This is a genomic window from Undibacterium sp. Xuan67W (assembly GCF_049340165.1).
Lineage (GTDB): Bacteria > Pseudomonadota > Gammaproteobacteria > Burkholderiales > Burkholderiaceae_D > Undibacterium.
This window is the reverse complement of sequence record NZ_JBMPPN010000007.1, coordinates 57,672-115,342: the sequence shown is the minus strand read 5'-3', so window position 1 is coordinate 115,342 and position 57,671 is coordinate 57,672. Positions and strand designations below refer to the sequence as shown.

General features: G+C 47.8%; 55 protein-coding genes and 7 tRNA genes (2 of these 62 cut by a window edge). 15 read left to right on the top strand and 47 right to left on the bottom strand.

Annotated features, from left to right (window positions below):
• The 3 genes from ACO0LE_RS08720 to ACO0LE_RS08710 form a co-directional block, all read left to right on the top strand.
• On the top strand, nt 1-805 hold the 3' portion of the coding sequence (locus tag ACO0LE_RS08720; protein ID WP_422960007.1) for a GlxA family transcriptional regulator. It extends 146 nt beyond the left edge of the window; only the last 805 of its 951 coding nucleotides appear in the window; its start codon lies off the left edge, out of view; it ends in the stop codon at nt 803-805.
• A 206-nt stretch (nt 806-1,011) separates the two neighbouring features.
• Complete coding sequence (locus tag ACO0LE_RS08715; RefSeq protein ID WP_422960006.1) at nt 1,012-1,548, top strand: glutaredoxin family protein; 537 nt, start codon at nt 1,012-1,014, stop codon at nt 1,546-1,548.
• A gap of 11 nt (nt 1,549-1,559) precedes the next feature.
• A complete protein-coding gene (locus ACO0LE_RS08710) occupies nt 1,560-2,033 on the top strand; it encodes a DUF6265 family protein (RefSeq protein ID WP_422960005.1) in 474 nt (157 codons plus the stop codon).
• Between the two features lie 348 nt (nt 2,034-2,381).
• On the opposite strand, the gene thrC is transcribed toward ACO0LE_RS08710, so the two are convergent.
• The 6 genes from thrC to ACO0LE_RS08680 form a co-directional block, all read right to left on the bottom strand.
• Nucleotides 2,382-3,842, bottom strand: coding sequence for a threonine synthase (gene thrC / locus ACO0LE_RS08705; protein WP_422960004.1), 1,461 nt, complete (start codon nt 3,840-3,842; stop codon nt 2,382-2,384).
• Nucleotides 3,843-4,067: 225 nt separating this feature from the next.
• The gene (gene fdhD, locus ACO0LE_RS08700) at nt 4,068-4,958 is read right to left on the bottom strand and encodes a formate dehydrogenase accessory sulfurtransferase FdhD (protein ID WP_422960003.1); all 891 of its coding nucleotides are present in this window, start codon (nt 4,956-4,958) and stop codon (nt 4,068-4,070) included.
• Nucleotides 4,940-5,239 carry a hypothetical protein gene (locus ACO0LE_RS08695; RefSeq protein WP_422960002.1) on the bottom strand — a complete coding sequence of 100 codons (300 nt, stop codon included), beginning with the start codon at nt 5,237-5,239 and terminating at the stop codon, nt 4,940-4,942. The genes fdhD and ACO0LE_RS08695 overlap by 19 nt, the downstream gene beginning before the upstream one ends.
• A gap of 13 nt (nt 5,240-5,252) precedes the next feature.
• Nucleotides 5,253-7,577 (bottom strand): FdhF/YdeP family oxidoreductase, encoded by a 2,325-nt coding sequence (locus ACO0LE_RS08690; RefSeq protein WP_422960001.1) that lies wholly within the window; start codon nt 7,575-7,577, stop codon nt 5,253-5,255.
• A gap of 300 nt (nt 7,578-7,877) precedes the next feature.
• Nucleotides 7,878-9,521, bottom strand: a complete 1,644-nt coding sequence (locus ACO0LE_RS08685) for an OFA family MFS transporter (protein ID WP_422960000.1) — start codon at nt 9,519-9,521, stop codon at nt 7,878-7,880.
• Between the two features lie 503 nt (nt 9,522-10,024).
• On the bottom strand, nt 10,025-10,597 hold the full coding sequence (locus ACO0LE_RS08680) for a helix-turn-helix domain-containing protein (protein WP_422959999.1): 573 nt from the start codon (nt 10,595-10,597) through the stop codon (nt 10,025-10,027).
• Between the two features lie 147 nt (nt 10,598-10,744).
• Here ACO0LE_RS08680 and kbl point away from each other — a divergent pair, with 147 nt between their 5' ends.
• From kbl to ACO0LE_RS08630, 10 genes are all read left to right on the top strand, one after another.
• A complete protein-coding gene (gene kbl, locus ACO0LE_RS08675; RefSeq protein ID WP_422959998.1) occupies nt 10,745-11,986 on the top strand; it encodes a glycine C-acetyltransferase in 1,242 nt (413 codons plus the stop codon).
• A 33-nt stretch (nt 11,987-12,019) separates the two neighbouring features.
• The gene (locus ACO0LE_RS08670) at nt 12,020-12,985 is read left to right on the top strand and encodes an NAD-dependent epimerase/dehydratase family protein (RefSeq protein ID WP_422959997.1); all 966 of its coding nucleotides are present in this window, start codon (nt 12,020-12,022) and stop codon (nt 12,983-12,985) included.
• Nucleotides 12,986-13,088: 103 nt separating this feature from the next.
• Nucleotides 13,089-14,477 carry an L-serine ammonia-lyase gene (locus tag ACO0LE_RS08665; protein WP_422959996.1) on the top strand — a complete coding sequence of 463 codons (1,389 nt, stop codon included), beginning with the start codon at nt 13,089-13,091 and terminating at the stop codon, nt 14,475-14,477.
• Nucleotides 14,478-14,727: 250 nt separating this feature from the next.
• On the top strand, nt 14,728-15,183 hold the full coding sequence (locus tag ACO0LE_RS08660) for a universal stress protein (protein ID WP_422959995.1): 456 nt from the start codon (nt 14,728-14,730) through the stop codon (nt 15,181-15,183).
• A gap of 185 nt (nt 15,184-15,368) precedes the next feature.
• Complete coding sequence (locus tag ACO0LE_RS08655) at nt 15,369-16,007, top strand: response regulator (protein WP_422959994.1); 639 nt, start codon at nt 15,369-15,371, stop codon at nt 16,005-16,007.
• Nucleotides 16,008-16,282: 275 nt separating this feature from the next.
• On the top strand, nt 16,283-16,678 hold the full coding sequence (locus ACO0LE_RS08650) for a response regulator (protein ID WP_422959993.1): 396 nt from the start codon (nt 16,283-16,285) through the stop codon (nt 16,676-16,678).
• Nucleotides 16,679-16,699: 21 nt separating this feature from the next.
• The gene (locus tag ACO0LE_RS08645) at nt 16,700-17,605 is read left to right on the top strand and encodes a helix-turn-helix domain-containing protein (RefSeq protein ID WP_422959992.1); all 906 of its coding nucleotides are present in this window, start codon (nt 16,700-16,702) and stop codon (nt 17,603-17,605) included.
• A gap of 76 nt (nt 17,606-17,681) precedes the next feature.
• Nucleotides 17,682-18,521, top strand: a complete 840-nt coding sequence (locus ACO0LE_RS08640) for a universal stress protein (protein WP_422959991.1) — start codon at nt 17,682-17,684, stop codon at nt 18,519-18,521.
• A gap of 207 nt (nt 18,522-18,728) precedes the next feature.
• The gene (locus ACO0LE_RS08635) at nt 18,729-20,684 is read left to right on the top strand and encodes an MASE3 domain-containing protein (protein WP_422959990.1); all 1,956 of its coding nucleotides are present in this window, start codon (nt 18,729-18,731) and stop codon (nt 20,682-20,684) included.
• A 97-nt stretch (nt 20,685-20,781) separates the two neighbouring features.
• Nucleotides 20,782-21,108, top strand: coding sequence for a flagellar basal body rod C-terminal domain-containing protein (locus ACO0LE_RS08630; RefSeq protein ID WP_422959989.1), 327 nt, complete (start codon nt 20,782-20,784; stop codon nt 21,106-21,108).
• Nucleotides 21,109-21,181: 73 nt separating this feature from the next.
• Here the strand turns inward: ACO0LE_RS08630 and ACO0LE_RS08625 are convergent, their stop codons facing one another.
• The 12 genes from ACO0LE_RS08625 to ACO0LE_RS08570 form a co-directional block, all read right to left on the bottom strand.
• Nucleotides 21,182-22,000, bottom strand: coding sequence for a sulfite exporter TauE/SafE family protein (locus ACO0LE_RS08625; protein ID WP_422959988.1), 819 nt, complete (start codon nt 21,998-22,000; stop codon nt 21,182-21,184).
• Between the two features lie 188 nt (nt 22,001-22,188).
• Entirely contained in the window at nt 22,189-22,356 is a 168-nt protein-coding gene (locus tag ACO0LE_RS08620) for a hypothetical protein (protein WP_422959987.1), read from the bottom strand.
• Between the two features lie 146 nt (nt 22,357-22,502).
• Nucleotides 22,503-23,045, bottom strand: coding sequence for a FixH family protein (locus ACO0LE_RS08615; protein WP_422959986.1), 543 nt, complete (start codon nt 23,043-23,045; stop codon nt 22,503-22,505).
• A 9-nt stretch (nt 23,046-23,054) separates the two neighbouring features.
• Entirely contained in the window at nt 23,055-24,467 is a 1,413-nt protein-coding gene (gene ccoG, locus ACO0LE_RS08610; protein ID WP_422959985.1) for a cytochrome c oxidase accessory protein CcoG, read from the bottom strand.
• Nucleotides 24,468-24,577: 110 nt separating this feature from the next.
• Nucleotides 24,578-25,588, bottom strand: coding sequence for a cytochrome-c oxidase, cbb3-type subunit III (ccoP, locus tag ACO0LE_RS08605; protein ID WP_422959984.1), 1,011 nt, complete (start codon nt 25,586-25,588; stop codon nt 24,578-24,580).
• Between the two features lie 2 nt (nt 25,589-25,590).
• A complete protein-coding gene (locus ACO0LE_RS08600; protein WP_422959983.1) occupies nt 25,591-25,743 on the bottom strand; it encodes a cbb3-type cytochrome oxidase subunit 3 in 153 nt (50 codons plus the stop codon).
• A gap of 105 nt (nt 25,744-25,848) precedes the next feature.
• The gene (gene ccoO / locus ACO0LE_RS08595; protein WP_422959982.1) at nt 25,849-26,466 is read right to left on the bottom strand and encodes a cytochrome-c oxidase, cbb3-type subunit II; all 618 of its coding nucleotides are present in this window, start codon (nt 26,464-26,466) and stop codon (nt 25,849-25,851) included.
• A 23-nt stretch (nt 26,467-26,489) separates the two neighbouring features.
• Nucleotides 26,490-27,929 (bottom strand): cytochrome-c oxidase, cbb3-type subunit I, encoded by a 1,440-nt coding sequence (gene ccoN / locus ACO0LE_RS08590; protein WP_422959981.1) that lies wholly within the window; start codon nt 27,927-27,929, stop codon nt 26,490-26,492.
• Nucleotides 27,930-28,140: 211 nt separating this feature from the next.
• Nucleotides 28,141-30,063, bottom strand: coding sequence for a SurA N-terminal domain-containing protein (locus tag ACO0LE_RS08585; RefSeq protein ID WP_422959980.1), 1,923 nt, complete (start codon nt 30,061-30,063; stop codon nt 28,141-28,143).
• A 72-nt stretch (nt 30,064-30,135) separates the two neighbouring features.
• A tRNA-Asp gene (locus tag ACO0LE_RS08580) sits at nt 30,136-30,212 on the bottom strand.
• 26 nt (nt 30,213-30,238) lie between these two features.
• Nucleotides 30,239-30,314: transfer RNA gene (locus ACO0LE_RS08575), tRNA-Val, on the bottom strand.
• Nucleotides 30,315-30,362: 48 nt separating this feature from the next.
• Nucleotides 30,363-30,635, bottom strand: coding sequence for an HU family DNA-binding protein (locus ACO0LE_RS08570; RefSeq protein ID WP_422959979.1), 273 nt, complete (start codon nt 30,633-30,635; stop codon nt 30,363-30,365).
• 353 nt (nt 30,636-30,988) lie between these two features.
• Here ACO0LE_RS08570 and purT point away from each other — a divergent pair, with 353 nt between their 5' ends.
• Together purT and nadB are read left to right on the top strand one after the other, a co-directional pair.
• On the top strand, nt 30,989-32,200 hold the full coding sequence (purT, locus tag ACO0LE_RS08565) for a formate-dependent phosphoribosylglycinamide formyltransferase (RefSeq protein WP_422959978.1): 1,212 nt from the start codon (nt 30,989-30,991) through the stop codon (nt 32,198-32,200).
• Between the two features lie 185 nt (nt 32,201-32,385).
• Nucleotides 32,386-33,990: an L-aspartate oxidase gene (gene nadB / locus ACO0LE_RS08560; protein ID WP_422959977.1), complete on the top strand. Its 1,605-nt coding sequence runs from the start codon at nt 32,386-32,388 to the stop codon at nt 33,988-33,990.
• Nucleotides 33,991-34,178: 188 nt separating this feature from the next.
• On the opposite strand, the gene nadC is transcribed toward nadB, so the two are convergent.
• The 29 genes from nadC to ACO0LE_RS08415 all read right to left on the bottom strand — a co-directional run.
• Entirely contained in the window at nt 34,179-35,042 is an 864-nt protein-coding gene (gene nadC, locus ACO0LE_RS08555; protein WP_422959976.1) for a carboxylating nicotinate-nucleotide diphosphorylase, read from the bottom strand.
• A gap of 8 nt (nt 35,043-35,050) precedes the next feature.
• Nucleotides 35,051-36,190 (bottom strand): quinolinate synthase NadA, encoded by a 1,140-nt coding sequence (gene nadA / locus ACO0LE_RS08550; protein ID WP_422959975.1) that lies wholly within the window; start codon nt 36,188-36,190, stop codon nt 35,051-35,053.
• A 1,126-nt stretch (nt 36,191-37,316) separates the two neighbouring features.
• Nucleotides 37,317-40,262 (bottom strand): DUF927 domain-containing protein, encoded by a 2,946-nt coding sequence (locus ACO0LE_RS08545; RefSeq protein WP_422959974.1) that lies wholly within the window; start codon nt 40,260-40,262, stop codon nt 37,317-37,319.
• Nucleotides 40,263-40,340: 78 nt separating this feature from the next.
• Nucleotides 40,341-40,718, bottom strand: a complete 378-nt coding sequence (locus tag ACO0LE_RS08540; protein ID WP_422959972.1) for a hypothetical protein — start codon at nt 40,716-40,718, stop codon at nt 40,341-40,343.
• Nucleotides 40,711-41,511 (bottom strand): hypothetical protein, encoded by an 801-nt coding sequence (locus ACO0LE_RS08535; protein WP_422959971.1) that lies wholly within the window; start codon nt 41,509-41,511, stop codon nt 40,711-40,713. Before ACO0LE_RS08535 ends, ACO0LE_RS08540 begins: the two co-directional genes overlap by 8 nt.
• A 279-nt stretch (nt 41,512-41,790) precedes the next feature.
• Complete coding sequence (locus ACO0LE_RS08530) at nt 41,791-42,123, bottom strand: hypothetical protein (protein WP_422959970.1); 333 nt, start codon at nt 42,121-42,123, stop codon at nt 41,791-41,793.
• The gene (locus tag ACO0LE_RS08525) at nt 42,120-42,509 is read right to left on the bottom strand and encodes a hypothetical protein (RefSeq protein WP_422959969.1); all 390 of its coding nucleotides are present in this window, start codon (nt 42,507-42,509) and stop codon (nt 42,120-42,122) included. The genes ACO0LE_RS08530 and ACO0LE_RS08525 overlap by 4 nt, the downstream gene beginning before the upstream one ends.
• Nucleotides 42,510-42,559: 50 nt before the next feature.
• On the bottom strand, nt 42,560-42,766 hold the full coding sequence (locus ACO0LE_RS08520) for a helix-turn-helix transcriptional regulator (protein WP_422959968.1): 207 nt from the start codon (nt 42,764-42,766) through the stop codon (nt 42,560-42,562).
• A 127-nt stretch (nt 42,767-42,893) separates the two neighbouring features.
• Nucleotides 42,894-43,856, bottom strand: coding sequence for a hypothetical protein (locus ACO0LE_RS08515; protein WP_422959967.1), 963 nt, complete (start codon nt 43,854-43,856; stop codon nt 42,894-42,896).
• 3 nt (nt 43,857-43,859) lie between these two features.
• Complete coding sequence (locus tag ACO0LE_RS08510) at nt 43,860-44,129, bottom strand: Txe/YoeB family addiction module toxin (protein WP_422959966.1); 270 nt, start codon at nt 44,127-44,129, stop codon at nt 43,860-43,862.
• Nucleotides 44,126-44,383 carry a type II toxin-antitoxin system Phd/YefM family antitoxin gene (locus ACO0LE_RS08505; protein WP_422959965.1) on the bottom strand — a complete coding sequence of 86 codons (258 nt, stop codon included), beginning with the start codon at nt 44,381-44,383 and terminating at the stop codon, nt 44,126-44,128. Before ACO0LE_RS08505 ends, ACO0LE_RS08510 begins: the two co-directional genes overlap by 4 nt.
• 444 nt (nt 44,384-44,827) lie before the next feature.
• Nucleotides 44,828-46,105 (bottom strand): tyrosine-type recombinase/integrase, encoded by a 1,278-nt coding sequence (locus ACO0LE_RS08500; protein ID WP_422959964.1) that lies wholly within the window; start codon nt 46,103-46,105, stop codon nt 44,828-44,830.
• A 217-nt stretch (nt 46,106-46,322) separates the two neighbouring features.
• A tRNA-Leu gene (locus ACO0LE_RS08495) sits at nt 46,323-46,415 on the bottom strand.
• A gap of 68 nt (nt 46,416-46,483) precedes the next feature.
• Nucleotides 46,484-46,557, bottom strand: a tRNA-Cys gene (locus tag ACO0LE_RS08490).
• A gap of 126 nt (nt 46,558-46,683) precedes the next feature.
• Nucleotides 46,684-46,759, bottom strand: a tRNA-Gly gene (locus tag ACO0LE_RS08485).
• Nucleotides 46,760-46,792: 33 nt separating this feature from the next.
• Nucleotides 46,793-46,868 (bottom strand) — tRNA-Gly (locus ACO0LE_RS08480).
• Between the two features lie 28 nt (nt 46,869-46,896).
• Nucleotides 46,897-46,972 (bottom strand) — tRNA-Gly (locus ACO0LE_RS08475).
• Nucleotides 46,973-47,013: 41 nt separating this feature from the next.
• Entirely contained in the window at nt 47,014-47,598 is a 585-nt protein-coding gene (gene pgsA / locus ACO0LE_RS08470; protein WP_422959963.1) for a CDP-diacylglycerol--glycerol-3-phosphate 3-phosphatidyltransferase, read from the bottom strand.
• A 49-nt stretch (nt 47,599-47,647) separates the two neighbouring features.
• Nucleotides 47,648-49,501 carry an excinuclease ABC subunit UvrC gene (uvrC, locus tag ACO0LE_RS08465; RefSeq protein ID WP_422959962.1) on the bottom strand — a complete coding sequence of 618 codons (1,854 nt, stop codon included), beginning with the start codon at nt 49,499-49,501 and terminating at the stop codon, nt 47,648-47,650.
• A 22-nt stretch (nt 49,502-49,523) separates the two neighbouring features.
• Nucleotides 49,524-49,928, bottom strand: a complete 405-nt coding sequence (gene acpS, locus ACO0LE_RS08460) for a holo-ACP synthase (protein WP_422959961.1) — start codon at nt 49,926-49,928, stop codon at nt 49,524-49,526.
• 10 nt (nt 49,929-49,938) lie between these two features.
• A complete protein-coding gene (pdxJ, locus tag ACO0LE_RS08455; RefSeq protein WP_422959960.1) occupies nt 49,939-50,697 on the bottom strand; it encodes a pyridoxine 5'-phosphate synthase in 759 nt (252 codons plus the stop codon).
• The gene (recO, locus tag ACO0LE_RS08450; protein ID WP_422959959.1) at nt 50,694-51,518 is read right to left on the bottom strand and encodes a DNA repair protein RecO; all 825 of its coding nucleotides are present in this window, start codon (nt 51,516-51,518) and stop codon (nt 50,694-50,696) included. Before recO ends, pdxJ begins: the two co-directional genes overlap by 4 nt.
• A gap of 46 nt (nt 51,519-51,564) precedes the next feature.
• Nucleotides 51,565-52,467 carry a GTPase Era gene (gene era / locus ACO0LE_RS08445; protein WP_422959958.1) on the bottom strand — a complete coding sequence of 301 codons (903 nt, stop codon included), beginning with the start codon at nt 52,465-52,467 and terminating at the stop codon, nt 51,565-51,567.
• A complete protein-coding gene (rnc, locus tag ACO0LE_RS08440) occupies nt 52,464-53,336 on the bottom strand; it encodes a ribonuclease III (RefSeq protein ID WP_422959957.1) in 873 nt (290 codons plus the stop codon). The genes era and rnc overlap by 4 nt, the downstream gene beginning before the upstream one ends.
• Nucleotides 53,337-53,347: 11 nt before the next feature.
• Nucleotides 53,348-53,734 (bottom strand): DUF4845 domain-containing protein, encoded by a 387-nt coding sequence (locus tag ACO0LE_RS08435; RefSeq protein ID WP_422959956.1) that lies wholly within the window; start codon nt 53,732-53,734, stop codon nt 53,348-53,350.
• Nucleotides 53,735-53,763: 29 nt separating this feature from the next.
• Entirely contained in the window at nt 53,764-54,675 is a 912-nt protein-coding gene (gene lepB, locus ACO0LE_RS08430) for a signal peptidase I (protein ID WP_422959955.1), read from the bottom strand.
• On the bottom strand, nt 54,672-56,465 hold the full coding sequence (gene lepA, locus ACO0LE_RS08425; protein ID WP_422959954.1) for a translation elongation factor 4: 1,794 nt from the start codon (nt 56,463-56,465) through the stop codon (nt 54,672-54,674). The genes lepB and lepA overlap by 4 nt, the downstream gene beginning before the upstream one ends.
• Before the next feature lie 217 nt (nt 56,466-56,682).
• On the bottom strand, nt 56,683-57,501 hold the full coding sequence (gene truA, locus ACO0LE_RS08420) for a tRNA pseudouridine(38-40) synthase TruA (RefSeq protein WP_422959953.1): 819 nt from the start codon (nt 57,499-57,501) through the stop codon (nt 56,683-56,685).
• A gap of 78 nt (nt 57,502-57,579) precedes the next feature.
• Nucleotides 57,580-57,671, bottom strand: the end of a protein-coding gene (locus ACO0LE_RS08415; RefSeq protein WP_422959952.1) for a FimV/HubP family polar landmark protein. The gene runs 2,749 nt beyond the window's last position; 92 of the gene's 2,841 nt are visible here — the last part of the coding sequence; its start codon lies off the right edge, out of view — the gene reads right to left on this strand; the stop codon is at nt 57,580-57,582.

The window sequence follows — 57,671 nt, the reverse complement described above, 5'->3', positions numbered from 1 at the left end:
TATCTGCTCAACAGGATTGCAGCTAAGTTCTTTATTACCGCTGCCAGAACAGATAGAAACAGACGCGATCGTGGTATTGCCCGGTTTGGTTGGTATGGATTTTCCGTACCAGGAAGCGCATGAACAGGCTTGTATATGCTGGCTGCGTGAGCATGTCAGCGTGACACACCGGCTAGTATGCATCTGCTCTGGCGCTTTGCTGGCGGCGCATGCCGGACTGTTGGCGGGTCACACGGCGACGACGCACCACGATCATTGCCAGGATCTGGCGCTGATCGACAGTTCTATCCGCGTTGAGGAAAACCGTATTTTTGTTCAACATGACAATATCAATACCAGTGCAGGCGTGACCGCCGGGATTGATCTGGCTCTACAACTGATCAACGACATTGCAGATCCGCTTACAGCAATAGCCGTTGCCAGGAATATGGTTGTGTACATGCGGCGCGCCGGATCAGATCCGCAATTATCGCCGTGGCTCATGCATCGCAATCATATCCACCCTATCGTACACAAAGTACAGGATGCAATTATCAAACAACCGGATTTCGCCTGGAGCCTGCCGTTGCTCGCAGAATTGGCCTGCACCAGCACCCGCCATCTGACGCGCTTATTCAAATCCCACGCAGAGATTTCTGTGCAGGATTACATCAGTAGCCTGCGACTCTCTCTGGCGAGTAAATTGTTAACCCAGACTAATTGGCCGATAGAGCAAGTTGCGCAAGCGGCAGGCTTCGGCTCGGTCAGACAATTTCGCCGGGTCTGGAGAAGTGCGCATGCAGAGCCCCCGGGACTATATCGCTAGAAAGCTGGATATCACCCAACAAGCGTCGTAGTCACATGCAGACAACAGTCCAATAGCGTTGGCTCTCTTTTGCTGCCATTTTGCTGTGCTTTTACTGCTGTCTTGTTGCGCTCGCATCGCTCCAGATCATGAGAAGCAGCAGAATTTGCCAGCATCTTGCGCTATCATAAGAGACATTTTATTGGCACTCTGATCGATACCCTGTCATGACCCAAATTTGCCCCAAATGCAGCTACATCCGCAAAGAGACTGACACCTGCCCAGCATGGCAATGTCCCTCATGTCAGATCGCGTACACCAAGGCGGGCGACACAACCCGGCCTCAATTACTGCAACCGGCAGCGCGCACGAATCGCCTAGACAGAGACAATTCTGCCGTCTGGAAATGGCTGCTCATCGCAGCATTACTCGGTGCTGTGTTGTGGCAGCTCAAGCCAGCGGGAAGGTTTGGCAGCAAGTCCACTACTCAGCAATCGGCTGACGGCAAGCAAACCATGCAACAACCGGTCGTGATTTTATACGGCACCACCTGGTGCGGCTATTGCGCTGCCGCACGTGAATTCTTTAAAGCGAACGGCATTGTCTATACTGATCTGGATACAGAGAAAACCACCGAAGGCTATCAGGGACATAAAAAACTTGGCGGTGGTGGTGTCCCTTTAATCGTTATCGACGGCGAAGTAATGCATGGATATAGCGAAGCCGGATTGCGTCAGGCTCTGGCACCATGGATAAAAAATTAGGGGGGATTCGGATGCGCAGGTTCCTAAAATTACTTTGTGTGCTGGGTACCATTTTGCCTTTACCCTTATATGCACAGAGCACCATCAACGATGTCAGTTGGCTAAGCGGTTGCTGGCAAGCGGCCGGTGGTGATGCCGGGTCAGAAGAACACTGGCTGACACCGGCTGGCGGCAGCATGTTTGGTGTGGCGCGCACTGTGCACGGAGGAAAAACCGTCGCGTATGAATATATGCGGATACACGAAGAAAAAAATGCACTAATCTTTACGGCAAAACCATCCGGCAAGGCTGAAGCCAGTTTTTTGCTGCTATCCCTCGATAAGCAAAAAGTCGTGTTTGAAAACCTGCGTCCGGAATTTCCGCAAAGAGTGATTTACCATTTACAGGAAAATGGCAATTTACTGGGCCGGATCGAAGGTCGTTTGCAAGATCTGGACAAGGGTATTAACTTCCCCATGCGTAAAGTGAGTTGTACGGGAAAGTGATGGGATTGTATGGTTGCATGGTTGCGTAGTTATGCTGCAGTGAGGGATGGCGTTGAGAATACCTCTGTCCGCATGACGTAGCTTGCCCGCTCCCATAATAGCTAATTTTCTCTCCGCCTTGGTCGTGAGCACGTGCTTGCCAGCGCCCTCACCCTACTCTCTGCTGCATGCGTGTGTGTGATGCTGGATGATTGTGTATTGCTATGCGCTCACATGAACGAACGAAAGTATTCGTTGTGTGTAGACCGGATATTGTGCATCTCCTGATATCTATTTTTTTAAATTCTCATAAAAAACCGGAAGTATTTTTCAATACGTCCGGCTTTCAGATTCTGGCTCGCTGCTATTCTACAAACCAGTGTGACTCGCGATAAACGATTTCATTTTTTCGACATCCGCCGTCATTACCTCGAATCGTTGCGGCAAGGCTTCAATGTTTTCAAAACCAGCCGGACGCTGTGCGTCTCGTCCCAGCGCTTCTTTTATGGTTTCATTAAACTTTGCTGGCAAGGCGGTTTCTAATACGATCATCGGGACACCTTGCTCCATGCGCTCCATAGCAACCTTGATACCGTCAGCCGTATGCGTATCAACCGTAATGCCGTAATTTTTTTCAACCTGACGTATCGTCGTCAAACGATCAGCATGAACAGATTTGCCGGACTCAAAACCGAAGCGGGCGATTTTATTAAACTCATCGCCATCACTGCCTGGCTTACCGGATAAATCAAAACCACCTTCCGTTTCTACCTTGCGAAATAAGGCTGCCACGCGGGCACTGTCGCCGTCCAGCAGATCATGGATGAAGCGTTCAAAATTGGAGGCCTTAGAAATATCCATCGACGGGCTAGTGGTATGCCAGGTCTCGGCTGATTTTCGTACGCGGTACACGCCGGTGCGGAAGAATTCATCCAGCACATCATTTTCATTCGTCGCTACTACGAGCTTGGCAATAGGCAGGCCCATCATGCGAGCGATATGTCCGGCACAGATGTTACCGAAATTACCCGATGGCACTGTGAACGAAACCTTTTGATCATTGCTGCTAGTCGCGCTCAAATATCCGCGGAAGTAGTACACCACCTGCGCGACAACACGTGCCCAGTTGATCGAATTAACAGTGCCGATTTTTTGACGGGCTTTGTAGTCAAGATCATTGGAGACGGCCTTGACCATGTCCTGACAATCATCAAACACACCTTCGACAGCGATGTTAATAATATTCGGATCTTGCAGACTGAACATTTGCGCAGTCTGGAAGGCACTCATTTTTTTATGTGGTGACAGCATAAAAACACGGATACCTTGTTTGCCGCGCATCGCATATTCAGCGGCACTACCCGTGTCACCGGAGGTTGCACCAAAAATGTTGAGCTCGGCCTGATGCTTAGTCAGGGTGTATTCAAACAAATTACCTAGCAATTGCATCGCCATGTCTTTGAAGGCCAGTGTCGGGCCATTCGACAGGGCTTGTAATATCAGTTTGCGGCCATCTTTGTCTTCCAGAACGCGCAAAGGCGTGATTTGCGCAGTATCCTCGCCCGCACGGACATTACGGTAGACATCCGCAGTGTAGGTTTTATCAGTGATGGCTTTGAGATCAGCGACGGGAATATCTGTCGCAAATTTTTTGAGCACTTCCAATGCCAGGTCGGCATAGGACAGTGTGCGCCAGACATTGAGTTCCTCGCCGCTCACTTGCGGATAAGATGTTGGCAAATACAGGCCTCCATCAGGAGCCAGACCACCTAAAAGTATTTCGGAAAAATTGGGGTGTGCGGCATATCCGCGAGTTGAAGCGTATTGCATAGGATGACTGACGAAATTGGAAGAGTTGGACGAATATTCTTTGTATTATATCGCCCTTACCCTGCTCCAGCCTGCGAAAATTTGGTCAAACCTCGGTTTAGAGCGATTCTGCGCCTTTGGCTGTACTCATGGCAAAGTCAGCTGTACGTAAATATCTGACCAGAATGAAGTACCTGGAAAATATTATCAGATAGTAATAGCTTCATTTATATCTTAACCCGCACCCTATCCGGCCAGACGCTCAGGGTGGCTGTACACGACAAAACCTTTTTCACGGACGAAGCCAATCAGGCAAATGCCCGCACGTTCGGCAATACTGATTGCCAGTGTGGTCGGTGCTGAGATGGTTGCGAGTATCGCGATACCGGCACGTGCCGCCTTTTGCACCAGCTCGTAGCTTGCACGACTCGTCATGACTGCAAACCCGGTCCGGGATGCAAGTGATGTCGCTATCAACGAGGTGGCTGATTGTTCGCGGAACTGACGCCGAGTATCAGCCGTCAATGCACCAATCAATTTATCGAGTGCATTATGGCGGCCGACGTCTTCTCTGACGATCTGTATTTCGCCATGTAAGTCACTCCATGCAGCCGCATGTAAAGCACCGGTCAACGCGTTGACGGGTTGCTTAGACTGCAACTCTTCAAAAGCTTTTGCCAATGCCTGTTTGCCGACTTGTACATCACGAACAATGAATGGCGCGGCCAAATCCAGAGCCGTCAGGCTCTCAAGTCCGCACAGGCCGCAGCCAGTTTTACCGGACAAACTGCGTCGCTTATCTTTTAAACGCACGAAGCAATCGGACGCAATCGTAATCTGTACTTCTATACCCAATGCCGGTGCACTTTGTATGCACTCAATATCGTAAATCTGATCAGGCCGATCCACGATTTGCTCTGCCAGACTGAAGCCAATAGCGAAGTCTTCCAGATCCATGGGCGTTGCCATCATGACGGCATGAGAAACACCATTAAAAACCAGCGCTACCGGAATTTCTTCCGCAATGGCATCATCGGTACGCTCGCTTATGTTGGTGGAAAATTTGTGTCGTTCGATGGACAAGCGACGGCTGGCACGCGCCATTTCATCGGGTTGAGTCATTTTGTCGCGATGCATGCTGCACGCCCTTTTTCAGTCAATATCAGCATCGTTCTGTCGCCATCTTGTTCGACATGCACCCAGCCCAGACCTGGTTGCTGGCCTATGCAGTAGTCACCCAGATAGGCAACACAGCGCAACAAGCTGCTATGTCGTGCACGGAGCTTCTTACTCAGACGTGCGATTGATACAGGTTCAGACTGCGTCGCCAGCTCTGCCAGCAACACATCAGCCAGATCGGCAACCGGATTAGCGCTCGGCTGTCGATCTAGTCGATCTGTTAGTACATCCTCTGTCATTGTTTACCCGAAACTATTGCACTGCTATCGCTGGCACAGTTGCCTCTATGTGGGACGTAATCACGACCGGAATCGATTTAGAGGTCGGTGTACGGGCGTAATCAGCGAAACTCGACAAGGGAACCAGGCCGTTTGTTTCGGGGAAATACGCTGCCAGGCAACCACGCGGAATATTGTATTCCACAAGCATGAAGCGTTTCACCTGACGTCGCGCATTATCATCACACAAGCTCTCGATATCGACCCAGTCGCCAGCCTGCATCGCCAGCTCAGCCATATCGTCCTTATTGATGAACAAGACTCTGCGCTCACCAAATACGCCGCGATAGCGATCATTCATACCGTAGATCGTGGTGTTGTACTGATCATGCGAACGCATCGTCGCGAGATTAAATACCGGCGAGCTGCGGCTCTCGCGTGCCTGATGAATCGGCAAATCCGTCGGTACCGCATGCGCATAAAAGTTCGCTTTATTTGTCGCCGTTTTCCACAAACGCTCTGATGCAGTATTGCGCAAATGAAATCCGCCCGGCACTTTAACGCGGGTATTAAAGTCGGCAAAATCATCGAACACAGCAGCAATCTTGTCGCGGATACGGTCATAGTCAGCAACCAGCCACATCCAGTCGGTTTTGCTGCGTCCCTTCAGCGTTGCGGCAGCCAGTCTGGCAACAATCATGGGCTCAGACAAGAGCTCTGGTGAGGCCGGCGCATTAATGCCTGAGGACAAATGCACCATGCTCATGGAATCTTCGACACTAACCGCTTGCGGCCCGGTAGCCTGAATATCAATTTCTGTACGTCCAAGGCACGGCAGAATCAGGGCTTCACGTCCGCAGACCAGATGACTGCGATTGAGCTTGGTCGCCACATGCACGGTCAGGGCGCAGTTTTGTAAAGCCTTGTGCGTGAGCTCTGTATCAGGCGTCGCCGTGGCAAAGTTACCACCGAGCGCGAAGAAGACTTTATTTGGCGCATCCAGCATCGCCTGAATTGCGCCAACGGTGTCATAACCATGCTCCCGTGGTGGCACAAAATCAAATACCTGTCCAAGCCTGTCCAGGAAAGCCGTATTCGGTTTTTCATAAATGCCCATAGTGCGATCACCCTGAACATTGCTGTGACCACGCACAGGGCAAGGTCCGGCACCGGGACGACCGATATTGCCACGCAAGAGCAGCAGGTTGACGATCATCTGGATCGTAGCGACAGAATGCTTATGCTGCGTAATACCCATGCCCCAGCAGGCAATAACTTTGCCGGCCGCCATATAGATATCGGCAGCACGCTGAATCTGCGCACGCTCCAGGCCAGATTCACGCACAATCACATCCCACGGCTCCGCCAATACTTCCGCAGCAAACTGATCAAAATTCGCAGTATGTTCAGCGATAAATTCGACGTCGATAATACGCTTGGCACCGGCAGCCTGCACCGCAACATCGGCTTCAAGCACACATTTAATCATGCCCTTGACGGTTGCCAGATCACCACCGATTTTCAACTGAAAATAGTCGGATGAAATCGCCGTCGATTGCCCGCTGATCATTTCTGTCATGTCTTGCGGATTCTGGAATTTTTCCAGACCACGTTCACGTAGCGGATTAAACGACACAATCGCCGCGCCGCGCTTCGATGCGCCGCGCAATTCACCCAGCATACGCGGGTGATTGGTACCGGGATTTTGTCCAAAAATCAGAATTGCATCGGCAATCTGGAAATCCGATAAAAGCACGGTTCCTTTGCCGACACCGATCGCTTCACGCATCGCGAAACCCGACGGTTCGTGACACATATTCGAGCAATCGGGGAAATTATTCGTACCGAATTCACGCACGAATAATTGGTATAAGAAAGCCGCTTCATTACTAGTGCGCCCCGAGGTGTAAAAAATTGCATCGTCCGGCGATGGCAAGGCATTTAAATGCGTCGCGATCAAATTGAACGCACTCTCCCAGGAAATCGCCTGGTAACGGTCGCTGCTGCGATCATATTGCATAGGCTGGGTCATACGCCCCAGACCTTCTAGCCAGTAATCGCTATGAGTGGTGAGTTCTTTAACGGTGTGCGCGGCGATGATATCCGGTGTTGCGCGACGCGCGGTCGATTCGGCAGCGACTGCTTTGGCGCCGTTTTCACAAAATTCAAAAGTCGAGGTGTGATCTGCATCAGGCCAAGCGCAGCCAGGACAATCGAAACCATCGGGCTGATTCGCAGACAGCAGGGTCTTTGCACCTTTGCCAGGAATGCCCTGCTCGATAATTTGTTGCGCAACGCTTTTCAGCGCACCCCAACCACCCGCCGGGCGGTTATAGACCTGAACCACTTTTTTATTCATAACAACCTCAAGCATCAACACTGCAAACCAGTCAGTTTCTTACATCCTCTATGTATTGATCAATTGAACTAAGCGAACGAACCGAACATATACACGAAGAGACCAAGTGAAGAAACAAACAGGGGGAAAGAAAGATTCATCGACTATTAACTACTATTTACTAATTACGGCTACTTTAGATACTTTAATTACTGCTATTTATTACTGCTTAGCACTCACTAACACTGATTAAAACTGAATAAGTCTACCTCAGAAAAAAAGATCGCACAGAGGCGATCTTTTTTTTTGCTTAGTCTGCTCTTATTTGAACAAGACAATCGCTTTTTGCAAGGTAATCCATATACCAATTGAGAGCGGAATACCTACCGCTGCCCAAGCAAATACGACCGTAACCGGGCTGCTAACCGTAGCAGCAACGACCACACCGTTACTGTCAGTGGTCGCTGCAACGCTGCGATCATGGGCAAGCTTGCGCTCAGCGGCTAACTCTTCTTCGGTCATAAAGACGCTGTCCTTCACCGGGCGGACCAGTAAATTACAGATAAACCCAAGCACTAACATCCCTGCCAGAATATACATGGTGACGTCATAGGCCTGGGCTTTTGGTACGCCATGTGCCAGCTGATATTCACGGATATACGTCACCAGAATCGGACCGAGTACACCAGCAGTTGACCAGGCAGTCAGCAGACGACCGTGGATAGCACCGACCATTTGTGAGCCGAACATATCAGCGAGATAAGCAGGCACGGTCGCAAAACCACCGCCATACATCGACAAAATAATGCAGAAAAACAGTACGAACAACGCCAGACTGCCCGCATGTGCCACGGTCGGAATGGAGACATACAAAATGAAACCGAGCATCAGGAAAATAAAGTAAGTTCCTTTGCGACCGATGTAATCAGAGATCGATGCCCAGAAGAAGCGGCCGCCGATATTAAACAAGGACAGCAAACCGGTAAATGCCGCAGCAATGGTCGCAATCTGTTTCTTTTGATCGCCGGTCAGGTCATTGAAACCAATATCAAGGCCGATCAATTTACCGCCGAATACTTCTTGCAGCAAAGGTGACGCCATTCCCAAAATACCGATACCGGCTGACACGTTGAGGCACAACACGCCCCAGATTAGCCAGAATTGCTTAGTCTTCCAGGCTTTGGACAAATGCACATGCTTGCTGGTGATCATGGCGTTATTCGCCGCAACAGGTGGTGTCCAACCCGCTGGTTTCCAGCCGGAAGCCGGTACGCGATAGCCGAAGGCACCTGCCATCATGAAGACGAAGTAGATTGCCGCCATGACCAGGAAAGTTTCCCATACACCGACTGAGGTCGGTGTAGCGAAATGACGCATCAGCCAATCTGCCATAGGCGAGCCGATCATCGCGCCACCGCCGAAACCCATAATCGCCATGCCTGTAGCCATACCGCGACGATCCGGGAACCATTTAATCAAAGTGGACACGGGCGAGATATATCCCAGACCCAGGCCGATACCACCGATCACACCACCACCAAGCCATAGCAACCAGGCTTGATGCGAGTACACACCGAGCGCAGAGATCACCAGACCACTACACCAGCAGATCGCCGAGACGACACCAGCTTTGCGCGGACCTGCATGCTCCAGCCAGCCACCAAACAAGGCCGCAGAAGAACCAAGGAAGAGGAAGAACAAAGTGTACATCAGGCTCAGCGTGGAGATTTTCCAGTCGCAGTTGCTGGCAAAAAGTTCGGCAATTAAGCCCATGTCCGCAGCACAGGCAAGCGGCTTGTCAATACCGATCGCTTTAGACAAAGGCAACCAGAATACTGAGAAGCCATACGCCATCCCAATACATAGATGAATTGCAAGGGCGGCAGGTGGTACCAGCCAGCGGTTGAAACCTTCACCAGCAATGGTGCGTTCCTTTGCCAGCAAGGAATATTGAGATTGAGACATATAACTCCATCCTTAGCTTGATCAAGCTTGAATAATTAAGGGGAAATGGCCAAACAAATAGCATGAGCATTTAATCAAATGCTAGTGAATTGTCTTATGAAAAATTCTTTTTGACAATTCATTAAATTGTAGCAAGATTGTTTTGCAACATTTCCTTACTGCATGCAAGGTTAATCAGGATTTTTTTCCACATACATGATGACGCTACGCAAATAAGTCTGGCAATCGCACCCACAAGGCAAACAAGATATACAGGGAGGAAGTATTTTTATAAGGCACTTATAAAAAGTGCGGCAAAAGGGTATTTTGTTAAAAAATAAGGGGAATATATTATTATCGGTGCAAAGTCGGTACAAAATCGGTGCAAACGCACTTTACATCAGAAAAATTACATAAGAATAATATCCGCAATCCAAGATCAGGTTGGAGGCGGTTGATGATCACTGGATGCCGTTTTTTTCCCAGCACCAGAATCTACAATAGCAGTCATCAATCAGCCAGCATTAGCGATGAATAACAACCATCAGAGCCTTTGCCTCGGTCTTGCCTATATTGCGTATCGCGTGATTTTTATCTGCCTCATAACGCGCCGTGCCGCCGACCTTGAGTTTTTTCTTCACGCCATCGACCTCCACCTCGACACTACCGTTCAACAGGGTTAAATGCTCAGTAGCACCCGGATCATGCGAGTTTGAGACCAGCGCACCACCCGGCGCCAGACTGAGCTCATACCACTCATATTTACCCGCCAGCTCCATAGGGCCGAGAATTTTTAGTACATAACCGGCATGCTCACCCGGCAAAGTCGGCGTCTCATGAGGCTCCAGCATGCGGATCACATCGACTTTCGGTGTCTCTGCCGATAGCAACTCGGCAATACCAACACCCAAGGCATTGGCCAGACGCCATGCGACGGCGATGGTCGGGTTGGCTTTTTCCCTCTCGATTTGTGACAGCATGGATTTTGAGACTCCCGCGGTACGGGATAAATCCTCCAGCGTCAGATTGCGATCCAGACGCATTCTTTGCAGAGTTGCACCGACTTCGGGCGGGGTATTAGCCAGATTTTTTTTCATATTTCCACTTGCATAGTTTTATAAGCACAGATAATATCCACTATATCGAACTTTAGTTCTACATATCGAATATTTCAATAGATTGAAAACATCTTACCAGAGTGCAACGCTGCTGGGATGTTTTATTCAGTTACACCGGAGGCGACCATGAGCACAACAAGCACAGCAACAACAACACCGACCGCAGATACTACCCAGTCAAAACAAAATTTTTTTAGCGGTCTGAGCCAGAATCTGGACACGCTGCGCCAGCAAGGACTGTACAAACCTGAGCGTGTGATTGCCTCCCGCCAAGGTGCAGAAGTGACCTGCGACGATGGTCGCCAACTGATTAATCTATGCGCAAACAACTATCTTGGCTTATCGGGCGATGAGGCGATGGTACAAGCCTCGATCAAGGCGACAGAGCAATATGGTTATGGTCTGTCCTCGGTACGCTTTATCTGCGGCACGCAAACAGTACATAAACAGCTGGAAAGCGCAATCTCCAGCTTCTTGGGAACAGAAGATACTATTTTGTATGCAGCGGCATTTGATGCAAACGGCGGCGTATTTGAACCTTTGTTCGATGAAAATGATGCGATTATTTCCGACGCACTAAACCACGCCTCGATCATTGATGGTATCCGTTTGTGTAAAGCAGCACGTTTCCGCTATGCACACAACGATATGGCGGATCTGGAAGTCCAATTACAGGCAGCTGCCGGCAAGCGCCATCGTGTGATCGTGACCGACGGGGTATTTTCAATGGATGGAACGATTGCCCAGCTCGATAAAATTTGCGATCTGGCGGACAAATACGATGCGCTGGTAATGATTGATGAATGCCATGCATCGGGCTTCATGGGTGCAACTGGTCGCGGCACACATGAACACCACAATGTCTTAGGCCGTATCGACATCATCACAGGCACGCTGGGCAAAGCACTAGGCGGCGCAATGGGAGGCTTTACTTCAGCGCGTAAAGAAGTGATCGATACCCTGCGTCAAAAATCCCGCCCCTACTTATTTTCAAACACACTGGCACCCTCAATTGCCGGCGCATCACTTGCCGTGTTGGAGCGATTGTCCTCGTCAACCGAATTACGTGACCGCTTGCATGCCAATACAGCGCATTTCCGCAAAGAAATCGCTGCACTCGGATTTACGATCAAGCCTGGCACACATCCGGTGGTGCCTGTGATGCTGTTCGATGCGCCTATCGCCCAACAATTTGCGGCTCGGCTATATGAACTCGGCATTTTGGTAACTGGCTTCTTTTATCCAGTGGTACCGATGGGGCAAGCCCGTGTGCGCGTGCAATTGTCTGCGGGACACACCACCGAACAACTGAACACCGCTCTCGCCGCCTTCGCCCAGGCGGGTCGCGAACTGGGCTTGATCAAGTAAATCCAATTCAATCATAGGTACTCAGGAAATCACATGGAAAAAATATTAGTCATTGGTGCCAACGGCCAGATCGGTAGCGAACTAGTTGACGCCTTAGCAGCACAGCACGGCGCAGACAATGTCGTTGCCGCCGATATCAGCCCAAACAGCTTGTACGGCGCCAAGATCTATCAGGTTATCGACGTGCTGAATCCAGCCCGCCTTGCCGATGTCGTTGAGCAATATCAAATAAGTCAGGTCTATCAACTGGCCGCATTGTTATCTGCGACCGGAGAACAGGCGCCGCTAAAAGCCTGGACTCTGAACATGGATGGCTTGCTAAACATTCTGGAACTCGCCCGTATCCGTGGCGAAGCGGGTAAGCCAATGAAAGTCTTCTGGCCATCGTCGATTGCCGCATTCGGCCCGAACACACCAGCCGTCAATACACCGCAATATACAGTCATGGATCCAAGCACGATCTACGGCATCAGCAAACTGGCGGGTGAACGTCTGTGCGAATACTATTTCCAGAAGTATGGTGTTGATGTGCGCAGTATTCGCTACCCTGGCATCATCAGCTACAAGTCACCTCCTGGCGGTGGCACCACTGATTATGCAATTGCGATTTTCCATTCTGCCTTGCGTGGTGAGCGCTATGAATGCTTCCTCGAAGAAGAGACAACGCTGCCCATGATCTACATGCCCGATGCGATCCGTGCCACGATTTCTCTGATGGATGCCCCTGCAGGCAAACTTTCTATACGTTCTTCCTACAATGTCGCTGGTTTAAGCTTTAATCCACGGGAATTAGCCCTCGCAATCAAACAAAATTTGCCAGGCTTTGACATACACTACGCCCCGGACAGCCGCCAAGCGATCGCTGCAACCTGGCCACAGAGCCTGGATGACAGCACCGCCAGCAGAGACTGGGGATGGCAAGCGCAAATCGGTCTGCAACAATTGGTAAGCGACATGTTGAAGAACGTCAAAATCAGTAACGGAGCGCTTGCTGCATAAAACAAAAAATCCGGATCAGCGAGACATTCTGGCATCGCGATGATAGTGATCATAGCGGTGCGGAATCAGACTTGATCAGGATATACGAGACAAAGGAAAATATATGGACATGCGGGTATTTGATTTATTTAAAATAGGTGTAGGTCCATCCAGCTCCCACACCGTCGGCCCTATGCTCGCGGCGCGACGGTTTTTACTCGAATGTCCTGAATTATTTAAAGTCAGCAAAGTCCAGGTTGCGTTATACGGCTCGCTGGCCTTGACCGGTCATGGTCATGCAACGGATAAAGCCGTGTTGCTCGGGCTCATGGGCGAGACGCCGCAAGATGTAATTCCCGACACAGTAGAAGACAAACTCACGGCCTTGGCTGACAGTGGCAGCATGAATCTGCTGGGAGAATATCCAGTCAAATTCGACATGATGGACGATCTGTTGTGGCACAAGCAGGAGGTCTTGCCAGGTCACCCGAACGGTATGCGTTTTATGCTGACGCGCAATGACGGCACGGTATGCGAGCAAGTGTTTTACTCCACTGGCGGCGGTTTCATTTCGACTGAAGCAGAATTACATCAATCTGCTCAAGGCACTGCCAACAGCGCTACAAGCTCCTCACTGCCCTTTCATTTTGGGACAATGGCCGAATTACTGGTACACGGTCAGCGCAGCGGACTCTCCATCGCCGCGATGCTGCGCGCCAATGAAATCACGCGTTGCAGCGATGCCGAACTGGATGCCGGTGTCGATAAGATCTGGTCTGTCATGAAGGGCTGTATTTCGCGGGGCCTGCAAATCTCCGGTGAGTTACCCGGTGGTCTGCACGTTAAACGACGGGCGGCCAAATTGTGGCGCAGCGCCAATGAAAGCGCGGATGTATTGCCGCATGACGGCATGCACAAGGTGAGCCTCTATGCGATGGCCGTTAATGAAGAAAACGCCGCTGGCGGTCGGGTAGTTACTGCGCCGACTAATGGGGCTGCGGGCATCATTCCTGCGGTTTTACGCTACTATGCAGAAGACTGCAAACCAAGTAATCCCGAGCAAGGCATACGGCAGTTTTTGTTAGTCGCCTCGGCGATCGGCATGCTATGTAAAAAGAATGCTTCTATCTCTGGTGCAGAGATCGGCTGCCAGGGAGAAGTCGGTGTCGCCTGTGCCATGGCAGCGGCAGGATTGACTGCTGCGCTCGGCGGCACCAACGAACAAATCGAATCCGCCGCCGAAATTGGTATCGAACATCATCTGGGAATGACCTGCGACCCTATCGGCGGGCTGGTACAAATTCCCTGTATAGAGCGTAATGGCATGGGTGCCGTAAAAGCAATTACCGCAGCCTCTCTTGCGCTGAGGAGCGACGGCACGCATCACGTCAGTCTGGACCAGGTGATAGAAACCATGCGTCAGACCGGTGCGGATATGCAGACCAAGTATAAAGAAACCTCTTTGGGCGGTCTGGCCGTTCATGTAGTGACCGTCAATCACGCCGCTTGTTAGGCAGAGGCAGCATGCTATATGCTCCATTGCCCGCTCATCCAATCGAGTCTTACAGCAGATCAGGCCTCCATATCTATTATCTGCTGCGGTTTAATACATTAATCTGACTCTATTTGTAATTCTCAAAAAATAAACTACTATTTTGATAGCGACTTTGTGCTGACGCAAAGTCTCGCTCGCTGGAGCATCTAGTCTGTAGATATCGTCCGCTCACTTGATACTGGATAGTTAATACAAGGGAAGGCATATCATGTACAAAAAGATTCTTTTACCCGTTGATGGCTCAGCGCTCTCACTAAGTAGCGCCAACGCAGGACTAGAACTCGCTCAACAATTGAAAGCAAGCGTCGTTATTGTATTTATTGCGCCAACCTTTCAATACCCAGTGTACGGCGAATTCATTCCACCAGTCACCCAGACCGAAGAGGAATATCAGGCAGCAATGCGAGCGCTCGGTGACAACTATTTTCAGCCGATCAAAGAATCTGCAAACATGATGGATATTGCCTGCCAAATTGAGACGAAATTCAGTGATTCAACAGCCAAAGAAATCGTTCATATTGCCGGTCAATACGGCTGTGACCTGATTTTTATGGGATCACATGGCCGCAGTGGTCTTGGCAATTTTTTGCTTGGTAGTGTTACGACTAAAGTTCTATCTATTTGTCAGATTCCGGTATTGGTGCACCGTATCAAACAAAGCTAGAAATGACGGCTCGACATACTCAGATCACAATCCGGAAGAAATTGAAAGAAAGCTGACGCAGCAAGCTAGCGCACTTCTAGAAGTCCCCAGTTGTAAAGTACAATACGCTTTACCTCATAGCAATCTTTAATGACTGCGGTGAGGTAAAGCGTATTTTATTTTGCTATTCTTACCCTACTCTATCAATGATTCGCATACTGATTGCAGACGACCACACCATCATGCGCGAAGGCTTAAAGCGCATTCTGGACGGCATTGAAGATATAAAGGTTGTGGCCGAAGCAGTAGATGGATTCGATACTCTGGAAAAAGCAAGGATAGGTAATTTTGATGTGTTGCTGATGGACTTGTCCATGCCAGGACGCAGCGGTGTTGACCTGATTCGCCAAATCAAGGATGAGATGCCTAAATTACCGATCCTGATCCTGACCATGCATGAAGAAGAACAATATGCGGTACGGGCAATCCGTGCTGGTGCAAGAGGTTATCTGACCAAAGAGAGTGCTGGCACACAACTGGTAACCGCTTTACGCAAAGTCGCCTCAGGACGTCCATATATCAGCATGGAAGTTGCCGAACAACTCGCGATGTCCGCTATGCCCGCCGACAACGGATTGCCGCACACGCAGTTATCCGATCGTGAATTCGAGGTGTTTAACCATCTCGTAAAGGGACGTTCTATTACTGAAATTGGCGACCTGCTACACCTCAGCGTAAAAACGGTGAGCACGCATAAGACACGTATTCTGCAAAAAATGGACATGACCAATATGTCTGACCTTGTGCAATACGCGATTGCCCACCATTTGCTTCAATCTGTCTGAACGGCACTGAGCCCCTCTCTTAGGCGCACGCGCATGAGACAAGATTGTGCGCCTATCCTGCTTAAAACCTGATAAGACGAACTGAGTCACCGCTCTTCTGCTAGGAATATTCCTACAAGAGACTCAGTAATTTCCGCCATCCAAATAAGCATTCTCTGATGTAAATCAATTCCTTTACTGATCATAATGAACTCATGCGAACACATGCATGTGTCCGTAAATTTATCTCAAGAATTATTGAGAAACGCATTAAAAATTTACCCAAGATCAGAAAAATGAGCCCGAGCTTAAACCTGTACATCGTTGAAGATTCTGTACTGATCCAAAATCGCTTAGTCGGTTTCATGGACGATCTGCCTGATGTTCATATTGTCGGCGTCGCAGGTGATATCAAGAGTGCTTACCAGGCGATTCTGGGCTCGGACACCAACGCGATGATTTTGGACGTACAGCTTAGCGATGGTAACGGACTGAGCTTATTAAAAAGCGTCAAACAAAAGAAACCTGACGTCAAAATTATCGTACTCACCAACCACGCTACCGACGCAAACCGCTTGCAAGCCATGCGAGCCGGTGCCGATGGTTTTCTGGATAAGTCCACCGATTTCGCACAAATACCACGCATCCTGCATAACTGGATTCATGCAGAGCCATCAAAGAATTTGAATTAATCTACCTCGTGAGGGAAAACCATGTCTACAGCCACTGTTTCTACATCGTTGTCGAATATCGAAGTGACCACCAGCCCGACCGCTTATTTGTCGGCAAGCGTATCGGCATCCGCGTCTAATGATGCTGGCTGGCGCTGTCACGGCACGCTATGGTCTAACCTGCATGAAGTGTGTGACTTGCTCGGCATTGCAACCCCGGCAGCGTCCGATGACGAACAAGTTTTGTTCCAGCATGTGCGTTACAAAGCTGGTCAGCGTATCCATACCATTGGTCAGAATTTCGATACTTTGTACATCGTCAATTCTGGTTTTTTGAAAACCGTATTAATCGACGAATACGGCAACGAGCAGGTATTAAGCTTTCCCATGAAAGGTGATTTGCTAGGTATCGACGGCATACATACGCAACGTCACGCATCGGAGGCAGTTGCTCTCTCTGATTGTGATGTGATCTTAGTACCGTACACAATATTTTCGTCTCTAGGTCGCCTCTATGCAGAATTAGAACAAGCCATGTTCCGAGCCATGAGCCGCGAATTAGTGCGGGAACAAATCATGATCGGTATGCTCAGTGCATTAAGTGCAGAAGCTAAAGTAGCCCGCTTTTTACTTAATCTGGGTGAGCGTTTTGCACAACTCGGTTATTCGAACAAACTATTTAATTTACGCATGACTCGTCACGAAATTGGTAGTTATCTGGGCTTGACCCTAGAGACAGTCAGCCGCACCTTATCTGCCTTCAATGAATTAGGGCTGATCCGTGTTGAGCAACGCCAGATTGGTATTCTTGATCCCGTCGCATTAAAAACACTACGTCGTTTACCACCTGCTAAAACCCGTCTCAAAGTAGGTGAAAAAGTCACCGCCCTCGTAGGAAAGAGCTTACTCCCGCAATGGAGTAAAGAAGTTGCGGTTGCACTGAATTAATATAAGCTTAGTTAATATATCGGCACCTGGCCTTAACCCTGGGATCAGCTTTCTTTATGACATCAAGGAGTCCGACATGACTTACAAAACCGTACTGGTCCATCTGGATGAATCAAGCCGCTCTGCGCTCAGAGTCAAGGTTGCTGCAGAGATCGCGATTGCGGACAATGCGCATCTGATAGGCACAGCAGTGACAGGTGTTTCACGCTTTATCTATCAAGACGGCAACATCAGCGCCAGTGATCCTAATTTGACGATCCATCTGAATTTTTTACGTGAACGTGCAGAAAAAGCGATCGCCAGTTTTGGTAAAAGTATGCAGGAATTCGGCGTGGCATCTTTCGAGAGTGTGATCGCTAACGATGAGGCAGGCGGCGGCATCGGCTTACAGGCGCGCTACAGCGATCTGGTCGTGGTCGGCCAAACGAATCGTGATGAGCCTTCGCCTTCTGTATTGCCAGACTTTCCTGAATATATCGTGATGAACTCGGGTCGCCCAGTATTAATCGTTCCTTATACCAGCGATTTCAGTACGGTTGCAAAACGTCCGCTGATTTCATGGGATGCCAGCCGAGAATCGACACGTGCTGTCACCGATGCGATTCCCTTATTAAAACGTGCGGACTTAGTACAGGTTGCTATTTTCAATCCAAAGGCAACACCAGATGCGCACGGCGAACAACCGGGTGCGGATATCGCGCTCTACCTTGCGCGTCACGGTATCAAAGTAGAAGTGTCAGTACATAAGACTTCGACCGATATTGGCAACGCCCTGCTTTCACTCGCTCATGACTTAGACAGCGACATGCTTGTAATGGGTGGTTATGGCCACTCACGTTTCCGTGAAATGATCATGGGCGGCGTGACCCGAACTATTTTGGAAAGTATGACCATTCCCGTTTTGATGTCACATTAAAATTAGCATTGATACCATCGTTGGATGAAGGCACGAGAATTCGTGCCTTTTTTTCGTCTACCTTTTTTCGCCACCAATTTTTATCGCCGCTATTTTCGTCAGAGCTAAAAGCAAAGATGGAGAAAACCATATGACATGCAAGAAACTCCCCTAAAATACAGGCTTGTCTGATTCAACCCGGATTTAACCGCCCGGATCCGTCGCCCTATGTTGCTGCATACTCCCAAAGAACTAAAACAAGCCAAATGGATTGCACTGTGCCTGCTGGTGCTGTCTTGTGTCATGTGGCTGAACAAAGCCAACTTCGCTCATTACAAAATCGTTGCATCCTTACCTTTGCATACGGCATTAGAAACAGCAACTATCGTTATTTTTTCTTCTGTGTTTATCGTCTGCTGGAACGCCTTTGGTGAGCGCCGTAAAAAGAGTAGCGTCATACTCGCCGTCGCTTTTTTATGCACGGCGATTTTAGGTTTTTTTCACGCGATCAGTTTCCAGGGTATGCCGGGTTTTTTGCAAGCAATTGATATGCATAAATCACTCAGTTTCTGGCTCATGTCGAGGCTGATCGTCGCTCTCACCTTGCTAGGGCTGACACTTAGTTCCCGAGATACGTTTTCATCGCCGTCACAATCAGTTGCGGTACTCGTCGCGGGAGTCGTGTTGACCACTATTTGCGTCGTTTTCATCTTAATTGCGCCTGAGTACGTACCTTTGACTTACTCAGCGGAATCAGGCCAGACAACTTTCAAGCTGGTGGGTGAGTCACTGTTGATCGGCCTCAATGTATTGACTGCGACTCTGTTATATCGTCAGGCTGTCCGTATCAAGGGCGAGCACGCAGAGGAGCGGCTGCATATCGATAGAGCTTCGTTATTTGTCGCCAGTTCAACTATGGCGATGTCGGAAGTGTATTTCTCTTTATATACCGATACCAGCGATATCTATGTCATCGCAGGACATGTTTATCAGTTTCTGGCAGCAACGGCGATCTATCGCAGCATGGTTGCTGTGAATATTCATGCCCCTTACGCTACCTTGAGCGCCGCAAATAAAAAAATTGCGAGGAGTGCCGACGAATTGTCTGTCCATAAAGAACGCCTTACCGGCATCATCGAAACCGCGATTGATGGCATCATCACCATTGATGAGCATCAGAATATCATTCTGGCCAATCCTGCTGCTGCTGCAATGTTCGGCTATGCTATAGAGCAAATGACCGGTACCTCACTTAATGCAGTAATTCCGGAGCGGCATCGTAAATCGCATGGCAGCCACGTCAAAAAATTTGGCCAGACTGGCGACACAAGGCGAAAAATGGGTGGTGATTTTGAGGATTTTTATGTCACAGGCTTGCGCGCCAGCGGTGAAGAATTTCCCATCGAAGCATCGATCTCAAGCTTGATGGAAAATGGACATCGCTTCTATACCGTGATTTTCCGGGATATCACTGAGAGAAAAATTGCTAAAGAAAAAATGGCTCAATATCATTCACAATTGAGTCAACTCTCCAGTGCATTACAAAGTATCCGGGAAGAGGAGCGCAAACATATCGCACGCGAACTACATGATGATCTCGGTCAACTTCTGGCTGCATTGAGGATGGATTTATCCCTGCTGCAACGCGATGCCGAGATGTCGGGCAAATCACAAAAGGCCTTGTCCAGCATGGATCAGTTGATATTAACTTCCATCACAACCTTACGCCGCATTGCAACCGATTTACGCCCACGCGCGCTGGATGAAGGGGGGCTCTACTTTGCACTGCAAACATTGCAAAAAGATTTTACCCAGCGCCATCAGATCGAATGCCAATTACGGGCAGACGAGGACCTGCTCAACCTGGATGATGCACATAGTACGGCGATCTTCCGGATTATCCAAGAATCACTGACGAACGTAACGAGGCATGCTAAGGCGAATAAAGTCATGATTGAGTTTGAGCGTACAAAGGACGAGCTAAACTTTTCCATCAGTGATAACGGTCGCGGCATTGAGGAAGAAGATATGCGCAAATCACGTTCGTTTGGACTGGTAGGAATGCGCGAGCGGGTAAAAGCAATGCAAGGTGAATTTTCAGTCGGCAGCAATCATGGCGAAGGTACGCGGATAGAAATCCATTTGCCGCTGACAAGCACTATATTTAACGAATCCGGCGCGTGAATTACCCTAAATTTGAGTCATCATTTGAACAATCACAGGGGTCAGCTTAAAAGCGTAAAGTGGCGTATCCTGACGATGTACTTTCCGGAGAATGATTATGTCGATTTCAGCCCTTAATGCAGGTTTATCAGGCTTGCAATCTTATCAACGCGCCTTGGATAACTCAGCAAACAGTGTTGCGAATGCCAGTACTAATGGATTTCAAGCGCAACAAGTGTCATTTCAGGAGCAAAAAAATGGCGGCGTTACTACCACAATTAGTAATGGCGTAGAAACAGATGGCAGCTCCACTACCCCTAGCGGCACGGATCTAACAAAAGAAATTATTCAATCTTTAGAGTTTAAAGTAGGATTTGACATCAACGCAAAAGTCGTCAAAACGGCAGATGACATACTTGGCACGATTATCAATATCAAAGCGTAATCGTTAACTACCTCCGACTGTGTTTAGCAGTGTTTTGCAACTTACAGCTGAGTCGCCCACCAATCCAGCAAACTCATCTAGGCGTGATGCACAAAAAATCAGGCATCAGCGACATATCAAAATACCATAAACCTGAGAGTCCGATTGTCAGTAGCAAGCTCGCTGCACCAACACGGACATATCGCGCATAGCGGCTAATTTTTGCGTATCGTATGAGACCTGGTGCCAACAACAAATAGGGCAAGGCACTCAGACCAAAAATCAACATCAACATCGCACCAGACCATGCGTCACCCGCCAGCAATGCAAACGGTGCAGCACCATACAATAAACCGCAAGGTAAGCATCCCCAAGCCATACCGGTAAAAAACGGATACTGGGATGCATTACGCATCGCCAGACTCAGGATATTAGTGACAGAAGAGTTCAGGCGAGCAAATAACGCTGACGACGGAATTAATGCCAGAACCAGATCTGTCCAGCCTGACAAACGCATTCCCAAATAAATTAATGCGAGATTCCCAACTACAAATAAGATCTGCTGAACCGGCAGATAAGGTCTGAACAGCATACCGGCAGTCCCAAGGCTGCCAAACAATGCGCCAACCAACATATAAGTAAAAATACGCCCGGCGTGCCGTAAGATTGCGGGAGGAATGACCGAGGCAACACTGTGTACAGTAGCTTGACCACTGGCACCAGGTGCGGCGTCTGCTACTTTGATATGGATCACCTTTTTTGTGGCAGAGTCACCCGATGAGTTCTCGTAACCGAGGCGTTCACCATCCGTGTAACCCAGCAGACTGGAGATTCCTCCGCACATACCAACGCAGTGAATCCCGCCTGCGAGACCAGCGGACACTGCAGCAATGACGAGTGGCAAAGTCAACATAAGCAATTAAGAGTAAAGCGACGAGCAATGAACAAATAGCCCGTATATTCTGTCAGATTGGGCATGATGATCTGTCCTTGATTCAAGCCGGATTTTCCGTCAAAACAACAGCGATGACGGGTCCACTTGGAAGGCGCATGCCATCTGCGTCTCTATGAAGTGATAGCGGTCTAATGAAAAATCCGGGTTCAATGTGTTTCCGTCATTAACAAAGCAGTTAAGCCACTGGATAACATTCCCAGCACCCAGAAGGAGAAAAAACCGATGGTGTAAACACCGGTAATATGTATCCTGATGCGTTCATCTAGAATGATCAACTCCATAGGATCAACCAGACTGAAAAATAAGCCCGTCATGACACAAGCCATTAAAAAAGCTGGCCACAACACGACCATCAATAATGATCGTACCCGTGTTTGGCGGTGAGTCGAATTGTGCGATTCCAAATCCTGTCCCCTTTTATTCAATGTCAAAGTTAACAGTCTCGATACTATGAGTAAAGTTATTTTGCTGCTTGTAGTTGTAAGGGCTTTTGCTCTGGATTAAACCAGTCACCTGTCAGACGCCATTCGCTTGTCTCCAGCTTGGCGTGAAATAACTTAACCTCATTGAATGACGATGATGATTGTGCTGGCAGATGACCTTCATAACTCCCCGGCACAATTTGCTTCAACGGCAGACGCCTGACTAACTCATTCACCGACGTTGCGTTTGCTGCGGCATTCGCCAGACTCAACTGAACTGTATCAGGCAATACACCGTTACCGGATAGCTGCATCAGTACACGTCCGGAGGAGTCTAATGTAATTGACGAGGTCAATTGAAGTGCTCGGGCACGGGCATCTCTTTGAATATCTTTATTGATCATCAAGCCTTGCTTGTAATAGTCCTCAGCAATAACTTTGTCGGCACCACGCCACGCAAGAAATCCTGTGAACAGACTTGCACACACCACAATCGCGGGCCCACCAACAACCAGCAGAAGCCAAGGTTCTTTGTACCAACGGTCGGCTTTTGGTTTTACCTGCATGAATATCGCACTCATATCATTCTCCTATTTTGGCACCAGGAACACAGCCTTTTCAGTGACTGTGATATTGGCAGCCTTACTATCCTTGACGATAAATCTGATACGGTTAGAGCCTGGCTCCGCCGCGCCGGGAGGTATGCGAACGCGCATTGGTATTGCTTTAGTCGTTGCCGCGTTAATACTCACCGTGGTCTCGCCTACGATGCGAATACCGTTGATACCTTTGACTTCAAACTGTACTTCTTTGGCAAGCTCTTCCGTATTCATGATCTGAATTTTGTAGACATTATCAATCGCACCGGTTTCCATCACACGCGGCATGCCACGGTCGCGGATCACATCCACTTTTAAAGGAACATGCAAAGCCAAAGACAGTCCGGCTGCGAGAATGATGAGGCCGAGAATACCGGAATAGACCAAGGTACGCGGACGAAAAACACGTCGCCACATCGCATTAGAATCAAGTTTTTTAGTCAATGCATGATCCGTGGTGTAACGAATTAAACCACGCTCATAACCCATCTTATCCATCACCTGATTACAACCGTCAATGCACGCCCCGCAGGCTATACATTCATATTGCAAGCCATTGCGGATATCAATTCCCGTTGGACAAACCTGTACACAAATACCGCAATCGACACAATCACCCTTGCCTTCCGCCTTATAATCGACTTTTTTATTTCGCGAACCACGAGGTTCGCCGCGTTCGGTATCGTAAGTAATTGTCAGCGTATCTTTATCAAACATCGCGCTTTGAAAGCGGGCATAAGGGCACATATATTTACAGACCTGCTCACGCATCCAGCCCGCATTGCCATAAGTTGCAAAACCATAAAATAGTAACCAGAACGTTTCCCATGGGCCGAGGGTAAAGCTGAATACTTCCGCTGCCAGTTGATGGATTGGTGTGAAGTAACCGACAAAAGTAAACCCCGTCCATAAAGATAAAATAAGCCATGCACTGTGCTTCAGTGATTTGATGCCAAATTTACGTGCGGAAATAGGGGAAGCATCAAGCTTGATACGCGCATTACGGTCACCTTCAAGTTTGGCTTCTATCCATAAAAATATCTCGGTATAGACCGTTTGCGGACAGGCATATCCGCAAAACAAACGACCAGCAACGGCGGTAAATAAAAATAACGATAATGCCGAGATCACCAGCAAGATCGCCAGATAAATAAAATCTTGTGGCCACAGAACCAACCCAAAAATATAAAATTTTCGTGTGACCAGGTCAAACAATACCGCCTGCCTGTCATTCCAGGTAAGCCAGGCGGTACCGTAAAAAAGAGCTTGAGTAAAAAATACCAGTACCCAGCGCCAACTGGCAAACCATCCATTTTGTGAACGCGGATATATTTTGCGACGCTCTTCAAATAAGGCTATTTCAGCCTCTTCTATCGGTACCGGTATGATGGGAATATGCTTCATAGTTTCTATCAAAGGAAGTGATGATAGGAATTGCGAATACCCTCGCAACAACATCAGCGCTTCTGATCATTCAGTGCCAGAACGACTGACACTGAATTTATTGTGACATCTTATTTTGCTGCATCTGATGTAGTGGCCGGAGCACTTGCAACTTCTGCTATTTGCTGAACGGCGGCCACCTCTGCTGTTTTTATCATTGCCGTCGGATCATTGGATAAACTCCACACATAAGCAGCGAGCAAATGAATTTTTGCAGGCGTCAAAATAGTTTTATGTGCTGGCATTTGATTATTACGACCTTTGTTAATAGTTTCCATCACGGTATCAATACTGCCACCATATAACCAGATTTTATCGGTCAAATTCGGTGCACCCAGTGCCTGTGTTCCTTTACCGTCAGCGCCATGACAGGCGGCACATGCTGCAAATTTGGATTTACCCAATGCGGCCTTGATCGGGTCATGAGTGGAATTGGATAAGCTCAATACGTAGTTGGCGACATTACGCACATCATCATCGGTACCCAACGCAGCACCCATCGGCGGCATTTGACCATGACGCCCCTCAGTAATTGTCGTCACAATCGTTTGAGGATCACCACCATATAACCAGTCACTGTCAGCCAGATTAGGATATCCCTTGCCACCTTGTGCATCAGAGCCATGGCACTGTGAGCAAGTATTCAAAAAGAGACGCTGACCAATTTCTTTTGCCTGCGGGTCCTTGGCAACTTCTTTGATGTCCATCGCCAGATACTTGTTAAAGATAGGTCCGTATTGCACTTCACCATCCGCCATTTCTTTTTCATACGCTCCAGCCTGACTCCAGCCGAAACTACCTTGCCGGTCACCAAGCCCAGGATAGACAATTAGATAGCCGATACTGTAAATAATGGTGAGATAAAACAACCACATCCACCAGCGTGGCAAGGGATTATTTTTCTCTGTTAAATCACCGTCCCATACATGACCCGTTGTTTCGGCCGGCAACGGTTTGCCGTCACTACCTATTTTTACTTTGACTGTAGATTGCGACCACAACAACAATCCACACGCAAAAATACTGATTGCAACCAACACTGCAATCCCTATACTCCACCATTGGTTAAAAAAATCTGCCATGATTATTTTCCGTTCTCATTCTCAATTGGCAAGCGTGCCAGCTCTTCGAATCGGGCTTTGTTTTTACTACTGAATGCCCAGTAGAGAATGCCCAAAAACACGATCAGGCTGATCACAGTCACAACACTGCTGACGATGGTGAAATTAATGTCCATGTTTCATTCTCTTCCTTAGAAATCTGACTTGCTAACAGTCGTGGAATCCGGATAACGACAACGCCATTAACAGGCATAGTTCAAATTGTCGTACCCTGAATTTCCTTAATTTTTATTTTTGATCGACGTACCTAAAATCTGTAAATAGGCGATCAATGCATCGAGCTCTGTTTTATCGGCAATCTCATCTGGAGCAGCCGCGATTTGCTGATCTGTATAAGGTACGCCCAAGGTTTTCATTGCCTTCAACTTCGGAGTGATCTCTGCTTTATCGAGTTTCGTTTTTGCCAGCCAGGAATACGAAGGCATATTCGACTCAGGAACAACTGAACGCGGATCATTCAGATGATCTCTGTGCCAAGCGTCGCTGTAACGGCCGCCAACCCGCGCAAGATCGGGGCCGGTACGCTTGCTACCCCACTGAAAGGGATGATCGTAGACAGACTCTCCAGCCACCGAGTAGTGGCCATAACGCTCGGTTTCTGCACGAAATGGACGAATCATTTGTGAGTGACAGCCATAGCAGCCCTCACGCAAATAGATATCCCGCCCGGCCAATTGCAATGGTGAGTATGGCTGCATCCCCTGCACTGGCTGCGTTGTCGATTTCTGGAAAAATAAAGGAACGATTTCTACCAGTCCACCGATGCTAATCGTCAGTATGACCAGTACCAATAACAATCCCACATTTCGCTCAATCAGATCATGAGTAAAATTACGCATATAAATTCTCCTTATTTCTCTGATCAGGCATGAGCCGCAGTTGGGCTCAACACGGGAATCGCATTATTGACAGGTTTTGCAGCAGCGACGGTTTTTACAACGTTATATGCCATCACCAACATGCCACTGAAATACATCAGGCCACCAGTCATACGAATGACGTAGTACGGATAGGTTGCCTTCACTGTCTCTACAAACGAATAAGTCAAGGTGCCGTCTTCATTCACTGCGCGCCACATTAAGCCTTGCATCACGCCAGCAATCCACATCGAAGCGATATATAAGACCACACCAATCGTCGCCACCCAGAAGTGCACTTCGATCAACCGCTTGCTATACATCTCTGTCTGACCAAATAATCGCGGAATCAAGTAGTACAAACTACCAATAGAAATAAATCCCACCCAGCCCAACGCCCCAGAATGTACGTGCCCAACAGTCCAGTCTGTGTAATGAGATAAAGCATTGACTGTTTTGATCGCCATCATCGGGCCTTCAAAGGTAGACATACCGTAGAAAGACAAGGAGACGATGAGAAAGCGCAGGATAGGATCAGAACGCAGCTTGCTCCAGGCACCGGATAAAGTCATGATGCCGTTGACCATGCCACCCCAGGAAGGTGCCAGCAAAATCAGGGAAAACACCATGCCGATAGACTGAGCCCAGTCAGGCAATGCGGTGTAATGCAGATGATGTGGACCGGCCCACATATAGGTAAAAATCAATGCCCAAAAGTGAACAATAGACAGTCGATAAGAATAAACCGGACGCTCGATTTGTTTAGGAATGAAGTAATACATCATGCCCAGGAAACCTGCCGTCAAAAAGAAACCGACTGCGTTATGCCCATACCACCACTGTACCATTGCATCTTGTACACCGGCATAGGCAGAATAAGACTTGGTCAGAGATACCGGAATAGCCGCGCTATTGACGATGTGCAATACGGCCACGGCGACGATAAAGGCACCATAAAACCAGTTGGCAACATAGATATGTTCGACTTTGCGCTTGACTAGCGTACCAAAAAAAACAATGGCATACGCAACCCAAACCACAGCGATCAGGATATCAATTGGCCATTCCAGTTCAGCATATTCCTTACCCTGGGTATAGCCAAGAGGCAAAGAAATGGCTGCTGCCAGAATAACGAGCTGCCAACCCCAGAATGTAAAGCCCGCGAGGGCATCAGAGAACAGGCGCACGTTCGAAGTACGCTGCACCACGTAGTAGGAAGTACCCATCAAGGCACAACCACCGAATGCAAAGATAACTGCATTGGTATGTAAAGGTCGCAGCCGCCCGTAACTTAACCAGGGTATTCCTGAAAACAACTCCGGCCAGGCAAGCTGTGAAGCGATAATCACGCCCACCAGCATACCAACTATTCCCCATACGACTGCCATGAGAGAGAATTGGCGCACTACGCGATAATTGTAAGAACCTTCTTTAGATATCGTCATGATCTCACTCTGTTAATAGAATTCATTGACAGGATAGCGAGCATGCTTAGACGCGATATTGATACAAATCAAAAAGTAGGAATTAGGAAAAGTTTTTAAGAAAATTTAAATCAATAATTTCCGTGATATCTGAATTTATTGAGCTTTTCATGCGTAAAGCAGACGTAAAAAAAGCACCTTACGGTGCTTTTTTTGCCAAGTCAGATCCGGCCTATTGCGGAGCTGCTGCAGGAGGAGCAGAAACAAGCGTCTTATTGATAGTGACTTTAGATTTTTGCTTAAGAGCCTCTACATAAGAGAACATATCGTTTTGCGCGATTGCATCAGCAAACTGCGATTGCTCAATTTTACGTCGTCCCGCATCTACCGTGCCTGCATTCACCTTCGCAATACGGTAAATACTATAACCAGAGCCAGGTGTTTCGACACCAACGAATGCGGGCAATTTTTGCAGATCGGCTTTCATCACTTCAGTAAAAACCGCTGGCGCAACATCTTGATTTTTCAAACGGGATACTGTCTTACTTTCTGAGAAACCAGCAGCATTGTCAGCCAATTTCAATGCCTTCAGTTTGTCCTCACCCGCTTTTTTTGCAAGAGCAACTGATTCTGTCAAAGTAACACGGGCCAGTATGATCGCTTTTACTTCTTCAAACGGACGTTTGCTCGCCGCTTTGTACTCAATGACACGACCGGAGACCAGTGTGCTAGGCGCCACTTCAACAGCTTCTGTGTTGTGTTTCTTCTTGACGGACTCATCAGAAAAAATCGCCTTCAAAAACTTTGGATTATTAAACAAAGCCACTGCTGGCAAAGCAGGATTCGGTTGACGGGTAAGCACATTGGTTGTTTGTACTTGCAGCTTCAGTTTATCGGCGACCGGCTTCAAGCTATCTGCCTGCTCGTAGACGGTATTGGTAAATGTTTCTGCTGCTTCAGCATAGGCTTTAGCTGCTTTTTGTTTTTTGATGTCTGCCACGATTTGTGACTTCATCTCTTCCAAAGACTTCACACTCGCTGGCTTAATCGCCGTCAACTGGATGATGTGATAACCGAATTCTGTTTGAACGAGCTCACTGATTTCACCTTGTTTCAACTTGAATGCAGTGTCTTCGAATGCTTTAGTCATTGCACCCTTACCGAAATAATCCAGATCTCCGCCACGCTCTGCTGACACCGGGTCCTGAGAATTTTCTTTCGCTAATTTTGCAAAAGATTCAGGGTTCTTGCGCACGTCAGCTAACAGCTTTTCAGCCTTTTGCTTGGCTGCCGCTTTATCCGCATCTTTTGCATCTTTGTTGGAGGCAATCAAAATATGGCTGGCACGACGCTGCTCTTCAGTCGTAGCAAATTTTTTATTTTGATCGTAAAAAGCTTGTACCTCTGCGTCGGACACAGTGATTTGCGAACTCAGCACTTCATTGTTCAATACAACATATTCAGCTTTGATGGTTTCAGGGATTTCAAACTGAGCTGAATTTTTTTCGTAGTAGGACTTCAACATCTCATCCGTCACTTTTACCTGTGAGGCAAAATCAGCTGACTGAAAATTCAGGGCCTGAACTTCCCTTTCCTGCTCGTTAATGACAGACAAAGAATTAGCGACCGTTTTTGGAACGATTGCAGTGGATTGTACGGCACCCAGCAATTGCTGAAGTGACATACTTTGGCGCAAGCGCTGTGCGTAGCTGTCTGGCGTCATGCCCTGCATTGCCAATAATTTTTTAAACTGCTCAACGTCACGAGTGCCATCAGGCTTGAGCAAAGCTGGCTCTGCCAAAATTGCCTGCTGCAATGCCTCATCAGATATGCTCAAGTGTTGATTAGCTATTTCGACATTAATCACTTTACGTGTGATCAGATCATCCAAAATATTTTGGCGAGCCTCAGCGGTATTCAACAACTTAGAATCGAACTGCGGGCCATACATTTGGCGCAGGCGCTCCAACTGGTCACGCTGAGTGGTATCAAACTCTTGCTGACTAATCGATTGTCCGGCTACCGTCGCAACAGGCTCATTTGCGCCGCGTGAACGTGTATAGCTTTCCAAACCAAAAAAGGCGAAAGAAGGGAAGATAATCAGCAGCAATAAAAACTGCATCAATCGTTGGTGTGTACGAATATACTCAAACATGGTCAACCGATCACTCTGACAAACTGTTACCGAATATGAAAAAAGGTGAACTTGCGTTCACCTTTTTAATCTTGGCGGAGCGGACGGGGCTCGAACCCGCGACCCCCGGCGTGACAGGCCGGTATTCTAACCAACTGAACTACCACTCCTTATGTACTGCAAATGCTGAAATTTGTGGTGGGCGCTGAGAGGCTCGAACTCCCGACCTAAGCCTTGTAAGGGCTCCGCTCTACCAACTGAGCTAAGCGCCCCATCAAATTTACAACAGTGTGGCGCTTGTCACTGCACCACGAAGTCCATTAGTTTACCGCATCTTTCAAAGCTTTGCCAGGCTTAAATTTAGGAACCTTAGCAGATTTGATCTTGATTGCTTCACCAGTGCGTGGATTACGGCCTGTTCTTGCTGCGCGTTTACCAACAGAAAATGTGCCAAAGCCGACCAGAGTCACTGTGCCACTTTTTTTCAATGTTGATTTAACTGCGCCAATCACTGCATCTAATGCACGTGATGATGCTGCCTTTGAAATATCAGCTGTTTTCGCAATGTGATCGATCAATTCAGTTTTATTCACTTACGTCCTCCTCACAAAAGTCTAGTTTAACTTCGCGATGATGTATTCGATTATTTATTGGTCGGCCATCTATCACGGCAGGCAGAAAATCTGCATCCAGTATTAAATCAAGCCGGAAAGCCTTGTGTCAAGCGGTTTGCAGCGTTTTCCTACAATCTTCTTGGGTTTTCTTTGTGAAATCAAAAGTATAATTTCGAAATTCGGATTTAGCATGCATATACCCTCAAAACAGCATAATCGGACAAGATAAGGCCTGTTGTTTTAAACCATCGAATCAAACTATTTAATCAAAACGCTATTTTTGATCGAAGAAATTATTCCGCAAATTAATCAATCATCCGGAGAAACAATTTATGAAAACCATACAGCAATTCGGCACACCTCTTTCCGTAAATGCGACCAAAGTCATGCTCCTCGGCTCGGGCGAATTAGGCAAAGAAGTCATCATTTCTCTGCAACGTCTGGGGATCGAAGTCATCGCAGTTGATCGCTACGAAAACGCGCCCGGACACCAGGTTGCGCACCGCGCCTATGTAATAGATATGACAGATGGCGCGGCACTTGCCAGCCTGATTGAAAAAGAGCGGCCCGATCTGGTCGTCCCGGAAATCGAAGCAATCGCTACGCCCATGTTGATGGAATTAGAAAAAACCGGCAAAGCCCGCGTCATCCCTACGGCTCGCGCTGCGTGGCTAACAATGAACCGCGAAGGCATTCGGCGTCTTGCTGCTGAAACTCTGGCTCTCCCGACCTCCCCTTATCGCTTTGCCGACAGCCTTGAAGAACTGCAGGCAGCATGCAACGAGATCGGCTTTCCGTGCATTATCAAACCAGTCATGTCCTCATCAGGCAAAGGCCAATCCAAGATTGATAGCGCAGATGAAGTGCAGGCTGCATGGGATTACGCAGCAGCAGGTGGTCGCGTGAACTCCGGCCGCGTTATTGTCGAAGGTTTCATTGATTTTGAATACGAAATCACCCTGCTGACGGTACGTGCAATGGGTCGCGATGGTCAGATCGAAACGCATTTCTGTGAGCCTATCGGCCATGTTCAAGTACAAGGCGACTATGTCGAGTCATGGCAGCCGCAAATTATGCATAACAAAGCATTAGAACGGGCTCGTGATATCGCAAAAAAAGTGACCGATGATCTGGGCGGAATCGGTTTGTTTGGTGTGGAATTATTCGTCAAAGATGAGATGGTCTGGTTTTCAGAAGTCAGCCCTCGCCCGCATGACACAGGCATGGTAACCATGTCGAGCCAGGTGCAAAGCGAATTTGAATTACACGCTAAGGCCATCCTTGGATTGCCAGTCAATGTCAGCTTGCGCAGTCCTGCCGCCTCTGCCGTCATCTACGGACAACATAACCACAAAGCGATTGCCTTTGAAGGCGTGGCAGAAGCATTACAGGTTGAAGGTACGGATATCCGCCTTTTTGGGAAGCCAGAGTCCTTTAGCCGCCGCCGCATGGGCGTGGCACTGGCAACAGCCAAAGATACCGATACGGCAAGAACGCTCGCTAAAGCAGCAGCGGCAAAAGTACGACCGGTGATTATTGATTGATATGTTGAGAAATCGAAAAAAATTTCTGGACGCATACCACTGAGTAAATATTTGACATCCCTAAAAGCCTGCTCTGCCAGGCTTTTGTTTCAGCTTAGCATTTTGTGTGTTTCCTCCAACTTTCTTGATTTCGCCTATAGTTAGTGTTTTCATCGTTGTTTGTTCAACATGCTCAAAGAATATATATGAAATTTGATGTTGCAATTGTAGGCAGTGGCCTCGCTGGTTTATCCGTCGCGCTGCATCTCGCCAAAACGCGTAAAGTCGCAGTGATTTCAAAACGCGCCTTGCTTGATGGCGCCAGCGACTGGGCACAAGGTGGCATTGCCGCAGTACTTGATTCGCACGACAGCCATGAACAACACATCTCCGACACATTGATCGCCGGTGGCGGCTTGTGTGACGAAGGTGCCACCCGCTACATCATTGAACATGGCCGCGAAGCGATTGACTGGCTGATTGAGCAAGGCGTGCCATTCACACGCGACGACGACGCCGAACTGGGCTTCCATCTGACTCGTGAAGGCGGCCATAGCCAGCGCCGTATCATTCATGCAGCCGATGCGACGGGTCACGCCGTACAATTGACTCTGGAGCAAATCGTACGTGCACATCCGAATATCAGCTTGTTTGAACATCACTACGCCATCGACGTCATTACCTCCGCCAAACTGGGCGAGACCTCGGCAACCCCGCGCTGCCTGGGCTTGTATGTACAAGATGTTAAAACTGGAAAAGTACATACCTTTGAGGCGCAGCATACGGTGATGGCGACTGGCGGCGCGGGTAAGGTCTATCTCTATACAACCAATCCGGATACGGCGACAGGCGACGGCATTGCAATGGCATGGCGCGCTGGCTGCCGTGTTGCGAATATGGAGTTCATGCAATTTCACCCAACTTGTCTGTATCACCCTTACGCTAAATCATTTTTGATCACCGAAGCTGTACGCGGCGAGGGCGGCATTCTCAAACTGCCCGCCGAAGCTGGCACGAGTGCCGGTGCGCGTTTTATGCTGGATCATGATGCACGCGCAGAACTTGCGCCACGCGATGTAGTTGCGCGGGCAATTGACTTCGAGATGAAAAAGCGCGGGCTAGATTATGTTGAACTGGATATCACACATCAGCCACCGGAATTTTTAAAAGAACATTTTCCGATGATTTATGCTCGCTGCCTGGAGCTGGGTATCGACATCACAAAACAAGCTATTCCCGTCGTCCCTGCTGTGCACTTCACCTGCGGCGGCATCGTCACCGACACGACTGGCAGAACGGATTTACCGGGCTTGTACGCCGTTGGCGAGACTGCTTATACCGGACTGCACGGAGCGAACCGGCTTGCCAGCAATTCTTTGCTCGAATGTCTGGTCATTGGCAAAGCCACAGCCCAACATATCGCAGCACAAGAACAAACTGCCTCACCAAACCTGCCCGCCTGGGATGAAAGCCGTGTATCCGATGCCGACGAAGAAGTCGTGATCGCCCACAACTGGGATGAGTTGCGACGCTTTATGTGGAATTACGTTGGTATCGTCAGGACCAATAAACGACTGGAGCGCGCCAAGCACCGTATCCGTTTGCTGAAGGAAGAGATCGACGAGTACTACGCGAATTTCCGTATCTCAAACAATTTGCTTGAATTGCGGAATCTGGTTGACGTCGCCTCACTGATCGTGAATAGCGCGCTGTCGCGTAGAGAAAGCCGTGGCCTACATTTTAGTCGCGATTATCCGGATACGTTGCCAAAAGCGCTGCCGACAGTCTTATCACCGAAGCGAAAAAAATAGTCTGCAGTACTACAAAAATCAAAACGCGCTACCGTGTTATCGCCAACACCGTAACGCGTTTTTTATCTATTTTGGATTACAGCATCCTGCCAAGAAAAATATACTGCTACCCAGTATTATTTAACACACAACCAAACAGTGCGGATCAAGCCTGTTTTTATATCTATAGGTGGGGAGTATTGTAAAAATCAGATAATACGCAATGAATAATCCGTAGCCTTGATATCTTTGGTCAGACTACCGATCGAAATCCTGTCCACACCTGTTTCGGCAATCGCACGCACTGAATTTTTATCAACGCCACCAGATGCTTCCAGCAAAGCACGACCGGCATTCAGATCCACAGCAGCCCGCATCATCTCGGTACTAAAGTTATCTAGAAGAATCGACGCAGCACCTGCTCGCAAGGCCGTTTGCAGCTGTTCCAGACTTTCGACCTCAATTTGTATGCTTACATCTGCCTGCAAGGCGTGCGCAGCCTGCATCGCTGCCTCAATACCACCTGCCGCTGCAATATGATTTTCCTTAATGAGAATACCATCGTATAAAGCCAGACGCTGATTTTTACCACCACCCACTCGCACCGCATATTTTTGTGCGAGACGCAGCCCTGGTAGGGTTTTTCGTGTATCAAGAATCGCCGCGGCAGTGCCCGCAATCAAGGTGACGTACTGACGCGTTACCGTTGCCACACCAGACAGCAATTGCAAGAAGTTCAGCGCGCTGCGCTCAGCAGTCAGCAAGGCACTTGCAGGAGCTGTTATTTTGCACACCTGGCTATTCGCCGTCATCAATGCACCCTCCTCCCACATCCAATCGACTTTAATACGACTATCCAGCGCTGCCATCACGGCATCAAACCAGGGCGCACCACACAGCACCGCCTCTTCGCGCACAATCACTTGCGCCAATACCATCTGGTCTTCCGGAACCAGCAACCCAGTCACATCACAGCCACCCACATCCTCGGCAATAGCATCTGCGATATTACGCTCAAACGCCGCTGACAAATCCGCATCAAACGGTGCGAATACATTTTTCAGATTACTCATGGAATGACTCATGCTGGACCTATCCCTGAAAACAATTTTTGCTCTTTAGCCAAATCCCCGCCCGGGCGCACATTCGCTTTTTTTGCCGCTGCAAAATCCAGCATACGATCGATGCACAACTTTGCCTTGACACTGATTACAGGATCGACTTGAATTTCATTATGCCCTCGCTCGAGTACCTGCAATAAATTACGCAAACCATTCATCGCCATCCATGGGCAATGGGCGCAACTCTTACAAGTGGCACTATTGCCCGCTGTCGGCGCGACGATAAATTTTTTACCTGGCGCTGCCATCTGCATTTTGTGTAAGATGCCGTTGTCCGTCGCCACAATGAATTCTGTTGCATTCATAGTTTTGGCCGCATGAATCATTTGAGACGTCGAGCCAACCACATCTGCCAGCGCCACCACTGCCGCCGGCGACTCCGGATGCACCAACACCTTAGCGTTAGGATGCTCTGCTTTTAACACATCAAGCTCAATCCCTTTAAACTCATCATGCACCAGACAGGAACCCTGCCACAGCAACATATCAGCGCCCGTCTTCTGCTGTATATAAGAGCCCAAGTGCTTATCTGGTGCCCACAGAATTTTTTTACCTTGCGCATGCAAATGCGCCACGATATCCAGACCGATACTTGATGTCACCATCCAGTCAGCACGTGCCTTAACAGCGGCACTGGTATTGGCATATACCACCACAGTACGATCGGGATGCGCATCACAAAATGCAGCAAACTCATCCGACGGACAACCGAGGTCCAGCGAGCAGGTCGCGTCGAGATCCGGCATCAAAATCGTTTTTTCAGGGCTGAGGATTTTTGCTGTCTCACCCATAAATTTAACACCAGCAACGATCAAAGTTTTTGCCACATGATCACGTCCAAAGCGTGCCATCTCCAGAGAATCAGAGACGCAACCGCCCGTCTCTTCTGCCAGATCCTGTAAGTCAGCATCAACATAATAATGCGCGACCAAGACAGCCTGTTTTTCGCGCAGCAATTGCTTGATGCGCACTTTCAGTTGCTCTTTTTCTGCCGCATTGGGCGCGTCCGGGACACGCGCCCATGCCGCAGCAGTACAGCTGGTTCCAGAATCCATCTGCGGACGTTCAAATTCAATGACTTTGGTTGCTTCCATATGCATTCTCAACAGGGTCAAAAACTTAGTGTAACAGCATAAAAAAACCCGCGCTCCTGTGACCAGAAGTGCGGGTTTGTATTTCTTATAGCGATTGGTGCCGAGGCCGGAATAGAAACAACAAAAAAACTCCTTAAAAATCAATGACATTGCATTTTAGAAATTCACAAGTACCGTCACTAGTACCGTCAAAACTGAATGCTGCCCCTGATTTATTGCCTTTTTGATCTCAAGCACCGCAAATTCTACGCAAATAAAAACCGCCGCCATCATATCGCAAATCAGGAACACCTAAAAGGAAGGAAGCATGCAATCGCTAGACATCTGGAGAAAAAGCGGGCTCTTCGCGCCCCCGCACTCGAAGACCAAAAAAGTACCTTCGGAAAGTTAAGCAGCAACGATTCTCAAACCCCCAGGGGGTAGTTTCTACACTCCATAAAATTCAGGATGAACAGTCGGTTTCCGGCGGGTATTGCTTAGACTTCCAGCCCCCCCCACCTCCAATACCTGCGCACACAAAAAAAGTAGCTAAGGCCGGTCTTGTTTTTTTGCGTCTCCAGGGATTGTACCCACCCTCCCTTACACGATAGTCAGGATAGATGTAAGGAATTTGTATTGCCAGCCGCTAGTGAAATGACGAGGTTAGAATTACCCTTACTTTGCACCCATCTGGAAGTACCTTAATAGGGGGGCTAGGCCATGAATAAAACGTAACGCCGGTGCAGTCTCACATTGCTTTTAGCCTGCAAACCCGCACAGATACTACGCTTGTAAAATCACGCCAGAAAATCACGGGGCAAACCCTGCAATCGAATTGGCTAGCCTTCTTTTTTCGGTGTAACGGTGTAACCGGCACTATCAATCAGCCGCAAAGCCTTACACAGCAATGCTTTCAGCGATACACCGGCAAGGTGTATCTAAATGATAAGAGGTGTATCTGGTGTATCGCAGACTATTTATTCTGTATAAATAATGTATTTCAGAATATTTTCACTATCAAATTAATATTAAAACAGTCACTGAATGCATATTTACCCCTATTCTTGGTATAAATACATTCAATGACTGTTTTTTGCCGCGCAAGTGGTAATCACCACCAGCCCCCAAAAGGCCGCGCCGCCGATCAACTAAGCTAGCTCAAATGCAACTCGTTAAGCTTCTCGCTCGATACTTTGTAGTATCGGCCTTGTGTTCCGGCGTACTTCGCAGTCTGGCTGTTCTTACCATCCTTGCCGACCTCAAATACCCCAGCACTCACCAACTTGGCCGAGACAGCTCTTGCATCATAGCCCTTGCATACTTCATCCCTAAACACTTTAGGATAGATAAAGTATTCAATGGTCGCTCCATCTGCCTCATCAGGGTGCAGCTTATCGCCATACTCTTTGCCGTGGTCTGTGTTGCTATCTATTGGCTTTCCGCCCTTGCTGACCATACGTCTAAAGCCTGCCTGATTAATGATCTTTGGTGCATGATCATCCATCTCCCTATGCTTCCAGCCAAACCGCGCATCACCGTTGGTGCGGATAAAGTCAGGCAGTAAGGACAACATCCGATCATGCTCCAGGTCACCGGCACCACCACGACTAGCAAGCCAATCATTAAAGCAAGTAGTAGCCGCCTCTTTTGCTTCACCCGCATCCCACCCTGTAATACCTATCGCGGTAGCAAACTCACCGGCAACGCCAACTAAAGCAAATCGCATTGCAACCCGTGACACCTGGCCGTGTGCATCCTTCGGGCAAATCGTTTTCATATAATCGCTGATCTCCTGCTCCAAGATAGAACGCAAACCCGTTGATTGCGATACCGCCCACTCAATGAAGGCCAAGCCTGCGACACCGTAATACTGCTGCGCCATCTTGACCAAGTGAGCAGATAAAGCCGCACCGCCTGCAAATTCATGGACAGTCTCATATACACCGAACCCCTTACCTGCATCTGCATTGATATGCGACATCCTCACATCGTGCCCGCCCTTGGTCGTCTTGCCAGCCTCGGCCATGTGCGTAGCTAAAGGTATTTCGCCATCACTGACAAATAACAGCCTCCATGTAGCAATTCGCTTGGCAGTGGCATTTTGTGTTGCCCGTCCTTTGCCCGCCTCATTGCCTAGCATGTAGACCACGTTACCTACGGTCTTCGGGTCAGCTTGCGCCAGTTCATCAAGTATCAGCAACGCATCAGAGTATTGCTGCGCCGTTGGCTCTAACGCATTGTCAGTTGCTCGCCAGCTCTTTTTATAATCTGCGCCACCAAAGACCGAACCGGCAACAATCACCGCCGTACTTTTTCCGGTAGAACTATCGCCCCAGATGTGGAACCCACCACTAGGCACGTTGCCATGATGGAGTAAGGTTGATGCAAATGCAGCAGACACAAAAAACAGCAAGCGGGAATTGCCACGACAATGCACACCGATATTGGCTTGCCACTCATCTAATGTACCGCGCTGCCTAAATGGCGACACCGTGCCACCTACGGTCTGAAATAGCACTTGCTCATCTCCGTCACCAATCGTTTTATCCGGCATCACATACACATCACCATGCCAGCCAGTGCGATCAACACAGCGTACACGGTCGCTTACATCGGCTGTTTGAATATATGTGGTCAGATGATTTTTTACCTTAAGTCCAGGTTCGATCATTAAACCCATTGAGAGTAAATCAGCCCGATATTGCGTACCGTCACCGGACAACATTTTTGCAGGCATAGACCAGCGTTTTGTATGTCCATCTGGGTCGCTAAATTCCAATAGATAACCCCATTCACCATTTGCCGCATCACGGGTCTTTGCGATTACATCTAAGGCAGAACAGATTTTTAGGGCGGGCAATGGTTCGCCCTCATGGAAGTTATGGAAAAATACGCCTTCAGGATTGTTAGTAAAAAACGGCTTTGATGTTCGTCCTTCACCGGCGGGTTTGCGATTGCTGGTTTGGCGTGGTTTCACAAGCGTTTTTTCTGTACTTTCCTTACCAACCATCAACGGTGCGACAATCGCCGCCTGTGCGTTGATCTGGTCGGATTGTGGCGCACTGCTTATGGCTTCGTTCGTTGTTGATGCCGCTACTGGAAATTGCGTTACGGCTGCGATCTGCTTTTTAACTTCCTCGATTCCAAATAAATGCATCAGGTCGTTAAAGTCGTTGCCACCATCTGGCAAACCCAGTGGCTTGCACCATCTTCCATTCACCATCTTGGCCGCATTAGTAGCTGCGATGACGCCGGTATTTTTTCCGGTCTTTTGCTCGGTCAGGCTATCATCGTCTGCACAAATCAGGATGCGTTTATCGGGGTAACGCTCACGCATGGCCGCTGCAACGTGATGAATATTACTCGCACTAAAGGCAATCGCTACGGCGTAGCCAGTAGCCCCTAACAGCGTTGCGCTGGTGGCGTAGCCCTCAGCAATCAAGAGCCAGTCAGACGCGCCAACATCACCCAGCACATGAAAACAGCCAGATACCCGCCCGCCGGTGTAAAACCGTTTGTCACTATTGGCAAAAATTCGCTGTAAATTCCACAGCTTGCCGCTGGCATCGTGTAAAGGGATGAGCAAGGTATCGCCACCTTTGCCAGTCACAAACCGTACACTGTAGGCAGTGACTTTTTTCTTTTGCAAGTAAGTAGAATCACCGCGTGTTTTGGCATCAGACCAAGCCTTGGCCGCCAAGCTAGCAGCCGCTGCTTGTTTGCGCTCTATCTCTGCCTTGTCATCGGCCAAGCGTTGCGCCCGCTCTTGCTGCTGCCTTACCACTTCCTCAGAGCTCATTGACTTGGCCGGTGCATGATCTTTGATGTTAAAGCCGTGTTGCTTGGCTTCATACAGCAATGTCCCTATGCCGATCTTGCCGCCCGCCTTAAATCCCTTCCACACGGATTTAACTGCATCCAGAGCATAGCTCTCTGACCGCTGACTCCACGTATCAAACAGGTCAAAGGCATCCTCCCCAAACTCTGCCTTAAGCGCCATACCGACTTTAAGCCATAAGTCACGATCATCCGGCGGGATAAAGGTGAGCGCGGCTTGTGTCGCGTCACGGCTGGGGCGCTCTTGAAATGCGTTACTCATGATTGACCTCTCAATATTTTGGGCAACAGAAACCCCTTACTGCTCAAGGCAGCTTTCATTTTCATGCTGAATATCCTGTTAGTGGTAGGCGGGTTCGTCGTCGTGACGGACGCTTTGCGGTGCTGGGTGCATGGTGCGTAACTCTTGCTGTATGCGCCCCAGATAGCCCGCTACAAACGCATCAATAACAGGCTGATCTCTGCCAGTCATAACCACATCCAAACTGGCAACAGTTTGGCGCACATTCTGCTGAAAACATGCCAGAGAAGCGGGCAAATGAGTATGCAAGGCGATATCTGGATGCTCTTCAAAAAAGACCATCGCAGCATAAGCACCACAGTCCACCGCGAACTGATATCGAGCATCAATTGCCAATGCGACAGGCGGCAAATGCATACCAGCCAGATTAGGCAAAATCGCTTGTTGTTTGACTGATATATCAGATGACTTACGCATAATCACCTCCATCAATTGAAGAGATAGAAGCCGTTTTTACAATAGATAAAGCAGGACGCGTCTCAGCACTACGTTTATCGCGCAACGCTTGCGCTATTCTTCGTAAATGCTCTTGGTGCGCAATGCACAAAGACCGAACATTCATCATAAATTTGATTTCATCTTCGCTCAAAGAATCAAGTAAAGATTTTGCATCGCTTTTAGTCGCAGTACGAATGGACGATGTTTTGGATGTTTTTGGTGCAATAACATTGGCATGATCATCTCCCATATTTGCATCACTAATTACCGTCTGTGCGTTTTCAATCGGCAATTTGATTTTTTGCGATTGAGCTAAGGCATAATTTGCATTCGTATTTTCTTGCGTTTCCAGCTCGATCTTAGCGCGTAGGTTGGCATTGAATGCATGCACCTCATCCACGTTCGCAAACACATCTGTGTCCCTTGCCGCCGCATAGATTAAACGCTCCAGATGCGAGAATAAGCCCACCCAATAACCCTTGGTGGCAGTCGTATCACTAAAGTCAATATCTGCCACGATATTCCCCAGCAAATTACTGCCCACCATGCAGGGATTATCTTTGAGGTATTGCGCAAAATGGGCTGCGTATTCTGTGCCGTTCGCACAGGCAAGACCGTAATCATCAGTTGGTATCACATGCCATTTATTGTGTAGTTTTTTATCGCTGCGCTTTAGCCGCAGCACAAACGGCAGTGCTTCAAATGATGCGGGCTTGATTTCTGGCCGGTAGCTTCTACGAGCGGCTTTAATAGTGGTGAATTTGCTAGACATGATGTGTTGCTCCTTGTACGGTTAAACCGTTCCCCACTCTCAAATAGGGTGGACGGCAAATAGTAGGGTTGAGAGACCGGCGTACAAGGCAACCGGCAAGCCTTGCGGCTTCCCTACCATTGCCGTCCATTGAAGGCGCAACAAGGGTATACACGAACAAAATAATAGCCGCAGGGCGGCTTGTTCGCCTTGTACATTTCGAGCTCTCATACTCGGACACTTCTTTTTCAGTGACAATCGAAGAGTAAACCTTGTTTAGTGGGATTGCAAGGGAGTTATTCACCGCTTCGCCCCTCCATGTACAATTGCATCAAGAGCGTTTTCGTGGGTAAGCCATTCTTCTACGCTATCGCAATACCCGCCAGATATCGGCATGGAGACAATGCCATCAGGCCGTAATATAGATATATTCTCGGTTTGAACTCCGCTTAACGTTACCGGATATGGACAGTAGGTTTGACTCTCTAAAGCCCATGCAATAATAGGATGAAAAAATAGCTCTGGTACGCTACTAGACTCTTTATATAACTCCAAATAAAAGTAGCCTATATCTGCCTTTATTTCCCCAAGAAATTCAGCATTCACGTTGTGCCCTATTAATTTTCGGCTCATAGATATGCCTCATTTAAATCAAGGGAGCCTTGCCGGTCGTCAATAGGCTTCATGCCTTTGTATATGTAGCGGGCAATACCTGCATGTACTAGGCCACCGGCATCAATTGCACGCTCCTTGATTGAATGGATAATGTGCCCGTCAGCCTCCAATTCCTGCACACGCGTTGCGATACGAAGGAAGCCGCAAGCAATACCCTCAAGAGTATTCATACCTCTAGCGCCCAGGTACTGCAATACCAGTAATAGCGTTTGACATTGCGTTAGTCCACTTGCATCACGCAAACTCAGTCCGACAGCACTAAGCTCATCTCTTAGTTCGCTTGTATGCTGTATGCCGCAAATAAACGCTTTTAACTTTTGATTCCCAATGTGATCAATTCGCATAGCGCTATGGCGCTTCCTAAGCTTTGTTGGCCTAGTCTTTTTACGCTTTCTCATTTCATCTCCATGTTTACGAATGAATTGATATAAGCGTCTATGTCAGATTCCAGCCAAGCGACAGAATTAACTCCAAGGCGTACAGCCTTTGGAAACGTGCCCTCTCTGATTAATCTGTAAATAGATGTTTTTGAATGTGGCACGCGATCTAGTACGCTGGGAAGACGCAAGAGGCGGGCGGGGGATGGTTTTTGATTCGTCATATTCGCACCTGTTATGTTTGCCGTTCCGTCCGACATTGGGCGGTTCTGGCGTTCCGTCCAGAATCGGACAGGAACAGGGCGAATTTTGGAGTGTTAGAGTTGGCGAGTAACCTACAGATAATTGATGCTAACTATGTGTACTTGACTTTTTTAAAATCATATGTGCTGGCAGGTCGAGATAGTCTTTTTCAACTAACTTTTTCGCTGCTTTTTTCCATGCAGTAACGTTTTTCTTTGCTAGAGCAATATCAATTTTAGGCTGTAATTTCTTGGCGATTTCCTCGTGTGTCAACCCGCATTCTAATGCATCCAATACACGTAAATAATCACGATACTTAGGCAATACAGGGCGAACCTTAACACTTACAAACAAGCCTTTTTTTTCTCTTTCTTTTTTTTCCTTTAGTACATTTTCAAACTGCCTTTTAAGTACGTCAACAGGCAAGCGCAAATCATATACTGGGTCGGTCAAATATTTTTTATAGCGGTGAGATGGATCATTCCAAGCATACCGATGCCAGATACCACAGGTTGTAAAATTCGAACGTCCGGTTAATTCAGAGTAGTTTGGGTTCGTTAGGCAAGTAAGTCCCCATTTTTCGCCAAGATAAGACTCTAATGATTCAACACTTGCATTTTGAATTTCCCCTGAAGCGCTTAATCTTTCCCGCCACTCATTCACTGTTGTTTCATCGTGTAATAAGCCTATTCCACTGAATACATTTAATTCACGCTGCTGGCTAGCGATTGCGTCTAAACGCCAATAATTCGCTTTCTCGGCCTCATTGGTGTAATCATCGCAAACAGAATTTGCAACTGTACGCCCACGTAAAATCGGCTTCAATTCTGGCAAACGCCGTATGACAGCATTTAACGCTTCAACATATTGCAGCCAAATAAAATGATAATTCTTATTGCGTCTTAAAAATTGCCATGCCCAAAACTGCAAATCGTCTATGTCTTTATGATCTGGGTACTCTGATTCATTGAGCCAATTTGGGGCGGTAAATTTCCATTGCTCCAATTCTTGAGCCAGGTAACGCGATGATTCCAGACGATCAATTTGATATTGTTCCATTTCCCTATCCATGACTCATTCTCCGTATTGATAACGACAGGCCAATATAGTCAAATCATAGTCATCAACTGCATAAACCAGTCTATGACGCTCATCGATTCGCCTAGACCAAAATCCCGACATATCGCCTAAAAGCACCTTAGGTTTGCCTATGCCTTCAAATGGTTCGCGACTAGTTGCTTCTATCAGCGTGTTAATTCGCTTGAGTGTTTTCCGATCTTGGCCTTGCCAGTACACGTATTCACCCCACGCCTTATCGATAAAACATAAACGGCGGCTCATCATTCAGCCGCTATCAAAGAACGTTTTTTCACTTTACCGCTTCGATATTGTTTAATTGATTCAGCCAGCCTTGCTGCATAGCTGGGCAATGAGAGTAAATAAAGTGTTTCTTCCATTTGCTGGTAACGATCAAGCGACATCAATACTGCGTCACCGCCATCACGACGATTAATTATCGTAATGTCGGCATCATCAATAACGCCATCGATGACGGTTTTAAGGGGGTTACGTGCTTCGGAATAGCTAACTACTCGCATGGGGAGTCTCTATATATGTACAAAATATTGTACATATATTGCTCTAAAATAGTGCAACTACTATTCGTTGCAAATTTGGCGGGAGGTGAGTCGCGCCAGAAACTCGCCCGCGCTTGGTTTTACTACGTGCCAGCAAGTGGTTAATGACGATTAAGAATACAAGAACTATGTTCGGTGCAGCCTCCCGCCGTTTTTGCCCCGCAAACCCGCATAAAATGGTGCTCATTTTTTAGTGGTTACACTATAGATACACCTTGGATACACCTATTTATATATAAAGTGTATCTACAAGAACTAAGCCCAGCCTTGCTTTTTGCCCTTTTTCTCTCTTGGTTACACCGTTACACCTGCTATTTGTGCTGTCTAGCCTTTTTTCTTGCATTAAGCCGTAAAAAAAGCCGCTGGGTTTGCGGCTTTTTTGGTCGTTGCTGGGGCAGATTCACATCAGGCAGTACGTAACGGGATGATGATTGCGCCCTTCTTTAGCTGGTCTATATGATCTGCCCATGCCTGCATCATCCTGCGCCGGTCATCTATGTATTTGGCTTTTTGATAAACACCTTTAACACCTTGCACCAAGTGGGATAGCTGGCGATCAATTGTATTTTCATCCCAGCCCAGCTCTGCCAACATGGTAGCTGCCGTATGTCTGAAGCCGTGCGGGTGGATAATGTCACTGCTGTAGCCCAATGCCTTCAATGCTTGATTGATCGTGGTTTCAGAGAGCGGCCGCTGCCCTGCCCGCACACCAAACACATAGTCACCCATGCCAGTAAGCGGCTGCAACGCCCGTAGCTGGTCAACGACTTGCGAAGCCAACGGCACTATGTGATCTATTTTTGTTTTTGAGCTGAAGTAGCGCCATTCGCTAGTTTCAAGATTGATGTCTTGCCACCGTGCCGCCCTAAACTCACCAGGTCGCACAAACACCAAGGGCAGCAAGCGCAAGGCCGCGACTGTGACAGGTGCGCCGCTGTAGCCTTCTACATCGCGCATGAGCTGGCCTAGTAGCTTTGGGTCAGTGATGTGCGAAAAATTCTTTTGTACGTGGGCTTCCAGAGCACCACGCAAATCAGCAGCTATATCTCGCTCCGCCCTGCCTGTGGCGATTGCATAGCGCCACAACTGCCCCATTTGCTCGCGCACACGATTTGCGGTTTCGGTGACGGGTTTGCCCTGTTTGTTTTTTCTGGCTTCGATACGGCGCAAGCATTCCAGTAAGGCAGGTGCCTTGATCTCAGCCATAGGCAATTTACCTAAGTAAGGTATCAGGTCATTGTTTAGGTAAGCCAAAGAGCGGCCACTGTGGCTAGCGGACAGCGGTTTTATCTTGGCATCGAACCACTCTAAAGCAACAGCCTCAAAAGAATCAACCACGGGCAATCCGTTGGCCTCTCGCTTGACGGCCTCTCTTTGCTCGATCTGCTCTACCCGCTCTGCTCTGCGTGTATCGCTGGGGTCAGTACCGGTCATCAATAACGCCATTGCCTCTGCACGCTTGGATCTGGCAACAACCAGTGACACATCAGGGTATTTACCAAACGCCAAGGTAAGGCGCTTTTCATTGAAGCGGTAATCCAAACGCCAATACTTAACGGTTTCTTTATGGACAGTCTTAACCAACAAATACAAGCCGCCACCGTCCGATAATTTATAGGGTTTGTCTTTGGCTTTAGCGTTCCTGAGGGCGGGGTCGGTGAGTGGGGTAACAAGCTTAGGCATTTTCGATATTTCCCCTATGAGAGTGCATCACATATCGGCGGTTTTGACGGTATCTGAGTTTGACGGTATCTGAATTTTTCTCAGATACCGTCATAGATACCGTCAAAAACGTGGGCTGTCAAGAAACTGCTTGGCACGTCATGAAACAAAAAACCCGCATTCTCATAGTGAGTAATGCGGGTTTAAATTCTTACCGGTACTGCCTGAAACGTACTTTTGGTGCCCGAGGCCGGAATTGAACCGGCACGCCCCGTTTAAGGAAAGCGGCGGATTTTAAGTCCGATGTGTCTACCAATTTCACCACTCGGGCACGCTACTTAAAGAACAGTGCTAATGCACCATCCATCAAAGCCTATCAAACGCCTAAGGCGCTGTAAATGGAGGCGGGAAGCGGAATCGAACCGCTCTAAACGGCTTTGCAGGCCGCTGCATAACCTCTTTGCTATCCCGCCAAAACTGTAATTTTAAAGTGAAGAGCCTGACTTGGATTATCAAGTCCCGAATACCACTTTACATCTAAAACTTATTTCAGCCAACTCGCTGAATAAAAAAGGGAAGCTCTGCTTCCCTTCAAATTCTGGAGCGGGAGAAGAGTCTCGAACTCTCGACCTCAACCTTGGCAAGGTTGCGCTCTACCAACTGAGCTACTCCCGCATTCGAAACAAACTATACATGCTTAAAAAAATCTGGAGCGGGAGAAGAGTCTCGAACTCTCGACCTCAACCTTGGCAAGGTTGCGCTCTACCAACTGAGCTACTCCCGCAGAATCTTTTCTTACATTCTGTCATTAATGGAGCGGGAGAAGAGTCTCGAACTCTCGACCTCAACCTTGGCAAGGTTGCGCTCTACCAACTGAGCTACTCCCGCATCAACGACAGGCGCACATTATATATCAGCCAATTACTCTGTCAAGACATTTTGTCCGTTGTCTCTTTGATTAAAGGCCATGCGCGCCGCAAATAATAAAACATGGACCACACAGTCAACACAGCTGCAATCAGGAGCAGCCATGCGCCCCAGTATGCTGTATCAATCACATTAAAAAGTACATCGTAATACAGCAACATAGGGATAGCGACCATTTGTGCGGTCGTTTTAATCTTACCTAAGGAGCTTACAGCTACCGATTTTGACGCCCCGATTTGCGCCATCCATTCACGCAATGCGGAGATCGTGATCTCACGTCCGATGATTACAAAAGCAATGACTGCGTTGACACGGTCCAGCTGAACCAGCACCAACAAAGCGCCTGCCACCATCAATTTATCAGCAACCGGATCGAGGAAAGCACCAAACGCAGAGGTCTGGTTCCAGCGACGTGCGAGAAACCCATCAAACCAGTCAGTAACTGCCGCGACGATAAACACCAGAGTAGAGGCCAGCCCCCTGTCAAAAGAACTCAGCCAGGTATCAGGCAAATAAAAAACGCCGACTACTAGCGGAATAAGCGCGACGCGTAACCAGGTGAGCAAGATAGGAATATTGAAAGGCATGGATGATTTGCGTAAGGTATTTACCTATTAATTTTTGTATTATATTTGTCTAACGCAATCGCTTGTAAATTTCTTCAGCTAATTGACGGGAAATGCCGTCGACTGAAGCCAAATCATCCACACTCGCATCGGAGACTCCCTTTAACCCACCAAACCTTACCAATAATCGTTGCCGACGCTTTGGTCCGACGCCTTCAATTTCTTCTAGCTGCGATGTTTGCCTTGCCTTAGCGCGCTTGGCGCGCATGCCGGTAATAGCGAAGCGATGCGCCTCATCGCGGATTTGCGCGATGAGCATCAGCGCAGCAGATTCCTTACCTAATTCTTTCTCTGCTCTGCCATCTACAAAAATCAGCGTCTCCAAACCTACTTTACGCCCCTCACCTTTCGCAACTCCGACAATCAAGCTGATATCTAGTGCCAACTCGACAAACACTTGCCGTGCCATTTCGACTTGCCCTTTACCGCCATCAATCAGAACGACATCCGGCATCACGCCATCGCCATTCGCGACTTTCTCATAACGCCGCATTAAGACCTGACGCATGGCGGCATAATCATCGCCGGGCGTAATGTCATTGATGTTATAGCGACGATATTCCCCGTTGTGCATTGCATGGTGATGAAATACCACGCAGGAGGCTTGGGTCGCCTCGCCCTGAGTGTGACTGATATCAAAGCATTCTACACGCAGCGCCTCAAGGTCCTCCACCTCTAGCTCCAGCACACTAACTAACGCACGAGTTCTGGATTGCTGAGACCCTTGCTCAGACAACATTCTCGCAAGTGCCAATTGCGCACCCTTGACTGCCATTTCCAACCAGGCACGGCGCTGCTCCTGAGGCTGAAACGACAGGTGAATCCTATGCCCGCATTGCGCTGTCAGCGCCAGAATAAGATCTGGTGCATCCAGCTCAACATTTAAAATCAAAGTCGAAGGAATAAACTGATCGACATAATGCTGCGCCAAAAAAGCCGATAAGACTTCGACTTCAATCGAGTCTTCCATCGCCAGTTGCGCATCATCGACGTGAGCAGGAAAATAAGCACGATCACCAAGATGGCGACCGCCGCGTACCATGGCCAGATTCACGCAAGCACGTCCGCCTTCGACAATCACTGCAATGATGTCTATATCGGCATCGCCTGTCGTTTCCATGCTTTGCTGATGCAGAACCTTTGACAATGCAGACATTTGATTTCGTACAACCGCAGCTTGTTCAAATTTCAGATCTTGCGCATACGCCAGCATTTTCTGCTCTAGCGTTTGCATTACTTCAGATTGTCGCCCACGCAAAAATTTGGAAGCATTGTCAACATCTGCCATATAGTCTTCATGCGAAATAATATCGACACAAGGTGCGCTACAACGATGAATCTGATGCAACAAACAAGGGCGAGTACGATTCGAAAAAACGCTATCTTCGCAGCTTCGCAGCAAGAACACTTTCTGCAAAATTTGCATTGACTCCTTGACCGCCCAACCGGAAGGAAATGGCCCGAAGTATTGATGTTTTTTATCGACAGCACCACGGTAGTATGTCATGCGCGGCGATGTTTGATTTGTTATCTTCAGATAGGGATAAGACTTATCATCTCGAAATAGAATGTTATAACGTGGGCGTAAAGCCTTGATCAAATTATTTTCAAGGATTAAGGCTTCTGCCTCACTGCGCGTTACTGTCGTTTCTAATCTGGCGATTTTTTCGACCATCATAGCAATGCGGGGACTGCTTAAAGTCTTTTGAAAATAACTGGAAACACGTTTTTTGAGGTCACGTGCCTTGCCGACGTATAGCACCTGGTCTTGCATGTCAAAGTACCGATACACGCCGGGCAGATTCGGAAGCTTAGCGACGGTATCAAGCACCGTACTGCGCGCATCTACCGTTGGAGCTGACATTACTGGAGATTGTGGAGACTGATCAGCCATGTGAAATATTTTTTTCAACAATCACAAATGCCACAGCATAGTCTGCCTCATCGGTGATAGAGACTCGCACTGTTAAGTCTTGCTCGCGCATCCAATCGGCTAATGCACCATGAGTTACCAGAATCGGCTGCCCACTAGGTGCGTTTATTATTTGCGCAGATCGCCAAGTCATCGGCATGCGCATACCTAAGCCAATTGCTTTGGAAAAGGCCTCTTTCGCCGCAAAACGAGTCGCCAAAAAACGTAAACCTCGGACCTCCACTTTGGCCTTGCGGCTATAGTATTTCTTTAATTCTTCTGGGCCCAAAATCTTCTCTGCAAAACGATCACCATGACGCTGCAACGCAGCTTCGATACGTGAAATTTGCAGAATATCGGTACCAATACCGTAGATCATTTGTATCCGATTAAAGGTGATGTAATCTGGCTCGCGTCATGATCGCTTTCATATCACTGACTGCTTTTTTCCAGCCTACAAAAACTGCCTGGGCAACGATAGCATGTCCAATATTGAGTTCAGTGATATCAGGAATCGATGCAATAGCCTGAACATTTGAGTAATGCAAACCATGGCCGGCATTGACCTTGAGTCCGCGCCTGACTCCCTCAAAGGCACCTAGTTTGACACGCTGCAATTCAGCCAGTCGCTGCACGTCATTATGCGCATCAGCATAACGACCGGTATGAATCTCAATCACAGTAGCACCGACTTCTGACGCAGCTTGAATTTGCTGAACGTCGGAATCAATAAATAGACTGACGCGTATATTTTTTTCTTGCAACTGACGCACTGCAGCTTGTACCTGGACAAAATATTTCACCACATCCAAGCCGCCTTCCGTGGTGACTTCCTCTCTACGTTCCGGCACCAAACAGACGTCTTGAGGCTGGATCTTGCAAGCAAAATCAATCATTTCATTGGTGACCGCAGCCTCAAGATTCATGCGGGTGATCAGGCGAGGACGAATGCGCTCAACATCTGCATCTTTGATATGACGTCGATCTTCACGCATGTGCAGGGTAATGCAATCCGCCCCTGCTTCCTCCGCCATCAAGGCTGCATCTAAAGGATCTGGATAACTCGTGCCACGGGCATTTCGCAAGGTAGCAACATGATCGATATTAATACCTAGGTCAATTGTTTGAGTTTGTTGATGTATGTTCATAGATTCTGCAGATCAATCAGCATTTGGCGCGTATTCAGAGACGCGCCGTGCAAATGATGCGCCAGTAAAAAGCGCATCAACATTTTACTTTGAGATTGCGTTGTAGGATCCTGATAATCGCCTGTATGCATATCCAACAGAGTTTTACCTTTCACCCTGGGGCTGGTATCCGCAGCTCTGGCAGGCCGGGCTCCACGCTCAGGATCCACCACATAATTTTCTTGAGGAAAAACCGTCATTTGGGTCAGAGTGCAGCGGGTAAGATCCCCGACCAGACCGGACTGCTGTAATAAGGTATGTTCAAATTTTCTCAAGACAGTCAGCGCAGGCTCATTATGCGCAAGCTGATTGAGTGTTGATACATATTGGTCAAATAACTCAGGATGAGGCTCATCCCGAACTAAAAACTTGACGAGCAATTCATTCAGATAAAATCCGCACAGCAACGCGGATTTCTCTAACGGCAGCATGCCACCTACCCACTCTGCTGCGCTCAGCGTCTTAATATCTGACTTCCCGCTCCAAGCCATCGTTAAAGGCTGAAAAGTTTGTAAGATATTGCGTAATTGAGAATGTGGTCGCTTTGCCCCCTTTGCCACTAAAGCCAAGCGACCGTAATCACGCGTGAATACATCGATGATCAGACTAGTTTCTTTATAGGGATAGGAATGAAGCACAAAACCGGGTTGACCAAAAATACGAATATCTTTAGTAACAACTCTTACTGGACGCGCAGTCGAGCTTGTTTTTTTTGCAGGCACCTTCGATGTCTTTGAGACTACTACATTCAAAGGTACATCTGTAATGCTATTGAGTGGCATTACATCATCTATATTCAGGTCTATCACCTGGGTATTCATAGATAAATTATTCGTAACCGTAAGCACGCAAACCAGCTTCGTTATCCGCCCATCCAGATTTTACTTTCACCCAGATTTCAAGATAAATAGGGCCGCCAAATAGCTTCTCCATATCTTGCCTTGATTGCGTAGAAATCTCTTTCAATCTCGCACCCTTATTACCGATGACCATTGATTTATGTGTATTTCTATCGACTAGGATCGCCACGAAAACGCGTCGCAAATTACCTTCCTGTTCAAATTTTTCAATCAGCACCGTGCTGGTATAGGGCAGCTCATCTCCGACAAAACGAAATAATTTTTCCCGAACAATTTCAGTTGCCAAAAATTTTTCACTACGATCCGTGATGTCGTCTTCAGCAAAAATCGGCGGATTGAATGGCAAATATTTTTTAATTTCGCCTTCTAAATTCTCTAACTGAAAACGCAAAGTCGCAGAGACTGGCACTACCGCAGCGAAAGGATATAAAGCCATGATTTTTTGTGCAAAAGGCATCATGACGGCCTTATCCTTAACACGATCAGACTTATTAATCACCAGAATACAGGGCACGTTCTTTGGCAACAAATCGATGACTTGCTGATCCGCAGCCCCAAAAGTGCCCGCTTCAATAATAAAGAGAATTACATCAGAGGCGGTCAAGGTATTAGTGACCGTACGGTTCAAGGTGCGATTTAAAGGATTCGAATGCCTGGTCTGAAATCCTGGCGTATCGACATATACATATTGAGTATTATCTTTGGTCTGAATACCTGTAATTCGATGACGTGTAGTCTGTGCCTTGCGAGAAGTGATGCTGACTTTGGCGCCAATCAAGGTGTTCATCAAAGTCGATTTACCAACGTTCGGACGACCGACAATGGCGATATAGCCGCAGCGGAATTCGGTGTTATTCAATGGATCTATCATGCAGTCTTTGGACGTTGGGTAGGTACGCTAAGTTCAGCGGAGGGCACAACTTGATCGTTTGCTGTATCCAGCAACGATTTTTGTGAGGCACTATTCAATTTTTTTTCGTCACTCCCCTCAGTTTGGACGGTAGCAATACCGGCAAGTTTTAATTGAGAGGTGCGAGGTTTAGCCTTGCGTGATGCAGGTGATTTTGCTAATAGGCTCAGCGCTGTTTCCAACGCGAGTTTCGCCGCGGCCTGCTCACCTGCCCGACGACTGCCACCGGCACCAAAAACCTGGATTTCCAATTTTGGCACCAAGCATTCAATTTCAAACTCTTGATTGTGGGCAGCACCATGAGTAGCGACAACGTTATATTGAGGTAAAGCGATTTTTTTACTCTGTAAAAATTCTTGCAGTAAGGTTTTTGCATCTTTACCCAGAGTAGTAGGATCAACTGTGCTTAGCACTGGTGCATATAATGACCTAATCACCTCGCGGGTAGCATCAAATCCCGCATCAAGAAAAATCGCCCCAAACAAGGCTTCAAGCGTATCTGCCAATATGGAGGGGCGACGAAACCCTCCTGACTTCAACTCCCCTTCACCCAAACGTAAAAACTGAGATAACTCTATTCTTTGAGCAATTTCATATAAAGATTGTTGCTTTACTAGGTTGGCACGCACACGCGAGAGGTCTCCCTCATCGATATTTGCAAAACTATCAAATAACAACGAAGCGATAACGCAATTTAAAATTGAATCGCCTAAAAATTCCAGGCGTTCGTTATGCAAACCACTGTGACTGCGGTGCGTCAAAGCCTGTTGCAGTAGCGCCGCATTTGAAAATTGATGCCCCAGCCTTTTTTGCAATAATTGGTCGTTCATATCAGCTCTGATTATTCCAGCCTTTTAGCGGGGATGCCGTTCTTAGCTGTGGTTCCCTCGTACTCTAACAACAAGCTTGCGGGGCCAAACAGGGGAATTTTTTTGGTATAAGCAAAGCTGACATCCATGCCATCAGTACCTTTAACAATAGATAAATCTTTACCACTTACGGCATCAAAATATCCGGCCGCAGATTGCTTATCAAATGAAATTTGAATATCGCGCACTGTGCTACCAGCTTGCTTGGCGGCGACTATTGCTTTTTTTATTGACAAATACTCAACGACCGTTGGCACTACTTTCATGCCCAGCATAGCGATCACAACTAAAACACCTAGAGTAAGTATCAACCCAATAAGGGAAATACCCCTTTGTTGAGTCAATTTTCTATTATTCATAGCCTGCATAATATGTACGCTCCAATCAATTAATTAAAACTACCAATTCTTTTCAGATGACTAAAATTCATCCAGATTGCGAAAGCCTTACCGACAATATTCTGGTCGGGTACAAATCCCCAATAACGACTGTCCAAACTATTATCCCGATTGTCACCCATCATAAAGTATTGCCCAACAGGTACAGTGCAGCTAAATCCCTCGTTGTCATAATTGCATAACTCTCGTAAAGGAAATTGGTGGGGATCGCGCACGAACGCTGGTGATTGCTCGTCATTCAAAATACTATGTTGTACGCCAGTTAAATCTTCTTTTAATTGCTTTGAATAACTCAGTCGCTCCTCGTCGAGAAAATCAGGCAACATCTCGTAAGAAATATCTTTACCATTTACAGATAATCGTTTGTTTTTATACACTATTTTATCACCCGGAACACCTACCACACGTTTAATATAGTCCACTGCCGGATTTTCTGGGTACTTAAACACCATGACATCACCACGCTGCGGGTTATTAATTTCTATGACTTTTTTATTAAGAATCGGCAACCGAATACCATAAGTAAACTTATTGACCAGAATCAAATCTCCAACAAAAAGTGTCGGCAACATTGAGCTAGATGGAATCTTAAACGGCTCATACAAAAATGAACGTAAAAAGAACACCAAGGCAATCACCGGAAAAAAGCTACCGGAATATTCAACCCAAGTTGGCTGCTTAAGAAGTCTTGACTCCAATTCGTTACGACCGCCTTCTTCGACACGAATTCCTTCGGAAGTTAACTTAGCTTTACGTCCATCAAACTCAGCAAGCGCCTGATCTGCTGTAAGCCGTCGCTGCTTACTCCATACGAACATGTCCAAAAACCAGATAATTCCCGTCGCAATGGTAAGTACGAAGAGAATCAGTGCAAAATTACCCAAAATCGATTGAAAACTCATTTCTCATCCACTTGTAAAATTGCCAAAAATGCTTCTTGTGGAATTTCCACAGAACCAACTTGTTTCATACGCTTTTTACCTGCCTTTTGCTTTTCGAGCAGTTTACGCTTGCGGCTTATATCTCCACCATAGCATTTTGCCAATACGTTTTTACGCAAAGCTTTGACGTTCTCTCGAGAAATAATGTTTGCACCAATTGCTGCCTGAATTGCTACGTCAAACATTTGACGAGGAATCAACTCACGCATTTTCGCTGCAACTGCGCGACCGCGATATTGGCTATTGGCGCGATGAACGATAATCGCAAGCGCATCGACTTTTTCACTATTAATCAGCATGTCCACTTTGACCACATCTGCTGCACGGTACTCTTTAAATTCGTAATCCATCGACGCATAACCGCGTGAAGTCGACTTCAAACGATCAAAAAAATCCAGTACGATTTCTGCCATCGGCATTTCATAGGTCAGTTTCACCTGCCTGCCGTGATAATTCATGTCGAGCTGCACACCACGTTTCGAAGTACAAAGAGTAATGACGGCTCCTACATATTCTTGCGGCATATAAAGATTCACCGTCACGATCGGTTCACGAATCTCCTCTGTACGCGATGGCTCAGGCATTTTGGATGGATTATCCACCATCAGAATACTGCCATCACCCATGACAACTTCGTAAATTACGGTAGGCGCTGTCGTAATCAAGTCCATGTCGAACTCTCGTTCAAGGCGCTCCTGCACAATCTCCATATGTAAAAGGCCAAGGAATCCACAACGGAATCCAAAGCCCAAGGCCTGTGACACCTCGGGCTCATACATTAAAGCAGCATCGTTCAGCTTTAACTTTTCCAGAGAATCGCGCAAGGCATCATACTGATTTGCCTCAACCGGAAATAATCCAGCAAAAACTTGTGGCTGAACCTCTTTAAATCCCGGCAATGGCTCTTTAGCTGCCGTACCGACGATAGTAATCGTATCACCAACCTTGGCTGCTTTGAGCTCTTTAATGCCAGCAATAATGAAGCCAACCTGCCCCGCAGTCAGTTCGGTACGAGATAATGATTTTGGAGTGAATACGCCGACACTTTCAACCAGATGCTGCGCTTCGGTTGCCATAAACAAGATTTTGTCTTTCGGACGCAAAGTTCCGTTGACAATGCGGACCAGCATCACCACACCGACATAGTTATCAAACCAGGAGTCAACAATCAAAGCCTGCAGCGGCGCGTCTGGGTCGCCTTTTGGTGGCGGTACTTTTTTGATCAATGACTCGAGTACATCCTGTACGCCTAATCCGGTTTTAGCAGAGCAATGCACAGCATCACTAGCCTCAATCCCAATCACTTCCTCAATTTCATTGATGGCATTATCCGGATCAGCAGAAGGCAAATCAATTTTGTTCAGGACAGGAACGACCTCCACCCCCAGCTCAATTGCTGTGTAGCAGTTTGCAACGGTTTGCGCCTCTACACCTTGCGATGCGTCCACCACTAATAACGCACCTTCACAGGCAGATAGCGAACGACTTACCTCATAGCTAAAATCAACGTGACCAGGCGTATCGATCAGATTCAAGTTATATATTTGACCATCGAGAGACTTGTAGTGCAGTGCGGCAGTTTGTGCCTTGATTGTAATGCCACGCTCACGCTCGATATCCATCGAGTCCAGCACCTGAGCTTCCATTTCGCGATCGGACAATCCGCCGCACAATTGGATAATTCGGTCAGCAAGTGTAGATTTACCGTGGTCAATATGGGCAATGATTGAAAAATTGCGAATGTTCTTCATTAGGGGGACGGGAGGCCTATTACGAAAAAGGCGCTCTTAGCCGGGCAAAAAATCCCTAGGCGAGCGCCTTAATATTGGGTTATGCAAAATGACATTTTACCGGATTTCGCCACAGAAAGCCCAAAAATGATGTTGCAGCGGGCAAACGATAATGGCAATGGATTAAATCAATGGCAATAAAACAAAATAAAATAATACGCAAAATCCAATTAAACACCTATACAAAAGGAGAAAAATGAAAATCTGCTTCTATTTTACGCTGCGGCAAACACCATTTAGGGTCGTAATCTATACGAGCAAGATAAAGTCCGTCAGGCATAAAGGTTGGGGCTGACTGACTGCGATCACGACTCGATATCAATTCCTCAATCCACGCTGGTTCACGCTTACCGGTGCCGACAAAAATCAAGGCACCAACAATATTACGGACCATATGATGCAGAAAAGCATTCGCTCGCAGACTAAAAATAAACAGAGATCCCTCCTGTTTTATTTGAACGTCATACATGTGTTTAACCGGAGATTTCGCCTGACATGCTGCAGCACGAAAAACGGTAAAGTCATGCTCGCCGACTAAAAAAGGTATCGCTGCTTGCATGCGTTCAAGATCCAAAGGCCGAAAAACCCAGCCTGCTCGTTGCGATAACAGCGCTGACCTCACTGGATTATTATACAAAACATAATGATATGTTCTTGCATAAGCACTGAATCGTGCATGAAAATTATCGTGAGCATCAGGATCGGTAAAAGGAACTTCCGTCGCCCATTGAACTGATACCGAGTCGGGCAAAAAAGCATTCACACCGTTGACCCAAGAATACATTGACCGGTCAAGCTCAGTATCGAAATGCGCAATCTGCTCGACCGCATGAACACCGGCATCCGTACGACCTGCACAAGCGGTGATGATTGGCGTCTGAGCAAAAGAAGAAAGTGCTTTCTCTAATTGATCTTGAACCGTTTTACCCGACGGCTGCGTTTGCCAACCCTGCCAGCAGCTACCGTCATATTGCACACCTAATACCAAGCGCTTCAATTCAAATCCATTTACTAGTCGTTAAAATAAAAACGGGCGCAGGCAAAATGCCGCGCCCGTCGTTGCGTCACTTTAGACTCAGGACAATTGAGACAGCATCTCCTGTGCTTTGACTATCTGATCTGGCGTTCCACCCTTGACAACCTCATCCAGCAATTCACGCGCACCAT

Bases quoted from the DNA above. Each gene is read 5' to 3' on its own strand.
- ACO0LE_RS08715 (WP_422960006.1), top strand. From the start codon at position 1,012: ATGACCCAAATTTGCCCCAAATGCAGCTACATCCGCAAAGAGACTGAC.
- ACO0LE_RS08710 (WP_422960005.1), top strand. From the start codon at position 1,560: ATGCGCAGGTTCCTAAAATTACTTTGTGTGCTGGGTACCATTTTGCCT.
- thrC (WP_422960004.1), bottom strand. From the start codon at position 3,842: ATGCAATACGCTTCAACTCGCGGATATGCCGCACACCCCAATTTTTCC.
- fdhD (WP_422960003.1), bottom strand. From the start codon at position 4,958: ATGCATCGCGACAAAATGACTCAACCCGATGAAATGGCGCGTGCCAGC.
- ACO0LE_RS08695 (WP_422960002.1), bottom strand. From the start codon at position 5,239: ATGACAGAGGATGTACTAACAGATCGACTAGATCGACAGCCGAGCGCT.
- ACO0LE_RS08690 (WP_422960001.1), bottom strand. From the start codon at position 7,577: ATGAATAAAAAAGTGGTTCAGGTCTATAACCGCCCGGCGGGTGGTTGG.
- ACO0LE_RS08685 (WP_422960000.1), bottom strand. From the start codon at position 9,521: ATGTCTCAATCTCAATATTCCTTGCTGGCAAAGGAACGCACCATTGCT.
- ACO0LE_RS08680 (WP_422959999.1), bottom strand. From the start codon at position 10,597: ATGAAAAAAAATCTGGCTAATACCCCGCCCGAAGTCGGTGCAACTCTG.
- kbl (WP_422959998.1), top strand. From the start codon at position 10,745: ATGAGCACAACAAGCACAGCAACAACAACACCGACCGCAGATACTACC.
- ACO0LE_RS08670 (WP_422959997.1), top strand. From the start codon at position 12,020: ATGGAAAAAATATTAGTCATTGGTGCCAACGGCCAGATCGGTAGCGAA.
- ACO0LE_RS08665 (WP_422959996.1), top strand. From the start codon at position 13,089: ATGGACATGCGGGTATTTGATTTATTTAAAATAGGTGTAGGTCCATCC.
- ACO0LE_RS08660 (WP_422959995.1), top strand. From the start codon at position 14,728: ATGTACAAAAAGATTCTTTTACCCGTTGATGGCTCAGCGCTCTCACTA.
- ACO0LE_RS08655 (WP_422959994.1), top strand. From the start codon at position 15,369: ATGATTCGCATACTGATTGCAGACGACCACACCATCATGCGCGAAGGC.
- ACO0LE_RS08650 (WP_422959993.1), top strand. From the start codon at position 16,283: ATGAGCCCGAGCTTAAACCTGTACATCGTTGAAGATTCTGTACTGATC.
- ACO0LE_RS08645 (WP_422959992.1), top strand. From the start codon at position 16,700: ATGTCTACAGCCACTGTTTCTACATCGTTGTCGAATATCGAAGTGACC.
- ACO0LE_RS08640 (WP_422959991.1), top strand. From the start codon at position 17,682: ATGACTTACAAAACCGTACTGGTCCATCTGGATGAATCAAGCCGCTCT.
- ACO0LE_RS08635 (WP_422959990.1), top strand. From the start codon at position 18,729: ATGTTGCTGCATACTCCCAAAGAACTAAAACAAGCCAAATGGATTGCA.
- ACO0LE_RS08630 (WP_422959989.1), top strand. From the start codon at position 20,782: ATGTCGATTTCAGCCCTTAATGCAGGTTTATCAGGCTTGCAATCTTAT.
- ACO0LE_RS08625 (WP_422959988.1), bottom strand. From the start codon at position 22,000: ATGTTGACTTTGCCACTCGTCATTGCTGCAGTGTCCGCTGGTCTCGCA.
- ACO0LE_RS08620 (WP_422959987.1), bottom strand. From the start codon at position 22,356: ATGACGGGCTTATTTTTCAGTCTGGTTGATCCTATGGAGTTGATCATT.
- ACO0LE_RS08615 (WP_422959986.1), bottom strand. From the start codon at position 23,045: ATGAGTGCGATATTCATGCAGGTAAAACCAAAAGCCGACCGTTGGTAC.
- ccoG (WP_422959985.1), bottom strand. From the start codon at position 24,467: ATGAAGCATATTCCCATCATACCGGTACCGATAGAAGAGGCTGAAATA.
- ccoP (WP_422959984.1), bottom strand. From the start codon at position 25,588: ATGGCAGATTTTTTTAACCAATGGTGGAGTATAGGGATTGCAGTGTTG.
- ACO0LE_RS08600 (WP_422959983.1), bottom strand. From the start codon at position 25,743: ATGGACATTAATTTCACCATCGTCAGCAGTGTTGTGACTGTGATCAGC.
- ccoO (WP_422959982.1), bottom strand. From the start codon at position 26,466: ATGCGTAATTTTACTCATGATCTGATTGAGCGAAATGTGGGATTGTTA.
- ccoN (WP_422959981.1), bottom strand. From the start codon at position 27,929: ATGACGATATCTAAAGAAGGTTCTTACAATTATCGCGTAGTGCGCCAA.
- ACO0LE_RS08585 (WP_422959980.1), bottom strand. From the start codon at position 30,063: ATGTTTGAGTATATTCGTACACACCAACGATTGATGCAGTTTTTATTG.
- purT (WP_422959978.1), top strand. From the start codon at position 30,989: ATGAAAACCATACAGCAATTCGGCACACCTCTTTCCGTAAATGCGACC.
- nadB (WP_422959977.1), top strand. From the start codon at position 32,386: ATGAAATTTGATGTTGCAATTGTAGGCAGTGGCCTCGCTGGTTTATCC.
- nadC (WP_422959976.1), bottom strand. From the start codon at position 35,042: ATGAGTAATCTGAAAAATGTATTCGCACCGTTTGATGCGGATTTGTCA.
- nadA (WP_422959975.1), bottom strand. From the start codon at position 36,190: ATGCATATGGAAGCAACCAAAGTCATTGAATTTGAACGTCCGCAGATG.
- ACO0LE_RS08545 (WP_422959974.1), bottom strand. From the start codon at position 40,262: ATGAGTAACGCATTTCAAGAGCGCCCCAGCCGTGACGCGACACAAGCC.
- ACO0LE_RS08540 (WP_422959972.1), bottom strand. From the start codon at position 40,718: ATGCGTAAGTCATCTGATATATCAGTCAAACAACAAGCGATTTTGCCT.
- ACO0LE_RS08535 (WP_422959971.1), bottom strand. From the start codon at position 41,511: ATGTCTAGCAAATTCACCACTATTAAAGCCGCTCGTAGAAGCTACCGG.
- ACO0LE_RS08530 (WP_422959970.1), bottom strand. From the start codon at position 42,123: ATGAGCCGAAAATTAATAGGGCACAACGTGAATGCTGAATTTCTTGGG.
- ACO0LE_RS08525 (WP_422959969.1), bottom strand. From the start codon at position 42,509: ATGCGAATTGATCACATTGGGAATCAAAAGTTAAAAGCGTTTATTTGC.
- ACO0LE_RS08520 (WP_422959968.1), bottom strand. From the start codon at position 42,766: ATGACGAATCAAAAACCATCCCCCGCCCGCCTCTTGCGTCTTCCCAGC.
- ACO0LE_RS08515 (WP_422959967.1), bottom strand. From the start codon at position 43,856: ATGGATAGGGAAATGGAACAATATCAAATTGATCGTCTGGAATCATCG.
- ACO0LE_RS08510 (WP_422959966.1), bottom strand. From the start codon at position 44,129: ATGATGAGCCGCCGTTTATGTTTTATCGATAAGGCGTGGGGTGAATAC.
- ACO0LE_RS08505 (WP_422959965.1), bottom strand. From the start codon at position 44,383: ATGCGAGTAGTTAGCTATTCCGAAGCACGTAACCCCCTTAAAACCGTC.
- ACO0LE_RS08500 (WP_422959964.1), bottom strand. From the start codon at position 46,105: ATGCCTAAGCTTGTTACCCCACTCACCGACCCCGCCCTCAGGAACGCT.
- pgsA (WP_422959963.1), bottom strand. From the start codon at position 47,598: ATGCCTTTCAATATTCCTATCTTGCTCACCTGGTTACGCGTCGCGCTT.
- uvrC (WP_422959962.1), bottom strand. From the start codon at position 49,501: ATGTCAGCTCCAACGGTAGATGCGCGCAGTACGGTGCTTGATACCGTC.
- acpS (WP_422959961.1), bottom strand. From the start codon at position 49,928: ATGATCTACGGTATTGGTACCGATATTCTGCAAATTTCACGTATCGAA.
- pdxJ (WP_422959960.1), bottom strand. From the start codon at position 50,697: ATGAACATACATCAACAAACTCAAACAATTGACCTAGGTATTAATATC.
- recO (WP_422959959.1), bottom strand. From the start codon at position 51,518: ATGCCACTCAATAGCATTACAGATGTACCTTTGAATGTAGTAGTCTCA.
- era (WP_422959958.1), bottom strand. From the start codon at position 52,467: ATGATAGATCCATTGAATAACACCGAATTCCGCTGCGGCTATATCGCC.
- rnc (WP_422959957.1), bottom strand. From the start codon at position 53,336: ATGAACGACCAATTATTGCAAAAAAGGCTGGGGCATCAATTTTCAAAT.
- ACO0LE_RS08435 (WP_422959956.1), bottom strand. From the start codon at position 53,734: ATGAATAATAGAAAATTGACTCAACAAAGGGGTATTTCCCTTATTGGG.
- lepB (WP_422959955.1), bottom strand. From the start codon at position 54,675: ATGAGTTTTCAATCGATTTTGGGTAATTTTGCACTGATTCTCTTCGTA.
- lepA (WP_422959954.1), bottom strand. From the start codon at position 56,465: ATGAAGAACATTCGCAATTTTTCAATCATTGCCCATATTGACCACGGT.